The organism is Rhodosalinus halophilus, assembly GCF_003298775.1.
Taxonomy (GTDB): domain Bacteria; phylum Pseudomonadota; class Alphaproteobacteria; order Rhodobacterales; family Rhodobacteraceae; genus Rhodosalinus; species Rhodosalinus halophilus.
The window spans coordinates 1-47,775 of the sequence record NZ_QNTQ01000030.1; the positions used below are offsets into that span (position 1 = coordinate 1).

The following is a 47,775-nucleotide window of genomic DNA, read 5'->3' on the forward strand; positions in this document are numbered from 1 at the left end:
AATCCTACCCCCGCAACCAAAATCCTCAAAGATCACAGCCACTTAAGAGACTCCCGCACGGGAGGCCTTTGGCGTCCCGCGTCCGTGTCAACACTGTGTCAACAGAACGCTGGCGGCGCGTGTCAACGGATGGCGCCGACTCGCGCCGCACTCTCCGCTTGATCGAGGCGCGTCCGCGAGCCTGATGGTCCCCGACACCACCTCGGGAGACCACCCCATGCCAAAGACCGACGACGCCGCGCTCGCCGCCTTCGTCGCGCGCAAGGCCGAGATCGACGCGGCGCTCGACCGCATCCGCGCCGCCAGCGACGACCATTTCTTCGCCAGCCCAGAGCATGTGCACTGGGGCCATGTCACGGCCCTCGCAGACCACACCGCGCTGTTGAAGCGCATCACGGACGCGATCTATGCCGAGGGGGAACACGCGAATGTGGGAACCCATCTTCGGTCAGTCGTGCCAGTGACGTTTATGGATTGACCGATGAGCGCGGATTCTCAATCCTTCCCATATGCTTCCTTTCTCGACTGAGTTCCCCGTCATCCCCAGCGACAACCGGGCTGCCTTCGTGGCGGAAGTGGTCGCCTGGATCCGCGGTATGCAGCATCAGACCGTGCTTTCGAGCAAGTCTGAGGCAGAGCTTGACGGAGCCAATGTTCACGTCCGGTCGAATACCGGCGAAGAACTCCGCATGCGGGAGCTGCGGACCGGCGACGGCTGGACTGCCATCGGTATTCGACACGATCTTCCTGATGATCTCGGGCGTGTGTGGCGAACGGAGTGCGTTCTGAAACGTGGCGCCGCAGAAGCTGGGCAGGACCTGGTTCGCCTTCGCACCCAGTGCATCGCTGCGACGCCGGGCGCACGATTGGACACTCCGAGGAAGCCGTACCTGATCAAAGCGCTCCTAAAGAACGGTTGGGGAGGGAGGGACCAGCAGTTCAACGTCACTGACCAGCCTGTTTGGATTGAGAACAACGATGCGGGCCTCGCATCAGCGAAGTCCGTGACCCTGGGCGAAGCGGCGAAATGGCTTCCATCTGTGTACGTGTCTGCGACCGGGGTATCTTCTTGGCTGCTAAGCCAGCGGGAAATTGAAAAACTGGCCTACGACCTCGGCGGGGTCGCCCATGTAGTTGTCGAACCAGATCGAGCGTTCTCGTTTCTTCTCCGCGACAAGACGGAGGGTCGCAACGCCTACGGGGGAACGGTTGGGTTGTCGGTGCCCGGACAGGGTATCGTCAGGCGATACTATCTCGGGTGGCAGATCGAAGACAGCAAAGAACTGGCTGCCGCGATTGTGGCAGCGACGTCGAACGTTCGGAGTCAGATGCCAGCCTTCGGGTGGGACTGGACCGAATTGCAGGAGCAGGCTCTCCGTGTTCAGCGGGAGCGTGAGAAGGATAGCCTGACCGAGGCAGAATGGAACCAGCTGCATCAGGAGCAGGTTGACAACCTGCAGGACAGAATCCGCGAGCTTGAGCAGCAGCTAAGCGCCAGTCCGGCTGCGAGTCTCGGTACGGATGAAGCCGAGTTCTCCACCGACAATCTCGTCAAAAGGGTTGGTCCGGAGGTTTATGCCGGCGAGATATCGGACAGACTCCGGTTTGCGGCGAAAACGACCTTGTCTGTCGCAGAACAGATCGGGCTTGATGCCAGATCAAAAGCAATTCTTCGGCGTGTTGTCGAACGCCTACCCGCATCGCCCGCGCTCGCCGAACTCTCGAAGGACCTTGAGCGAGCGACGAAAGACCCCAAGAGGGTTGCCAGTGAACTGACTTCGCTCCTCGCCCGACATGGTTATTCGGAGAAGTCCGACAACAAGCACATCCGGCTTGAAGCGAACAAGGGCTTTGACGGCTTGGACGCCATCACGCTTCCGAAGACCCCGAGCGAGAACAGGGGGCTCAAGAACCTTCGGAAGCAGATCGCGCGCACACTCGGCATTACCAAGCTCGATGATTAAGCGATCCTTATGCCGCCGCCGTCGCAACGCCATCCAGCCGCACCGCCACGCTGGTGACGCCATTTCCGGCGGCCTCCACCGCCACGCCGATGGGGAAGCGCCCCGCAGCCGGGGTAGTCACCTCCTTCGCCGTATTGTCCCAGGCCACGCGCGCGCCGACCGTGAGCACTGCGGCGCTGGCCTTCGGCAGCTGGAACACGCCGGTGGTGGAGAGCTCGACCGAGTCGCCCTCGGCCGAGGAATGGGCGGCGATGCCGAAGATGTGGCCCACGATCAGCGCGTCGCCCGAGGCGATGCCGCCGGCGGGCGTCGTGACGCGGACGATGTGGCCATTCTGGAGGTAGTTCTTCATCTCAGAGCCCTTTCGAGGATTGGATGCGGACGACCGAGATGCGGTCGGTCGCCCCTGCGATCTGCCGGTTGAGGTCCGCGAGCGCGGCGGCCATCTCGCCGTCGCTCGCGTAGGTGACGCGCTTGCCGTCGTACTCGACGGTCCGGACGCCCCGGTAGCGCGCGGCCATCAGGGCGTCCCGCCAGGCGGTGAGTTGGGCGAGGTCGGCCATGCTCACGCGCCCGCGTTCATGAACCAGCCGCGATGGTCGATGAACCCGGCCCCGAAATCGAGGATCACCCGGATCTCGACGCCGTCCACGTCCCAGCCCGAGCGGCTCTCGACCTGTGGGCCTTCAGCGCCCGAGAGGTAGGCGAACTCCAGCCCGTCGATCTCGCCGGGATCGGCGGTGACATACCAGCGGGTGGCCGAGGACAGACGCGGCTCGACCACCAGCGAGAGCGAGCCCGAGAACGGGTTCACATCGGCGGCCGTCGCGGGCGCGATGCTCGCCAGCCATTTCTCGGCAGTGGTCTCCAGCGCGGGCGGCACCAGCAGGTTGCGCGGCGTCACGCGGATCGTGCGATCCTCGATGCCCTTCTGCGTGCGCAGCGCCAGCCGGGCGGCCGAGAGCGTCGCGTCGGAGATCGCCGCGCCGGTGCCCGCCTTGTTGCCGTGGTCGGCGTGGAATAGAGCCTTCCCGTCCGATAGCGTCGGGCCGTTGCCGCTGCCTGCCTCGAGGAGAGTGACAAGGATCCTCGCCTCGGTTTCGGCAGCGGCCTGGCCCATGCGGCGGGCGAGGTCCGCGAAGGCACCGAGGTCGTCGTTGACCAGCACCTGCCGGGTGATGCCGATCTTCCGCGCCCAGGTCTCGACCTTGTAGGCCTCGCGCGCCTCGGCCATGGTTCCGGCCTTGATCTCGCCGTGCTCGTTCAGCTTCTCCAGCAGGGGTGCCTCGCCCAGCATGATCTTGTTCACCGCGCGGAAGTCGCGGGCGGTCGTCTGGCGGCCGAGGCGGCGGATGCCTGAGGGCGCAGCCTGGTAGGCGTCGCGCAGCACCCGGCCCACCGTGTCCCCGAGGATGATCGGGAAATCCGAGGTGGTGTGCAGAGCGCGGGTCACGAGGCTCGCGGGCGACAGCGCCATGGTGGACTCGCCACGTAGGGTCAGCAGTTCCTTCGCCATGTCGACGGGCGTGGCATAGGCATAGCGCCGGGCGGGCTCAGAGAGATCATGGCGCGGGTTGATCCGGGCGTAGAGGGCTTCGCCCATCTGGCGCGCGCGCAGGGCGGGGTCATCCTGGCTCTCGCCCATCTCGACGCGGACCTGCTCCGTGCGGATCGGCGGCGCGGACCGCTTCGCCAGCGCCTCGAAGGCCGCGCGGCGGGCGGTGTCGGGATCGGCGCCGCCGTCGATCTGGCCGTCGATCCAGGACTGGTCGAGCCCCGCGATGCGGGCGATGGAGCGGATCTCGGCATTCGCCTCGGCGCGGGTCTCGGTGGTTGGTGCCTCGGGCGGTGCCGGGGTGGTGGTCGTGTCGGTCATCTCTGTCTCCATGCGAATGTGGGCACCGGGGTCGGCGGGCGTCGGCACCAGGGAAATCTCGTGGGGCGTCCAGCGCATCGCGGTCAGCACGCGCGCGCCGTTCTCGGTGGTCTCGACCCAGTCCTCGACGGAATAGCCGACCGAGACGTGGCGGAGGATGCCAGCCAGCACGTCCTGCCAGACCGGCTCCACCTCCGGCCGGGCCGAGAACTGGATCAGCGCCGTGCCGCGCTTGCCGTCGACGGCGGCGCTGCGCACCGAGCCCAGCACATCGCGGACGGCAGTCTGGCGATGGGCGTCGAGCACGCTGGCGCCTTCCAGGCGCGACAGGTCCACCGCCTCGGGCGCGAGGCTCAGCCGTTCGATGTACTGGCCCGCCATGTCACGCCGGCGCACCGGCGCGCCGGTGGACCAGACCACCTCGACGGTGCGGGCCTCCGGATCGGTCGTCGCAGGCGCGAGCGTCGCGCGGCGGGTGAGCAGTTCCACGGTGTCAGCCATCGGCCGCCTCCTTGTGCTGCGGAGCCGCCATCTGGCCGAAGCTCAGCCCCAGCCCGTCCGCGCGCTCGCGGTCCGCGGCGATCTCGGCATCGACCTGCTCGGCGTCATAGCCGCGTTCGGAAATCGCCTGGGACCGGCTCTTGAGCCCCGCGCCGATCGCCATGATCTCGGCCTGCACGTCCTTCATCGGATCGACGTAGTCGAACTTCGGCGGCAGCCATTCGCAGCCGAGGTAAGCCTCGGGGTTCCGGTCGAAGTCCCGCGCGGGCAGGTCACCGGCCAGCACGGCGAGCCGCACGAACCGCTCCCAGACCGGGCGGCAGAACAGGTGCACGACTACGTTGTGCTGCAGCTGTTCGACGCGGCGCCGGAACTCGATCAGCCCGGCGCGGATCGAGGAATAGGTGACCCCTTCCAGATCGCCCGAGACCAGCCCGTAGGGCAGTCCGAGCCCGGCCGCGACAGCGCGCAAGTGGTTCTTCACGAAGGGCGCGTAGGCGTCGTGCTCGGTCGGGTTCGAGAAGCGGACGTCGGTGCCGGGCGGCAGAGGGATCAGGCTGCCGGGCTCCATGCCCACGGTCAGTGCCCCGCCTGTGTTGGTGCCCGAGAGCCCGCCCGCCGTGCCGTCGGGATCGGTGATGAAGCCGGTGAACAGCGCCGCGACTTTGGCCTTCACCAGCGCGGCGTCCTCGAACTGATCGAGTTCGTGCAGCCGCAGCAGCACCGGCGCGAGCCAGGTGATCCCGCGCAGCTGACCCGCAGCGAGCGGCTTGAACAGGTGCAGGCAATCGGCGGCGGGGACGCGGAGCGGGTCCATGCGGAGAGACCCCAGCGGATCGCTCGGGCGGGAGGACAAGACCCGGTAGGCGACCCGGCGACCGGCGGCATCGAACTCGATGCCCGCCCGGATCCGCGCCCCACCGCCGATCTCGCGATGCAGGTCCATGGGAACCTGCTCGCGATCCAGAAGCTCCAGGTGGAGGGGAATGCTGGCGGCGTCGCTGGCGGTGCGGAGCCGGGCGAAGCTCTCGCCGCTTTCGACCATCGCGCGCACGGCCATGGCCTGCAGCCCGTAGAAATCGGCCAGCCCGTCCGGGGCGGCATGATCGGTCCACCGCAGCCAGAGCGCCTGCAGTCGCTCGCGCACCGCGCGGTCGGGATGGGTGGATTGCGGCTTGATCCCGGCGCCGACGACATTGCCGACCAGGCTGTCGACCGCCGCCGCGACCCACGGGTTGTTCCGCGAGTACCACCCGGCCCGCCGCGCCGCCGTGGTCGCCCCCGCGAGGATCGCCGCGTTCAGCCCGTCGACCGTCCGCGCCCCCTCCCAACGCCGCCCGCCACCCGCAGCGTCGAAGCCGCGAGCGCGTGCGAGGCCGAGAAGGCGATGGAGGAAGGTCCGCATGCCGCCGATTTTCGCGCAGCGGCAATCGGATGCCTATTCAGAGAGTTTGAGAATGATTCGTAGCCGTCGAAGCGGCTGGTACCGTCGGAGGGATATCCCTCCGCGATCAGACGCTCGCGCCGAGTCGGTCCATCTCGTAGGCGAACTCGGACCTGATCGCATCTGCCTCGTCATCCGGAAGCCAGCGCGTCATGTTCGGTATGACCGTCTGCCACATCCGCATATCCTTGTCGGAGAGCGGCATGCTCTCGGATTTCCGCAGGGTCTCAAGGAGCCGGCCAAGCCGACCGCGGATCGCTTGCGGGTCGGGTGCCGATGTCCGGGCCGGTGCGGCCATGCCGCCATCTCCGAAAAGGCTGCCCTGAGCATCAAACGTCATGCGGTGCGGTCCTTCATGTGGCGGGGATCCCGAGGGCATCCCGATTCAACGTCGCGCCAAGCGCCTCACCAAGTATAGTATCTGCCTGTGCGGCGAGATCAATATGCTCGGCTATTCGGGCACAAACATCGCGGAACGCGTCGAACAAGGCCAAGTCGACGGGCTGGTTGGCGCGGCCTTCGAGCCACCGCTCCAGAACGGGATAGCCGCTGACCTCGAAGGACCAGAGGGCGGCTGGAAGCCCGTCGACCTGACCTGATCCGTCGGCGCAAAGTGTCAGCCGGTCGCCTTCCGGATCAGACGGTTCGAGACCGGCACCCGGCGTCGGCGCAGTGGAGAGGCGAACGAAGTCCGGATCCGCGAGGCGACCCGGAGGATGGGCAGGATCGAACGTCTGGACCGCCCGAATTCTGGCGCCGAGTTGGGCGGCTCTCACGAACACCGCGTGGTCGGCCGGGAAGGGAACGTGAGGGAAAACGTCCTCCAGGTCTTCCGCAAAGCGCAAGGTGTAGCTTTGTGCGGAGAGCAGGCAGAGGATCGCGTCGAACACCTCCTCGGCCGTGACGCGCACACCGTAGGCGCCCGCGAGGCCCGCCAGCAGCGCGCCCGAGACGTTGGGGCCCGCGGAGGCCGGCCGCCGGTCGTGCAGGGGAAAGACATAGCCGCCATAGCTGCCGCGGAAGGCGTGATAGTCGGGCAGCAGACCGTGGCACCAGACGGCAGGGCCTGCGCTTGTCCCGCCAGGGAGCGCGTAAAGTCCAACGTTGTGGGCACCCCAAGCGCGCTGCATTTGTGGTCCCGGACGGTTGAGGAGACGAAGGTCATTGTAAAATGAGCGCAAATCGAACGGTCGATATGAAAGTCGTTGGATCAGCGCCGGGTCATGGCCGCCGAGCCCGCTTTGCTGCAGAAAATCATCAACTTTCTGAGCAAGCGCAGCGGCATGGGCGTCGACAAACACGCTATCGTTCCCACTCTTCATGCCTGATTTCGAGAAAGCGAAGCACTCCCTCAGGCTCGGCCATTCTCCGTTTCCGAATGGTCTCGGCCGGAAATCGTCAAGCGGCTCCCGGACAACTGGGATCGAATTCGGGAGCGTGCCCGTGGCCGCGCCGCTCTCCAGCCAATCAAGCTTCGCCCTACGCGAGAAGTGTCCTTCCGCCCAGGAGTCGAGATAGTGGATTTCCGCCGGCTGACCGGCGCGCGATCCGTCCGCGATGGCAATGGTGATGGCCGTTCCGACCTGGATGTCGAAGACCCCCATATCGCGGTCGATACCCGCCCTCGGGCCGCGCCGCAGGTCGCCGCGCAGGTCGATGATTTCGATCCGGTCGAAGCGGTTGCGCATCAGCTGCCTCAGCCCGGCATAGGGCCATCCGGTCAGGAACTTTCGGTTGGAGATATAGGCGACGACGCCCCGCTGTGGGGCACCCTCGGCCTCGAAGATCTTCCACATGGCCCAGCGCCAGAAGGCCACGGACAGTTCGGGAAAGGTGTTGAGCTGGTTGCCCTGTCCGGCATCGCGCACGGGTCGTTTCAGGTCATCCCACAGCGCGTTCATCCATTGGCCTACAAGCGTCCGGTCCTCGCCCTCCTCCAACCGCCGGTAGGGAGGGTTGCCGATGATTGCGAGAATCGGCTGCTGCGCCTTGATGTGGTCGGCAGCGCGCCGTTCTTCCGTGATGCCGGCCGACACGAAGCCCAGCCGTCCGAGCGGTGCCGCTGCCCCCGGCTCTGCCAGCGTGTCGGCAAGGTAAACTCCCAATCGCGGCAGCGCTGGCCGCGGACCCGGTCCTGCCGGATCGCGGAGGGTGTGGTGGAGACGGTAGTGCGCCACCGCATAGGGTCCGACGAGCAGTTCAAGCCCGAACATCCGACCCGCAAGATCGCGCAGTTCGAGATCGGCTCGGCCACGCCCGCCAGCTGCTGCGGCCTCATCACGGACCCGCTCTGCCACGCCGAGCAGGAACGTGCCCGTGCCCGTGGCGGGATCGAGTATCGTGAGGTTCGGGTCGCGCAGCCCATTCAGACCGAGATTGGCCCCCGCCGCGCGGTTCAGCGCCCCAGCCATGAAGCGCACGACCTCGACAGGTGTGAAGTAGACGCCATGGCGTTCGCGCGCCGCAGGATCGAAGACCGACAGGAAGTCTTCGTAGAAGTACAAGATCGGGTCAGGCCGACCGGGACGGATCGCAAGGATTGCCGGGGCGAAGCTGTTCACGGTGTCGAGCAACACAGTGAAGCCGATGCCAACGACATCGAGGATTTCCGCCTAGGTCAGCACTCGTAGCGCCGTGCGCATCAACGGATGCTCGGCCGGCATGTGCTGATAAGCGGTTGCATCGACGGGGCGTCCGCTTCCCTCGCGGACAAGCAGCAAACCGAAGGCTAGGGTCTGAGCGAAAGCCGAGGAAAACAGCTTGTCGAAATCCTGTGCCGGGTAGCCGCCGGCCTCGGGATGGGCATATAGAACGGTCTGGAACTCGGCATGCACGTCGAGAAGAGGATCGGCGGTCACATTGGCGGCTCGCAGTTCGGCGAGGCGATCCTGAATGATTCCGCGTACCAATCGGGATGAATGCGCGAGCAGCTGAGCGAGATGCTCCGCATCCCGTGCGACCGGCTCCTGACCTGCGCCGGAGGCGAGACGCTCGACAAGCGCAAGTAGCGGGGCCGGATCATGTCCGCGTATCAGCCGGGCCGCACGAGCGTCGTCGCATGCCGGATCGATGGCCTGCTCAGGGACGATCCGCGCCATGGCCAGCTCGTCGGCACGCTCGAACAGAAAGATGTCGATGAAATTCGATGTGCCCCAACACTGCAATTCTCGCAGGCGGTCGGCCTGACGCCTGTCATGGGGAACACGCCAGCGAGCAGGGTTCGCGGGCTTGTCTGGAGCCTTCAATTCAACGAAGGCCCGCGCCGGGGCGCCAGCTCGAACGAGCGCGATATCTGGCCGCCCTACTCCTGGATTGATGAATTCCGGGACCACGGTGAGCCGCGCGCCCACCGGCATGTCAGCAAGGGTGCTATCGAGCAATTCTTGGAATGCCGGTGCAAGAGCGGGCTCCTGCACTGCGGCGTGCGCGCGGCGCAGATCACGAATGCGCTGTGCGTAACGCAGAAGGTGGTCAACTATTGGCATGCCAGCGGGAATATACTTCTGCTCGTGGACACTTCATGTTGGTGGCGCGGGCAAATTCCCTTCAAGATAAAGTGCTACCTGAGGAATTCAGCCACGTCGAGCGAATGATGCCCCCTTTGGTGGCGTGGGTCAGGCCTTCCCGCTTTGACACGGCCACCCCCTCCACCTCCTCGTTCAGCCTGAGCCCCATGCTGATGAGCCCGTGCAGGGCGGCATGGGCATAGACGAAGGTGTCGAGGGCCTCGTTGCGCTCGCCGTCGCGCTTGGGCTGCCAGGAGCGGATGGGGTGTCCGCGCTCGAAGCGGGTGACGACGCGCTCGGCTGTAAGCTGGCGGAAGTAGTCGGCGTCGAGACGGCGGGGGAAGTGGATCGCGCCGGGGCCGGGCTCGGTGAGGCGCAGGCGGGCGTAGACCGCGTCCTTCACCGCGTCCACGCCGACGATGAAGAGCGGGATCTTGCCCTTGTTCGTCCGCGTCGGGCGGCGCGGCCAGACGGGAATGCCGGGCCCGCCGCGGCCCTTGATCGCCCAGATGCGGCGGGCGAGGCGGGTGCGACAGAACTCGTAGGCCATCTTGGTGTGGTGGCCGCCGGTGTCGATGGCGGCCGCGCGCACGGGCAGGTCGAGCCCGGCCGGATGCGGGAAGGTCGCCTGCAGCACCATGTCGAGATCGGACCAGAGTCGCGGCCCGGACGGGTCGCCCCAGAGGATGCGGTAGTCGATCACCCACGCCTCCTCGTCGCGGCCCCAGCCGAGGATCTGCACCTCGATCCGGTCGCCCTGCACGTCGACGCCGGCGGTCAGCACGGCGACGGAGGCGTGCAGCGCCTCGCCCCAGTCCTCGCGCCGGGCCATGAGCGGATCGGCCGGAACGGTGTCGCCCGCCTGGTCTTCCCAGGACTCGCCCAGCTTGGTGTTCACCCAGACTTGCAGGCGGGCGGGATCCTTGCGGACGCGGCCATGCTCGGCGGCGATCTCGGCCCATGTCTCCCACGGTGAATAGAGCGCGGAGAGGTGGAAGCCCGCGGTGCGGCCGTCGCCCTCGGCCGTCGCGCGCCACTCGCCAGCGGCCAGCAGGCGGGGCTTCTCGTGCTCGTGGTGGATGCCGCCGCAGGCCTCACAGACCAGATGCGCCTGGTCGCGCCGCCCTTCAGGCCAACGGATGCGCGCCCAGGTGATCGGGGCCATGTCGCCGCAATGCAGGCAGGGGACGTGGTAGAAGCGCCGGTCGCTGTGCTCGAACGCCGCCTCGATGCGGGAGTGGCCCTTCAGCGTCGGCGTCGACACCATGTAGATCTTGCGCCGCCCGCGGAAGGTGGCCGTGCGCTGGATCGCCAGATCGACGGGATCGCCCTCGCCGTCGGCGTCGCCGGGATAGCCGTCCACCTCGTCGAGGAACAGGTATCGCACCGGCGTAGAGCGGAGCCCCACCGCGCTGTTCGCGCCGGTCATTACCAGCTGGCCGCCGGGGAAGGACTTGCGGAACAGGCTGTTGCCCGCGTCGCGGGAGCGGGGCGCGGCGACGAGCTCGCGCAGCGCGGGCGTGGCCTCGATCTGCGGGTCGATGCGGACGGTCGTGTTGCGCCGCACCATGTCGAGCGAGGGCATGACCAGCATGGCGATGCCGGGCGCGTTCTGGATGATGTAGCCCAGCCAGTTCAGCCCCGCCTCCGAGCCACCGGTCTGCGCGCCCTTCATCAGCACGACGCGCTCGTAGGGACTCGCGGTCGAGAGCGCGTCCATCACGGCGCGCAGATAGGGCGTTCGGTCCGTGCGCCAGCGGCCCGGTTCCGCCGAGGTTGGTGGCAGGATACGGTGCCGGTCGGCCCAGTCCGAGACCGGGATCGGCGGTTCGGGGCGGATGCCGCGCCGCCAGGCGAGGTCGATGTCAGGCACCATCGCCAAAGCTCCCGAGCGGCAAGTCGGCCAGGTGTTCGAGATGCTCGCGCATCATCCGGTCCAGCGCGGCGAAGGTGGCGCGCGGATCGGCGCCAAGTTCGGCGGCCAGCAGCGGCGCCGTGCGCTGGACCCACGCCAGGTGTGCGTCGCGTTCGGCACGGGCGCGCGCGAAGACCGTGCGCCGCGCCTCGTCGGCATCAATCAGCTTGCCCTGCTCGCGCTCAAAAGCCAGCCGGGCGCGCTGGACCTTGACGATCTCATGCAGCCGCTTCGCCTCGGACAGCGTTGCAGTGCGGGTGGTGGCCGTGGGCGCGCCACCCTTGTAGCGGCGGGCGGGGTCGAGGTTCGTCTCGATCCAGGCGAGCCCCTCGGCCACGTCGATCCGCCCGTCGCCGCGCACCGGCAGACCCTCGGCCACCAGCTGCGAGATGCGCCCCTTGGTCAGCCCAACGCGGGCGGCGAAGGCGGTCTTGGTCTCGGTCCCGTCGAGTTTAGGCATGACCGGCCCTCACGCTGGCGACGCAATGCGCTGCGGGTCCCCACATACGGATCGGCGCAGGAGGAACCGCCCGGCGACCCGCGATCCGGCAAGCCCGACCGTTCCCGACGGTTCTGAAGTTCTCGCGACCCGTGCCGGGCGTCGCCGTCCGTTCACGAGTTGTCTGGTGGGTTTGATGGAGATCAGGGGTTTGTTTCGGTCCGCTCCTGAAAACTGTCACGTCATGTGTCGCTGCGTGATGCATGGCGTCACGTGTTGCGACCTTCCACGTCGCTGACACTTCGGGCGACAAACACAGATATCGGCCGGGACAAATCCACCAAAGCCACCAAACCCACCAGACGGATCGGGAACGAACGTCACGCATCGGCACGTCTCCGGAGAGTTTCAGAACCGTCGTTGACCGGCGCGGCGTCCGATGTCGCGAGCTCCAGCTGCCAGCGCGTGAACCCTGCCGACACGCCCGCATTGATGAGGCGCAGCCCGCCCACGATCCGGTTCTGCTGCCCGCCGATCCACTTGCCGAGCCGCCTGCCGTTGATCGCGCCGCCTTCGCCCGCGACCCGCAGCAGGGCCTCGCGGAACTCGGGGTGCGCGTACTGGGTGCGGCCATAGAGTTGTGGTCGCTGCTCCGTTGCGCGCTCGATCACGTCGCGGACGTTGGCGGGCTGCAGGCCGATCACCTCGCGCCAGCCTTCCAGGACCGAGGTCAGCGCCTCGAGCTTCGGGTCAGCGCCGCGCAGCTCCTCCATCGTGTCGCAGGGATCGGCCTCGCCCAGCCAGATCAGGGCGTCGCGGACCCAGCGCGACCAGTCGGTGAAGGAGCCGAGCGGCGCGCGCTGATGCGGTCGGCCGGCGATGTGGAACGCGCGCAGGACGGTCAGCCCGGCTGAGACGTAGTCGCCGCGCCGCTCGGTCACCATGGCGAGGGGATCGCGGTCGAAGGCGCGGAGCTCGGGCCGCTCCACTCCAGCATCGAGCGTGGCGCGGAGCGCGCGCCGTGTCATGTCGCCCTCGAAGGTCAGGTTGTTGCCGGTGGCGAAGATGGCCGCGTTGCTCGGCACCTCGGCGTTCACGGACTTGCCGAGGATCCGGACCTTGAGGCTCGTCTGCGTCATGGTCTGGCAGAGAAGCTCGCCGCCCAGCGGTTCCTCGCAGTTGTCGATGGCGATCAGCACGTCGCCCGCGATCAGCGCCGCACCCAGCCGCTTTTCCATCTCCTCCTCGGACTTGCCCTGTGCGATTACCGGCGCGGGACGGGCGGTGGCGATCTGGCTCGCGAGGTCCACCAGCATGGATTTGCCCGTGCCCGCCGTCGGCGCGTTGAAGCCGTGTAGCGGGGCTGTCGGCAGCGAGCGGCGCACGAGCGCGGTCAGGATTGCCGAGAGCGCCACGGCGCGATCCCCTTCCGTCACGAACGGGAAGGTCGAGATCAGGTCCTTGAGATAGGCCAGCGCGCGCAGCGCCATGTCGCGGTCGGGATCGCGCGGCAGCACCGGGAAATGGGCGTCCTGCGGATCGAACAGCAGCCCGGTCTGCGCGTCGTAGCCAGGCAGGTCGAGGATCGAGCCATCCGGCCGCAGCGTGGGCGCATTGATGATGCCGGTGAGCACCGGAAGGCGCCATAGCCCTTCGCGGGCGAGGAACGTCTCCGCGATGCGATGCGGGCAGTCGGAGTTCACCCATTTCTCTGCGCGCTTGTCGAACCGCTTGTAGCAGACGACCCGTGTGAACGCTTCGGCCATGTGGTGCGCCTTGACGTCGATCAGCCGGGGTGCGTCGACTGTGCGCCCGTCCGAGACCGCCACCGGCACCATCGCCGGGCGCACCACCATGCTGCCACGCTGATAGAAGCTCAGCTTTGCCTGGAGCAGCGCGCCCTCCGACATGTCGATGATTGCGGGCATGTATCCGGCGAAGAGGTAGACGATCGGCCGCCCATCGTCATCGTGCGTGGGGAGCTTGTCGTCTTCCTGCGACGCGGTGGTGTCGCCATCCGCCGTGGCCCGGGCGCGTTGCGGTTTCGCGGCCCGCCATCCGTTCTGCCGCGCGAGCCAGAACAGCGTGCCCACGGTCACGCTGCGCACGCTGGCGAAGCTGTCCCATTTCTCGGCGGTGTACTCCGGATCGTTCTTGTCGGCCCGCGCCGACCAACCGTCCCACAGGTCGCGACCGTCAGGTCCGAGCGCGGCGTAGAGCGCGAGCCCGACCTTGATCCAGTCATCATAGGGCAGGTCATTATTCGGGATGTGGGCGACGGCCTCCTCGACCAGCTCGCGCGATGGCGCCTGGTTCCGTTTGAGCCCAGCGGCCTTGCGGCCCTCGCGCTCGATCTCGCGGCGGTCGGCGGTGCTGTAGCCGCCGACCTTCCGCAGATATTTCTCGGCCGCCGCGATGAACGCCGCACACCGCTCCTTCGTGACTGGCGGCAGCGCGTGCAACGGCACGTCGAGCGGCGAGCACTCGGGCCAGTAGTAGGGCGCCTTCGTGTCGGGGTGGATGCCGAACGCGACGAACTGCTGCCCCGTCGCCAGGATCTCGACGCGCGCGACCGTGCCGTCGAGCATGTGGAACTCGGGCGTCTGGATCTTGTCGAAGGGCTCGTCCGTCCGGAACGTCAGCAGGATCTTCGGCGCGCGTCCGATCCGACAGGCGGGGGTCATGCCGAGCATCTCGGTCGCGATGCAGGTCACCCGGTGGGCGTGCTGGTGATCGAGCACGTCGATGTCGATGCCGACCAGCGTCCCGCACAGCAGGCCCGTGTTGGTGCAGTTGCGCTGCGCCTTGGTCCAGCGGGCGATCTCGGCCTCGTCGGCGCTGGCGCAGACGGTCTCCCAGCCCTTCATCATCGGCCGCTTGCCCGCGGCCTTCATGGCGACATGCGCGCCCAGCACCGGCACCGGTCGATAGCCGTGGCGATGCAACTGCAGGCGCAGTTCGGTCGGATCCTCGGGCGCCGTGATGGACGCATCCGCGGACGCCTCGTTGCGGGCCATATCATCGGTCTTGCGGATGGCGTCTCCCATGGCTCAGTCCTCCAGCTCCCAGCCCGCGAAATCGTCCTGCGCGCGTTCCTCCTCCGTGGTCAGGCAGCCCGCGAAGTGCGTTGGCCCTGCATAGATGTGCTGGGTCAGTCGCCTCGGATCGCGCCGCAGTGGCCGGGTGATCTGCAGGTGGCAGTCCATCTCCGAGCGCAGCCGATCCACCGCGGCGATGGTCTCGCGCGCGATGCGGCTGGTCTCGCTGTCGGGCGGGGCGACTGCCAGGAGGCCCATGACCGCCCCGCGGCAACCGCGCAGCTTCTCGCCCAGAACGACGTGATCCCACGGCGTGAACCGATAGAGCGGGTCCATCATCCCGCGGCCTCCTGCTGCTCGATCCAGTCGAGAAGCCGCGATTTGCGCGCGCAGATCACGTTGCCCATGCGGAAGGTGGGCATCCGCACCTTGGCCTCGCTGGCGTAGTAGTAGACCTTCCGCCGCTCCTTCGCGTCGCCGAAGACGAAGAGCGCGATGGCGTCCGCGCCTCGCAGCAGATCCTCGGCCAGCGTCGGGCAAACCTCTCCTGTGGCGGGTCCAGCCCGCAAATGCTCCTGCATGTCCTGTCCTCCTAGGTGCGGATCAGCGCGCCGAGCGCGATGATCGTTCTCTGACTGACGGCGAACGTGACCATCGCATCGCCGCCCTCGTGAAATCCGGATGCCTCCATCAGCTTTCGCAGCTGCGCCTTCGGCGGCGCGAAGCTGGCGATCATCACGGTCCGGTCGGGCAGCAGCCCGTCGCTGGACCCGGCGAGGGAGACGGACGCGGTGTGGAACCGCCGCTCGACCTCGATCTTCATGAAGGGGAGCATCACGCCGCCGAGCGCCGCGTCGAGCGCCGCGTCCCGCGCCGCCGCGATCAGCCCGGCCAGCATTTCCCCGAATGTCCTGACCTGCGTCAGCGCCCGCATGGCCTCGGGCAGCGGGAGCCACGCGTCCTGCTCGTCCTCGGGCATCGTGTCCTGGCTGTGCAGGTCCTCGACAGGGAACTCCCAGAACCGCTGCGACGCCTCGACCGCGTCCTTCACCTGATCGGCCGCCATGATCGCCAGCAGCAGCCGGGCGCAATCCTCGGGCGTCATGTCCGCGGCGCCGGGCCCGCGCCCGCCGGTGGAGATCAGCCGCTCCTTCCGCAGCGCGCGCGCGATCACCGACACCGTCTGCTCGGGCATCGGCAGCACCTGCGCGAGGGTGGGGATGAGGTCGCTGAGCTTTGCCATCGCGGCGGGGTCTCCTGAGCTTGTTTCGGACTTTAGGTTCAAAACCTCTGGCACACAAGATGGTTTCGGACTAAAAATCCATTACTGGCTTCCGAGGCGGTCGGTTTCGCCTCGCTATGCCGCGCGAAGGATGGCAATGCGGAAGGCTGACGATGCTCAACACATTGTCAAGAATAGGGAAAATCGGATGGCGACGATCCGGAAGCGAACGCTGCCCTCGGGCCTGGTGCGCTGGCAGGTGGATTTCACCGACCAGGTCGGCAAGCGCCGCTCGAAGCTGTTCCCGCGCCGGAAGGATGCCGACGTCTATCTCGTTAAGGTCCGTTCGCTGGTCGCCAACAACACCTATCTGGCCGACAGCGAGAGCATCACCGTGGCCGACGCCGCGAAGGCGTGGCTCGACCATTGCGAGGTGCGGTGCAAGACGGGGCGGCGGATGGAGCGGTCCACGCTCCGCGGCTACAGCGACTATGTTCGGCTGCACATCACGGTTCCGGAGATCGGGATCGGGGACAAGCTGATCGTCCAGCTGACCCGCCGCCATGTGAACGAATTCCGCGACCGGCTGCTGCTGAACGGCCGGTCCGAGCATCTGACCCGTCGCGCGCTCTCGGTGCTGAAGCTGCTGCTCGACCACGCCATCGACAACGGCCAGTTGTTCACAAACGCCGCGCAGGGCGTGAGGGTGATCAAGTCGAGCCGGATCGACTACAAGGCGCCGGTGCCGTCTAAGGAGACGATCCGCGCGCTGATCGAGGCGGCCGAGGAGGACTTCAAGCCGCACCTGATCGTCTCGGCGCTGACCGGCCTGCGCGCCTCGGAACTTCGCGGCCTGCGCTGGCAGGACGTGGACTTCGAGAAGGGCTTCATCTACGTGCGCCAGCGCGCCGACGCCTACAACCAGATGGGCGAGCCGAAATCGCGCGCGGGCTATCGCGACATCCCCGCCGGGCCGATGGTGCTGAACGCGCTGCGCCGCTGGAAACTGCGCTGCCCGAAAAGCGATCTCGGGCTGGTCTTCCCCGCGCCGCGCGGCGGCGTCCTCCAGCACACCAACACGCAATCCCGGTTCCGAAAGCTGCAGGAGGAGGTCGGCGTGAAGCTGCGCTGGCACGACCTGCGCCATTTCGCAGTGTCGCTCTGGATCGAGCAGGGTTTCTCGATCAAAGAGGTGATGACCTTCGCGGGCCATTCCTCGATCCAGATGACTATGGAGCGCTACGGCCACCTGTTCCCGTCGCCCGACCACCAGAATGCCATGGCCGAGGTCGAGGCCAAGCTGCTGGGGTGACCGATTCCGAGCGGCGGTTGCTGGATGCTTCGCCCGGTTCACCCGTATGGCCGGGATCGGCCCTCACCAACGCCCGTGTGGCGGGGCTTGGAGCCGCTCTACCGAAATGGCTCGGGCTCATAGGCCGCCTTGGCCACCACCTTGCTGGCATCCCCGCGGGATCGATAGCGGCCAATCATGTCGCCGCTGGCGGCGTCGTCGACCTCCTGCACCCGATAGAGCGTCAGGCTCTTGTCGCTGTTGGGCTTGAGCTGGAAGACCCGGCCGTTCTTGCGGCAATAGAAGAATTTCGAGCCCTTGATCTGGGTCCATGGACAATCGGCATAGGACAGGAGCCGCCGCTCCCGCTCCAGTCGCGCCTCTTCCGACCTCCGCTCGGCCTCCGCACGCTCCTCGTCGCGCAAGCGCTGCCACTGCGCGCCCACGTAATCCGACAGGCGCCCGATGATGGCGGGCATTTCCGTGCCAGCCTCTTTCTCGGCCTGGTAGATGGCCAGACATTCGGCCTCGAGCTTCGGTTCCGGATCTCCGAGGTATTCCTCCTCGATCATGGCCTTCATGCGCTGCTCGAGATCGGTCATCGTCAGAGCAGGGCCAGGCAGGCCATTCAGGAAGGCGAGCATGTCGTCCTTCGGGATCCAGCAGTCTATCGCCGAGGCCAGGACCTTGTCCCGCGGGCCTTCCCACTTCTTCCAGACGGAGCTGTCCTGATCCAGTTTCGTGACGATCTCGAGGGCCAGTTTGGCGAGGGACCGCTGCTCTCGCATGTGGCGCAGGGACGGGCTGCGCACATAATCGGCCAGTAGGCTGTAAACTACCGAGGTTCGCTGATTCATGAACATGCGGGGCTTTCCCGTTTATTCCCAATGATTTGCGTCTGCTCCGTGCGACACGACGCCGACGTCGCCAGCCAAGAATTCCTCTAAATGTTTGCTATTGAAAGACTATTCCGGCCTGGTCGGGTTGCCTCATAACCTGAAGGTCGTAGGTTCAAATCCTGCCCCCGCAACCAAAACTCCCAATAAAGCCGCAGGACACCCCTGAAGCACCGACCGTCAGAGCCCCGAAACCGGGCGCGGCAGGCCGGCGGCGGAGGATGGCGCGCTTCATCTTGCGGCTGTGCTGCTCGCAGGCTGGTGGCTGACGGCCGCGCGGCGGATCGCGCCGAGGGTGCACAGGGCCAGCGCGATGATCCCCAGCATGCCGGCCATGAGGACGAAGGCCACGACACGCTCGAAGTGGCGGTAGAGGTCGTCCAGTCGCATCCACCGGGGAACGTGGGGGTGTGGGGGTGTGGGGGTGTGGGGGTGTGGGGGTGGGGTTCCCAGCGGAGCCAACGCACTCAAAAGCTGATTCTTGCATTTCAGCAATCATGACATATTCTTAGAGCGCGAGTGTGTTGTATGGTTTCTATCAGATAGAGCGATTCCTGAAACCTGTAGGCTAGAAAAAGTGGAGAAAGGTGGCATGACGAAACGAGTGTTCATCGGTGATTCGGTATCTCCGAAGGGATCTGGAAACTCTACATCATCCAGCATTGGCAGAAGCGTTCAGCCCTCTGGAGGGGGCGCCCAAGGGTCGACACAACCAACTGGAAGCGGCGGATCGTCAAGCAGTGGAACTGGCGGAAACGGCGGGAAGAAATAGCTCAAGGTCGCTTCTTGCGTCTAAGGTCTACCTCTGAAATTTCGCTGAAGGGGATGAAAGTTATTCTATATCCGTCTACGTCCGATATTGTATCGATCCTTCGGCCGGTGCCGTCCTTCTCCGTAATGTACGTAACATACATGCCGATAGAGCCATCAGAACCCAAGACGCATGGGCCATTAGGGAGATCATTGAAGTCACCGAGCGGATAACTCTCGTATACCTTCCCGTCCCGTAGTGTCACAACAAGCTGCGCGTATTGAAGGCCTTGCCTTTGAATGATTGTTGTCCAAGCTGTGGGCAAGCCATCTTCGTTGGTCCCCGTGACTATTCGAATAGAATTTGCGACAAAGTCGTTCAAAAAAGAGCGCCATAAAAGGGCGCTTGCAATAGGCACAACAACAGCAAGCGTGCCGACAAAAGGGGCGGACTGCGTGAAGGCCGTACCGCAGATTTCATTTACCCTCTCAGCGATGCCAATAGAAAGTAAGCCGAGGCCACCAAAGCAAAGTATGATCCCTATTGTGTCAGTTGCAGAATGCCCGCTCCGTCGCCCGGAATAAGCAATGACGTAGGCCAAGTACCCACCAATAATTACAACTTGAGTTCGCCAACTTAGTTCGATTACTTCCGTCAAACCACCACCTCCCGCCGCACCTGCTCCCCCACCCCGAACACCCGCTTGTAGCGCGCGACCTCCTCTGCCGGTCCCATCGCCTTTTCCGGGTTGTCGGAGAGCTTGACGGTCGGCCGGCCGTTCGCGGCGGAGGCCTTGCAGACGAGGCTGAAGGGGGCCAGCCGGTCGCCCTCCACCAGCCCGCGGAAGTCGTTCGTCAGCAGCGTGCCCCAGCCGAAGCTGATCCGCACCCGCCCGCGGAACCGCTGGTAGAGGTCGAGGATCACGTCGTCGTCCAGCCCGTCGGAGAAGATGATGAGCTTCTGCCGCGGATCCTCTCCCCGGCTTTCCCACCAGCGGATCGCGATCTCGGCCCCCTCGACCGGGTCGCCCGAATCCACGCGCACCCCCGTCCAGCCGGTCAGCCAGTCCGGCGCGTCGCGGAAGAAGGCCTCCGAGCTGAAGGTGTCGGGCAGGATGATGCGCAGGTTGCCCTCGTGCTCTTCGTGCCAGTCGGCCAGCACCTCGTAGGGGGCCTGCTTGAGTTCCTCGTCGGTGTCGGCGAGGGCTGCGTAGACCATCGGCAGTTCGTGCGCGTTGGTGCCGATCGCCTCCACCTCGCGCCGCATGGCGATCAGGCAGTTGGAGGTGCCGACGAAGCGTTCGCCCAGCCCCTCCATCATCGCCTGCACGCACCAGTCCTGCCAGAGGAAGGAATGACGCCGCCGCGTGCCGAAGTCCGCGATGCGCAGGCCCTCGTGCGGGCGCAGGCGTTCGATCTTTTCCCAGAGCTTGGTCATGGCGCGGGCGTAGAGCACCTGCAGCTCGAAGCGGCCCATGTCGTGCAGGACGGCGCGGCCCCGCAGCTCCATAAGCACGGCGAGCGCCGGGATCTCCCACAGCATGACCTCGGGCCATTTGCCCTCGAAGGTCAGCTCGTATTGGTCGCCCACGCGCTCGAGGTGGTAGGGGGGGAGTTGCAGGTTCTCGAACCACTCCATGAAGTCGGGGCGGAACATCTGCCGCTTGCCGTAGAACATGTTGCCGCGCAGCCAGGTGCTCTCGCCGCGGGAGAGGCGCAGGGTGCGGATGTGGTCGAGTTGTTCGCGCAGCTCGCCCTCGTCGATGAGGTCGGCCAGCGGGATATGGGTGCTGCGATTGATCAGGCTGAAGGTGACCTCGGTGTCCGGCTTGTTGCGGAACACCGACTGGCACATCAGCAGCTTGTAGAAATCGGTGTCTATGAGCGACCGCACGATGGGGTCGATCTTCCACTTGTGATTGTAGACGCGGGTGGCGATGTCGACCATGCGGGCCCTCCTGATGCCCCTGCGTTAGAGCAAAGCCCGCAGGGGGAGGGCAAGAGCCGCCTCAGCGGACCTCAACCCCCCGCTCGCGCATCTCGGCCAGCGCCCTGGCGAGCGAGCCCTCGTGGTCGATGCCGCGCGCGAGGTCGGTGTGCAGCTCGACCTCGAAGCCCAGGCGCGCGCCGTCCTGCGCGGAAAAGTTGACGCAGACGTCGGTGGCGAGCCCCACCATCGTCAGACGCGTCAGGCCGCGGGTGCGCAGATAGCCCTCGAGCCCCGTGGGCGTCTCGCCGTCGTTCTCGAAGAAGGCGGAATAGCTGTCGATGTCGCGGCGGAACCCCTTGCGCAGGATCAGATCCGCGCGGTCGGTCTCGAGATCGGGGTGAAACTCGGCGCCCTGCGTCCCCTGCACGCAATGATCGGGCCAGAGGATCTGCGTGCCGTAGCGCATCTCGACCGTCTCCATCGGGGATTTGCCGGGATGCTCGGAGGCGAAGCTGGAATGCCCGGCCGGGTGCCAGTCCTGCGTCAGGATCACCGCGGGAAACTCGCGCATGAGCGCGTTGATGCCCGGCACGATCTCGTCGCCGCCCGGCACTTCCAGCGCGCCGCCGGGGCAGAAGTCGTTCTGCACGTCGATGACGATCAGGGCCTCGTTTGTCGGGCGCATGGGCGTTTCCTTCCGCGGGCGGGGGCGTGCCGCCCCTCAGCCCTTCATGTTGTCCCAGAAGCTCTTCACCGAGGAGAAGAAGCTCTTGCTCTCGGGGTTGTTGTCCTCGCTCAACGCCTCGAACTCGCGCAGCAGTTCCTTTTGCCGGGAGGTAAGGTTGACGGGCGTCTCGACGGCAAGCTCGATGAACATGTCGCCATGGCCGCCGCCCCGCAGCGCCGGCATCCCCTTGCCGCGCAGGCGCATCTGCCGGCCCGACTGGCTTCCGGCGGGGATCTTCACGCGCGAGCGGCCGCCGTCGATCGTCGGCACCTCGATGTCGCCGCCGAGCGCGGCGGTCGGCATCGAGACGGGGACGCGGCAGTAGAGGTCGGCGCCGTCGCGCTCGAAGATCCTGTGCGGTTCGACCTCGATGAAGATGTAGAGGTCGCCCGGCGGCCCGCCGCGCATCCCGGCGTCCCCCTCGCCGGCCAGACGGATGCGCGTGCCGGTTTCCACCCCCGCGGGAATGTTCACCGAGAGCGCACGCTCCTTCTCGACGCGGCCGGAGCCCGCGCAGGCGGTGCAGGGGTTCTTGATGATCTGGCCGAGCCCGCCGCAGGTGGGGCAGGTCCGCTCGACGGTGAAGAAGCCCTGCTGCGCGCGGACCTTGCCCATGCCCGAGCAGGTCGGGCAGGCCACGGGTTCCGCGCCGCCCTCGGCGCCCGTTCCCTCGCACGAGGGGCAGGCGACCGAACCGCGGACCTGTATGGTCTTCTGCAGGCCGGTATAGGCCTCTTCGAGCGAGACGCGCAGGTTGTAGCGCAGATCGGCGCCACGTGCCGCGCGCTGCCGGGCGCTCGCGCCGCCGCGCCCGCCCATGAAATCCCCGAAGAGATCGTCGAAGACATCTGAGAAGGCGGAGGCGAAGTCGCCCTGTCCGGGGCCGAAGCCGCCGGGCCGTGCGCCTGGTCCGCCGCCGCCGCCCATGCCGCCCTCGAAGGCGGCGTGACCGAAACGGTCGTAGGCGGCCTTGCGCTCCGGATCCTTCAGCGCCTCATAAGCCTCGTTCACCTCCTTGAACTGGCCTTCCGCTTCGGGGTTGTCCTTGTTGCGATCCGGGTGGAGCTCCTTGGCCTTCTTGCGATAGGCCTTCTTGATCTCGTCGGCAGAGGCGCCGCGGCTCACGCCCAGAACGTCGTAGTAGTCCCTCTTCGCCATCGGCAAATCCCCGTTCTCGGAAGCGACAGGGCCGGCCCGGCGTCCGGACCGGCCCTGCGCGACCTGTCAGCTCACGGCGCTCAGGCGCGCTTGTCGTCGTCCAGATCCTCGAAATCGGCATCGACGATGTCGTCGTCTTCCGATTTCCCGGAGGCCTGCTCGTCGCCGCCTTCGCCGGTGCTCTGAGCCTCTTCCTGGCCGGCCTTGTAGATCGCCTCGCCCAGCTTCATCGACGCCTCGGTGACGTTCTGGATGCCGGAGCGGATCTTCTCGGCGGTCACGTCCTCCTTCTCGAGGTCGTCGCGCAGGGCGGAGACCGCAAGCTCGATCGCCTCGACGGTCGCGGGATCGACCTTGTCGCCATGCTCCTCGACCGACTTCTCGGTCGAATGGATGAGGCTCTCGGCCTGGTTCTTGGCCTCGATCAGTTCGCGGCGCTTCTTGTCCTCCTCGGCGTGGGACTCGGCGTCCTTCACCATCTTCTCGATCTCGTCCTCGGTCAGACCGCCGGAGGCCTGGATGGTGATCTTCTGCTCCTTGCCGGTGCCCTTGTCCTTGGCCGAGACGTTGACGATGCCGTTTGCGTCGATGTCGAAGGTGACCTCGATCTGCGGCATGCCGCGCGGCGCCGGCGGAATGTCCTCAAGGTTGAACTGGCCGAGCAGCTTGTTGTCGGCCGCCATCTCGCGCTCCCCCTGGAAGACACGGATCGTCACGGCGCCCTGGTTGTCCTCGGCGGTCGAGAAGATCTGCGACTTGCGGGTCGGGATCGTCGTGTTGCGGTCGATCAGCCGGGTGAACACGCCGCCCAGCGTCTCGATGCCGAGGCTCAGGGGCGTCACGTCCAGAAGGACGACGTCCTTCACGTCGCCTTGCAGCACGCCGGCCTGGATCGCCGCGCCGAGCGCCACGACCTCGTCGGGGTTCACGCCCTTGTGCGGCTCCTTGCCGAAGAACTTGGTGACTTCCTCGAAGACCTTGGGCATGCGGGTCTGGCCGCCGACGAGAACCACCTCGTCGATGTCGTCCTTGCTGATCCCGGCATCCTTGAGCGCCGCCTTGCACGGCTCGAGCGAGCCCTTGATGAGGTCGGCGACGAGGCTTTCGAGCTTCGCGCGGGTCAGCTTCATCACCATGTGCAGCGGCTGACCGGTCGCCTTGTCCATCGAGATGAACGGCTGGTTGATCTCGGTCTGCGTGGCGCTCGAGAGCTCGATCTTCGCCTTCTCGGCGGCCTCCTTGAGGCGCTGCAGGGCCATCTTGTCCTGCGTGAGATCGACGCCGTGCTCCTTCTTGAACTCCTCGGCGAGGTAGTTGACGATCCGCATGTCGAAGTCTTCACCGCCCAGGAACGTGTCCCCGTTGGTGGACTTCACCTCGAAGAGGCCCTCGTCGATCTCGAGGATGGTGACGTCGAAGGTGCCGCCGCCGAGATCGTAGACCGCGATCGTCTTGGAATCCTTCTTGTCGAGCCCGTAGGCCAGCGCGGCCGCCGTCGGCTCGTTGATGATGCGCAGAACCTCGAGGCCCGCGATCTTGCCCGCGTCCTTGGTGGCCTGACGCTGGGCGTCGTTGAAGTAGGCCGGCACGGTGATGACGGCCTGATCGACTTCCTCGCCCAGGTAGGATTCCGCGGTCTCCTTCATCTTCTGCAGAATGAAGGCGGAAATCTGGCTGGGGGAATACTTCTCGCCCTTGGCCTCGACCCAGGCGTCGCCCTGGCCGCCGTCGACCACGGCATAGGGGAGGTTCTTCTTGTCCTTGGCGAGATCCTCGTCGTTCAGCCGACGGCCGATCAGGCGCTTGACGCCGAAGATGGTATTCTCGGGGTTGGTGACGGCCTGCCGCTTCGCGGCCTGGCCGACCAGGCGCTCGTCATCCGTGAACGCCACGATCGACGGCGTGGTGCGCGCGCCTTCCGCGTTCTCGATCACGCGCGGCTGCGAGCCGTCCATGATGGCCACACAGCTGTTCGTGGTGCCGAGGTCGATACCGATCACTTTGCCCATGTCTTCCGATCCCTTTCGTACTTCAGGCGATACGCCGAGGCGCGAGACCCGTTGCGGCATCCCGGCCCCGATCCGGTCGGCCAGGCGCGCTGCCCGCCCGAACGTCTTGCGGCTATATAGGGAGGGGCCCTAGGGCCTGCAAGCACGCCCAAGCGGCGGATTCGATGCATTCTCGATGGGTGGACAGGACGATGGCGGATACATCGCGAGGGGAGGGGGCGGCGCTGGATGTTCGCGGTGTGCGTGTGCTGCCCGGCTACCTGGACACGCCCGCGCAGGATCGCCTCGTCGCCCGCCTGCGCGAGGTGGCGCGCGCGGCGCCGTTCTTTCGGCCGGAGACCCCGCGCGGCAAGCCCATGTCGGTGCGCATGACCGCCGCGGGGCGATATGGCTGGGTCTCGGACCGCAGAGGCTACCGCTACGAGCCGCGCCATCCGTCGGGGGTCGAGTGGCCGCCGATCCCCGACGCGGTGCTGGCGCTCTGGCGCGACGTGACGGGGCTCGGGCGGGCGCCGGACTGCTGCCTCGTCAACTGGTATGAAGAGGGCGCGCGCATGGGCCTGCATCAGGACCGCGACGAGGCCGATTTCTCGTGGCCGGTGGTGTCGGTCTCTCTGGGGGACGAGGCGCTGTTTCGCGTGGGCGGGACCGAGCGAGGCGGGCGGACCGCCTCGGTCTGGCTGCGCTCGGGCGACGTGGCGGTGCTGGAGGGCGAGAGCCGGCTCGCCTACCACGGCATCGACCGCATCCGGCACGGCTCGTCCACGCTGCTGCCGCAGGGCGGGCGGATCAACCTGACGCTGCGCGTGGTCGACTGATCCTCAGCGCGCGAGCGAGCAGCAGCCGGCGTATTGGCTGAGCGTGCCGCCCGCCGACACCAGAAGGTCGAGCGAGAGGCCGTAGATCCGGTCCGACATGCCGTCGCTGCACGCCTCCCGCCGGACGATGCCGTGCATGCCCGCCGGCTCCCTGGCCCCCCATCCCGCGAAGCCGTAACGGCCGCGGAGACCGGACGCCCGGGTGCGAGTGGCGAGCGAGGTCTCGACGCGGTCGATGCTCACTCCTTCGAAGACGAGGCCGGAGTCCGCGACCTGAAGCGACCAGAACGGCTCGGTTCCGAAGCAGCCCATCGGTACGGGCAGCGCGTCGTCATCCTGTCCGGGCTGACGCTCGAGATAGGCCATCGAGGCCCACCCCGACCGCTCGCCGGTATTGACTCGGCCCCAGCCGCCCCCGGCGTCGAGCGCGATGACCTCGACGCCCTCGGCGTCGGGGGCGAGCGTGCCCACGACAGGCTCGGATGCTGACGGCCCGGCGCGGATGTTGAGCACGTCGTCCGCAGCGACGCCCATGACGTCGTGCAGCGCCGGCAGGCTCTGCGCGGCCGCGCAGAGGGGAAGAAGGATCAGGAATGCCGCCAGCCGGATCATCGCATGGCTCCGCCGCGAAAGGGGGACGCCTCAGCGTCGCGCGTACCAGCTGGCCGAGGCGTGTCTGCGCGTGAAATACTCGCCCATCAGGCCGATCATGACCAGCACGATCCCGACCGTGAGCGGATATTCGATCGAACTGTTGCGCGGAAAGTAGTTGGCGAAGGCGAAGCCGCGCGCCTGGTCGATCGCGTGAAAGAGCGGATTCCAGTCGAACATCACAAGCATGTAGCCGGGCATCATGTTGGCCACGAACATCTTGCCCGACGCGATCATGTTCGCCCGCTGATAGACCATCGCGAAGATCGAGACGAAGGTCGGAAACCAGGGCTTGAGCGCGAGCAGCACCAGCCCGGCCGCCGCCCCGGTGAACCAGGCCAGCAGGAACATCGCCACGACGCCCACCGGGTCGTGGAAGGTCACGGGCGTGAAGGCGACGTGATAGACGAAGAGCACCAGGACAGCCGAAAGAAACTGTATGTAGAGCGAGGCGAGCGCGGAGGAGAGGATCGCCACCGCCGTGTTCATCGGCGCATGCTGCATCATCGGCGAGGCCGGACCCTCGGACCCAAGCACGGCACCCAGCGCCTTCACATGGGTCATGAACAGGAAGATGCCCGACATGATGAAGATCAGGAAATCGCCCCGGATCTTCATTCCGCGCAGACCGAGCACCGAGAACATGATGTAGAAGGCCAGGACGAAGATGACCGTCTGCAGGACGTTGACGGCAATCGACATCAGCGGATTGCCGTGCGCCTTGCGCACGTTGCGCACGATGCCGTGATAGACCAGCTCGAGGAGCGCGGTCGCCGAGCCGGCCCTGCCCCGGCCGTTCGGATTGTGTTGCTCAAACATGCGTCCGGCCCGCCTCTGCCCGGAAAATACGCCGGAATTCTTGCCGTTCCGTTGCGGCTCCAGCATAAGAGGCGCGCGATCGCTTTGCAATTCGCGTCCCGCGTCGTGGACGCACCGCATATTGGAGCGCAGGAACTTGGATTACGACCGATTGACCGAGGTCATGCGCCGCCTCGCGCTCGAAGCCGGTGCGCGGATCATGGAGATCTACGACAACCGGGATTTAGAGGTGCGGGCCAAGGGCGACGACAGTCCCGTCACCCTCGCCGACGAGGTGGCGGACGAGCTGATTTCGGAAGGTCTGCGCGCGGCCTTCCCGGACGTGCCGCTCGTCACCGAGGAGCAGGCGGCGACGCACGACCAGCAGGGCGACACTTTCCTGATCGTCGATCCGCTCGACGGGACGAAGGAGTTCGTCCAGCGACGCGGGGACTTCACAGTGAACATCGCCTACGTCGAAACCGGCCTTCCGGTGAGGGGCGTCGTATACGCGCCCGCGCGGGGGCGGCTTTTCTATACCACGCCGACTGGCCTGGCGGTCGAGGAAGGAGGCGCGCTCGACCCCGCGGCGTCGGGCGACAGGACGGAACTCGCGGTCGCCGCGCCGGACAACGCGGCGCTTCGGGTCGTCGCCTCGAAGTCTCACCGTGACGCGGAGACGGACGCCTATATCGCGAAATACGCGGTCGCCGACATGAAGAGCGCCGGCTCGTCGCTCAAGTTCTGCCTCGTCGCGACGGGAGAGGCGGACCTCTATCCGCGCCTCGGCCGCACGATGGAATGGGATACCGCCGCCGGGCACGCCGTGCTCGCGGGCGCAGGCGGACGGGTGGTGCGCTTCGACGACCATACCCCCCTGATCTACGGCAAGCCGGGTTTCGCCAACCCCTTCTTCATCGCCTACGCGCCCGGCGTGACCCTTGCCGGATCGTGACCGAGTTGTGATACCGTCCGCAATTGGCAGCGAAACAGCAGGATTTTCCCGTTTCAGGATGCGCCGGACGCCGCCATCATGTAGCAACCGGGCAGCAAGTCGAAAGGAACGACCGTCATGCGTAACAAGGTGACCAAGGCCATCTTTCCCGTCGCGGGCCTGGGGACGCGGTTTCTTCCGGCGACGAAATCTGTGCCGAAAGAGATCATGACCCTCGTCGATCGGCCGTTGATCCAGTATGCCATCGACGAGGCGCGCGCAGCCGGCATCAAGGAGTTCATCTTCGTCACCTCGCGCGGCAAGAGCGCGCTGGAGGACTATTTCGACAACGCGCCGCAGCTCGAGGCGGAGCTGCGCAAGAAGGGCAAGTCCGAGCTCCTCGATATCCTGAAGTCAACCAACATGGAGTCGGGGGCGATCGCCTACATCCGGCAGCACAAGCCGCTGGGGCTGGGGCACGCGGTCTGGTGCGCGCGGCGGCTGATCTCCAACAACGAGCCTTTCGCCGTCATCCTGCCCGACGACGTGATCGCGGCCGAGACCCCCTGCCTGCAGCAGATGGTCGAGGCCTACGAGGAAACCGGCGGCAGCATGGTGGCCGCGATGGAGGTGCCGCAGAGCCGGATCAAGTCCTATGGCGTGCTCGACCTCGAGGACGACATGGGGGCCCTGGTCAAGGTGCGCGGCATGGTGGAGAAGCCGGAGCCGGAAGAGGCGCCCTCGAACCTCGCGGTGATCGGCCGCTATATCCTTACTCCGGATGTTCTCAAGAATCTGAACAAGATGAAGTCGGGCTCCGGTGGAGAAATCCAGCTGACCGACGCGATCGCCGAGGAAATCGCGCAGAAGCGTGGCGTCTACGGCTACCGCTTCCGCGGCCAGCGGTTCGACTGCGGGTCGAAGTCCGGCTTCCTACAGGCCACGGTGGCCTTCGCCCTGTCGCGGGACGACCTGCGCGAGGATCTCGTGAGCTACCTTCAGGAACTCGTTTCCACCGAGAAGGCGGCGCAGTAGGCGGGATTTTCACATGACGGTCGTCCTCGTCACCGGCGGTGCCGGCTACATCGGCGCGCATGCCTGCAAGACGCTCGCGCGGGCAGGTTACACCCCGGTCGCCTTCGACAACCTGTCCACGGGGTGGGAGTCCGCCGTGCGTTTCGGTCCCTTCGAGCAGGGCGACCTGCTCGACCGCGACCGGCTGGCCGAGGTCTTCGCCCGCCATCGCCCATCGGCGGTGATGCATTTCGCGGCGCTCAGCCAGGTCGGAGAGGCGATGCGCGAGCCGGCGCGTTACTGGCGCAACAACCTCTGCGGGTCGCTCAACCTCGCCGAGGCGGCGGTTGAGGCGGGGTGCCGGAACTTCGTCTTTTCCTCGACCTGCGCGGTCTATGGCGAGCAGGACGGCGTGACGCTCGACGAAGACAGCCCGCAACAGCCGGTGAACGCCTACGGCGCCTCCAAGCGCGCGGTGGAGGACATGCTGCGCGACATGAGCGTCACCCACCGGCTGCGCACGGTGATCTTCCGCTATTTCAACGTCGCCGGCGCCGATCCGGAGGCGGAGGTGGGCGAGCATCACGAGCCCGAGACGCATCTCGTGCCTCTGGTGTTGCAGGCCATCGACGGCCAGCGTCCCGCGCTCACCATCCACGGCACCGACTATGCCACGCCGGACGGCACCTGCATCCGCGACTATGTCCATGTCTCCGACCTGGTGGAGGCGCATGTGCTGGGCCTGAAATGGCTGGAGCAGGGCGGCGAGGCGCGCGTCTTCAACCTTGGCACCGGGCACGGCTTTTCGGTGCGCGAGGTGATCGAGGCGGCACGGCGGGCGACCAACCGCCCCGTTCCGGTGGAAGAGGGGCCGCGGCGGCCGGGAGACTGCACGCGGCTCGTCTCCGGCTCTGACAGGGCAGGGCGCGAGCTCGGCTGGACCCCGGCGCGCTCGACACTGGCCGAGATGATCGGCGACGCCTGGCGCTGGCACAGGACGGGGGGCTACGGCCGCTGAGGAGGACGCTTGTGGAGGAGCCGCGGGAACTCTGGCTCGCCTACCGGCTGCGATGGAAGCGCCGCCGCCTTCTCTTCCGCGCTCTCCGCAAGCGCCGTCAACTGGCGGTGGTGGCCGACCGCACCTGCAGGATTCGGCGAGGGGACATCCTCGCCTTCGTGACGGTGCGCAACGAGGCCCTGCGCCTGCCGTTCTTCCTGGAGCATCACCGGCGGCTCGGGGTCGATCATTTCCTTTTCGTCGACAATGAGAGCGACGACGGCACGCGCGAGTGGCTGGCCGCCCAGCCCGACGTGTCGCTCTGGCACACCGGGGAAAGCTACAAGCTCTCGCGCTTCGGCATGGACTGGCTGACCTGGCTTCAGATCCGGCACGGCCACGGGCACTGGTGCCTGACGCTCGACGCCGACGAGATCCTGATCTATCCGCACCACGACACCCGCCCGCTGCCCGCGCTCACCGAATGGCTGGAGCGGGACGGGCGCGAGAGTCTGGGCGCGCTGATGCTCGACATGTATCCCAAGGGGCCGCCCGGGGCGCAGAGCTACGCAGCAGGAGAGGATCCCTTCGACACGCTCGCCTGGTTCGACGCGGGCAACTACTTCATCGAGAAGCAGGCGAAGCTGCGCAATCTATGGATCCGGGGCGGGGTGCGGGCGCGCATGTTCTTCGCCGACCGGCCGCGGCGGGCGCCGACGCTCAACAAGGTGCCCCTCGTGCGGTGGAACCGCCGCTACGTCTACAACACCTCGACGCATCAGATTCTGCCCCGGCGGCTGAACGCCGTCTATGCCGAGGACGGTGGAGAGGTGCTGTCGGGCGTTCTGCTGCACACCAAGTTCCTCAACACCATCGTCGAGCGCAGCCGCGAGGAAAAGGACCGGCGCGAGCATTTCGAGGTCGCCGACAGCTATCGCGCCTACTACGACGCGCTGATCCAGGATCCCGATCTGTGGTGTCCGGACTCCACCCGATTCACCGGCTGGCGGCAACTCGTGGCGCTGGGCCTGATGTCCCGCGGTGCCTGGGTGTGAGCCGGCGACCAGTTTACCGCCCGGGTGCGGCGTGGCATATCTGCTGCGCAAACGGCCCGCCCGCGGTGCATTCGCGGCCGTGGCCGGTCAGGCTGGCGTTAACCGGCAGGCGATAAGGCGCGGTGGGGCCGTTCCGCCGGTGTGTCTATGAGGGTCGATTGGGTCTCTGGCAATCCTACAAGCTGCGATGGCGACGCAAGCGCTGGCGCGCCCGCGCCTTCGTCAAGCGCCGGCAGCTGCGTGCCGTCGCGGATCGCACGGACAGCATTCGGCCGGGCGACGTGCTGCTGTTCTCGACCCAGCGCAACGAAGGCGTCAGGCTGCCCTGGTTCCTGCATTATTACCGGGAACTCGGGGTCGATCATTTCCTGATCGTGGACAATGACAGCACTGACGGATCCCGCGCCTATCTTGCCGAGCAACCCGACGTCTCGCTCTGGCACACCACCGCGAGCTACAAGCGTGCCCACTACGGCGTGGACTGGCTCAACTGGCTGCAGAGCCGGTACGGCCACGGTCACTGGTGCCTCGTCGTGGATCCGGACGAGTTTTTGCTCTATCCGTTCTGCGACACGCGGCCGATCCAGGCGCTGACGGACTGGCTCGACAGCACGGGCGTGCGGTCCTTCAGCGCGATGCTGCTCGACATGTATCCCAAGGGCCGCATCGACGCGCAGCAATACCGCCCGGGGCAGGATCCGCTGGAGATCGCCACCTGGTTCGATCCGGGCAACTATTCGATCAGGAAGAACCCCGATCTCGGCAATCTCTGGATCCAGGGCGGGCCGCGGGCGCGGGTGTTCTTCGCCGATCAGCCGAGGAAGGCCCCGGCGCTCAACAAGACCCCGCTGGTCAAGTGGCACCGGCGCTACGCCTACGTGAGTTCCACGCACATGCTGCTCCCCCGCGGCCTCAACCTCGTCTACGATGCCTGGGGCGGCGAGAAGGCGAGCGGCATCCTGTTGCACACCAAGTTCCTCGACACCCTCGGCGCCAAGGCGCAGGAAGAACTCGCGCGTGGCGAGCACTACGCCGCAAGCCGCGAATACAAGGCCTATGCCAGGGCCATGGCCGAGACGCCCGAGCTCTGGTGCACCTGGTCCGAGAAATACATCAACTGGCGCCAGCTCGAGATCCTCGGCCTCATGTCCAAGGGGAACTGGGCATGAGCGGCCCGCTTGGCGTGGTGATGCTGGTGCACACGGCGCTCGAGCGCGCCGAACAGATCGCCCGGCACTGGGCCGCCGCGGGCTGCCCGGTCGTGATCCATGTGGATCGCAGCGTGTCCCGCGCCCGGCACGACGCCTTCGCGCGCGCGCTGGGCGACGTGGAGCACATCGTCTTTTCGCGCCGGTTCCGCTGCGAATGGGGTACCTGGGGGCTGGTCGCCGCCTCGCAGGCGGCCTGCGAGACGATGCTGGCCCGCTTTCCGGAGGTGACGCACGTCTATCTGGCCTCCGGCGCCTGTCTGCCGCTGCGTCCCGTCGAGGAACTGATCGACTATCTCGCCGAGCGCCCGCAGACCGACTTCATCGAAAGCGCGACGACCTCCGAGGTGCCCTGGACGATCGGCGGTCTGCACGAAGAGCGGTTCACGCTCTCGTTCCCCTTCTCGTGGAAGCGGCACCGGCTGCTCTTCGACACCTATGTCGAGTTGCAGCGGCTGGTCGGCCGCAAGCGCAGGCTGCCCAACGGGCTCGTGCCGCACATGGGCAGCCAATGGTGGTGCCTGACGCGGCAGACGCTCTCGGCCATCCTGCAGGATCCCGAGCGCGCGACCTATGACCGCTTCTTTCGCCGCGTCTGGATCCCGGATGAGAGCTACTTCCAGTCCCTCGCGCGGCTCTATTCCCGCCGGATCGAGAGCCGGTCGCTCACGCTTTCGAAATTCGACTATCAGGGCAAGCCGCATGTCTTCTACGACGATCACCTGCAGCTTCTGCGGCGCTCGGACTGCTTCGTGGCGCGCAAGATCTGGCCGCGGGCCAATCGCCTCTACGAGGCCTTCCTGACCGATCCCTCCAGCGCCATGAAACGCGCCGAGCCCAATCCCGGCAAGATCGACCGCCTCTTCGCCAAGGCCGTGGAGCGGCGGACGCGCGGCCGCCCCGGCCTCTACATGCAGAGCCGCTTCCCGCGCGAGGGCTTCGAGAACGGCGTCACCGCCGGACCCTACTCCATGTTCCAGGGCTTCGCCGAGCTCTTCGAGGATTTCGAGCCTTGGCTCGCGCGGATGACCGGGGCGCGGGTGCACGGGCATATCTTCGCGCCCGAGCGGGCCGAATTCGCCGACGGCGCGCATATCGTCGCGGGGGCGCTGTCGGACAGCGCGGCGCTGCGCGACGCCAATCCCAAGGCGTTTCTCACCAACCTGATCTGGAACACGCGGGGCGAGCGGCAATGCTTCCAGTTCGGCCCCCGCGACAACCAGAGGATCAACTGGACCATCGCCAAGGATCCCAACGCGCAGATCTCGGTCATCTCGGGCGCCTGGGCGGTGCCGCTCTTCCGGTCCAACCGCGATTTCGCCGAGCTCAGGGCCGAGGCGGCCCATCTGCAGGCGGTCGAGGCCGCGCATCTCAAGGTGCTGCGGTCGCCCTGGACGAAGGCGCGGATCCGGATCTGGAGCATGGCGGAGTTCGTGGAGGCGCCCATGGAGCCCCTGCAAACCATCCTCGACGAGCTCGGCAGCCGCCATCCCGCCCGGCTTTCCGAGGTGCCGCGGATGACCGATCTCGACGGGTTCGGCCGCTTCCTTCAGAACCTCAAGAACCAGGGGATGCACCCCTATCTGATGGGCGATTTCCCGGTGGAGCCGAGCGCCCCCCGGCGTCCGCCGAAGCCGCCGCGCAAGCCCTATGTCGTGCGCTGAGCCATGAGCGGGCGCTTCGACTGGTTCGTCGTGTTCGCCGAGATGCGCACGGGCTCGAACTTCCTCGAGACCAACCTGAACGCGCTCGACGGCGTCGCCTGCCACGGCGAGGCGTTCAATCCGCACTTCATCGGCTACCCGAACCGGACCGAGGTGCTTGGCGTCACGCTGGCAGAGCGCGACGCCGATCCGGAACGGCTGCTCGGGGCGATCCGGCGCGCGCCGGACACGCTGGCCGGCTTCCGCTATTTTCACGACCATGATCCGCGCGTGCTCGATGCGGTGCTCGACGATCCGCGCTGCGCCAAGGTGGTGCTTACCCGCAACCCGCTTGAGAGTTACGTGTCGCGCAAGATCGCGCAGGCCACCGGACAGTGGAAGCTCACCAATCTGTCGCGGCGCCGCGAGGGCTTGGCGGAGTTCGATCCGGTCGAATTCGAGCGCCATGTCGCCGAGCTGCATGGCTTTCAGCTCGAATTGCTGCGGGCATTGCAGACCCGCGGGCAGACGGCCTTCTACATCGCCTACGAGGATCTGCAGGATCTCGCGGTGATCAACGGGCTGGCGGCCTGGCTCGGCGTGGACTCGCGCCTGTCCGAGCTCGACCGCTCGCTGAAGCGCCAGAACCCCGAGCCGGTCGCGGACAAGGTCGCCAACCCCGAGGCGCTGGAGACTGGTATCGCGCGCCTCGATCGCTTCAACCTATCGCGCACGCCTGCCTTCGAGCCGCCGCGGGGTCCGGCCGTGCCGGGCTGGCGCGCCGCGCCGCGCGCCCCCGTGCTCTACCTGCCGATGCGCGGCGGACCCGAGGCAGAGGCCTGCGCCTGGCTCGCCGCGCTCGATGGCGCCGAGCCGGGCGAGCTTCTGGGCGATTTTACCCAGGGCACCCTGCGCAAGTGGATGCGCGCGCATCCGGGCCATCGCAGCTTCACCGTGTTGCGCCATCCGCTGGCGCGCGCGCACCATGTCTTCTGCACCCGCATCCTGCCCACCGGCGCGGGGAGTTTCGCGCGCGTGCGCCGCGTGATCCAGCGCACGCATGGCCTGGAGCTGCCGGAGGAATGGCCCGATCCCGCCTGGAGCGCCGACCGCCACCGCCAGGCCTTCGAGCGGTTTCTGGGCTTTCTCAAGGACAATCTCGCCGGCAACACGAATCTGCGCATTGCGGGGGAATGGTGCAGCCAGGGCGTTGCGCTTCAGGGCATGGGAGAATTCGCCCCGCCCGACCTCGTCGTGAGGGAGGACGAGATGGCCGACTGGCTGCCGCTGATCGCGCGCGCCGCGGGGCGGCCCGATGCGCCGCCGCCGCCGGCCGCGCCGCCCGATGCCCCGATGTCGCTCGCCACGATCCACGATCGGCGGCTCGAGCGGCTCGCGCGCGAGGTCTATGCGCGCGACTACGAACGCTTCGGATTTGGCGACTGGCGCGCCTGAGCTGCGCGGGCATTCGACGGCCCGGAAACGCAGCGCCGCGTCGTGACTCCGCGCCTCAGGCGGCCTTGACGCGCTGCGCCTCGGTCAGGATCGCGTGCAGCTTGGCCGGGTCCGGGTTGGCCCGGAGCTTGGCGCAGATACCGCCGTCGCGCAGCGTCCGGGCCACCAGCGCCAGCGCCTTCAGGTGCTCCACGCCGGCCTCCTCGGGGGCGAAGAGCCCAAGGGCGATGTCGACCGGCTGGCGGTCAACTGCGTCGAAATCCACGGGCCTTTCGAGGAGGATGAACACCCCGCGCATGTCCGCCAGCCCCGGCAGCCGCGCATGCGGGAGCGCCACGCCATGACCCACGCCGGTCGGCCCGAGCGCCTCGCGTTCCAGAAGCGCGTCAACGGCGGTCCCGGACTCGATTCCGTAGGCCGACTCGGCCAGATCGGCGAGGTCATGGATCAGCCGCTTCTTGCTGGAAGCGGATGTCACCACGCGCACGGCGTCGGGTTTCACGAGTTCCTGAAGAGTCATGTCCTGCCCGTTGTTCGGCCCCTTGCCAAAGGGCCGCGAGATCCATGTTCAGGCCGGATCCTTCGGTTCTATCCAGCCGATGTTGCCGTCGTCGCGCCGGTAGACCACGTTCACGCCGTTCTTGGCCTCGTTTCGGAACACCAGAACCGGCACGCCCGCCAGTTCCATCTGCATCACCGCCTCGCCGACCGACAACGACGGAATCTGCGTCTGCGTCTCCGCGACGATAACCGGTTGCAGCGTGTCGGGCTCCGAGTCGCTCTCGCCTTCCGGGGCGAGGATATACGAGGACGCGCCCATGACTTCAACGGGCTGCGGACGTTCGCGGTGATGATCCTTCAACCTGCGCTTGTAGCGCCGCAGTTGCTTTTCCATCTTCGCGCAGCAGGCGTCGAAGGCGGCGTAGATGTCGGTCGCCGCGGCCTTCGCCTGCGCCGTGAGGCCGGTCGAGAGATGGACGGTCGCCTCGCAGACGTATTCGTGTGCGCTCTTCGAGAACACGACCTGGGCGTCCGTCGGACGCTTGGCGTATTTCTCGATCGCCGCGCCCAGTTCGGCCTTTACATGCGTGCTCAGCGCATCGCCGATGTCGATCTGCTTGCCGGTGACCTGGTAGCGCATCCGCTCTCCTTTCCTGTGTCGCCGACCCCGGAGCAGACTGCGCCTGTTCCCGTCGGCTCCCGTCGCGGGCAGGGGGGGCGGATGGGCCGCCGCGCATCCGCCGACGACCCCGCGCCCGGCCCCGACCATCCGACCTGTCGCCTTCCGCACCGTCATTTGACGGGAGCGCGGGCCGCTCTGTCAATGACAAGCCGGGTCGGCGATCGGACGGCGGACGGCCGTGCCGCTGCGCCCTTGCGCTCGCTCATGAAATGCGAAAGTTCTCGCCAAGGTAGACGCGCCGCACGTTCTCGTTGCGCACGACTTCTGCCGGGCTGCCCGACATCAGCATGGTGCCGTCGTGCAGGATATAGGCCCGGTCCACGATCTCGAGCGTCTCGCGCACGTTGTGGTCGGTGATGAGCACGCCGATTCCGCGGGTCTTGAGATCTGCGACGAGATGGCGGATGTCGCCCACGCTGATCGGGTCGACGCCGGCGAAGGGCTCGTCGAGCAGCAGGTATTTCGGATCGGCCGCGAGGCAGCGCGCGATCTCGACGCGCCGCCGTTCGCCTCCCGAGAGCGCGAGCGCAGGGGCGCGGCGCAGGTGCTCGATCGAGAAATCCGACAGCAGCTCCTCGAGCCGCTCGCGGCGCTTGTGCCGGTCGCGCACGGCGATGTCGAGCACGGCGAGGATATTGTCCTCGACGCTGAGTCCGCGAAAGATCGACATTTCCTGCGGCAGATAGCCGATGCCCAGCCGCGCGCGCCGATACATCGGAAGCGCGGTCACGTCGCGCCCGTCCACCAGAACCTGCCCGCCCTCGGGCAGGATAAGTCCCGCGATGGCGTAGAAGCAGGTCGTCTTGCCCGAGCCATTGGGGCCCAGAAGGCCGACCACCTCGCCGCGGTGCAGTTCCATGCTCACGTCGCGGATCACGACGCGCTTGCGGTAGCTCTTTCGCAAGTGGCGCACCTGAAGGCCCTGCGCGCCCTCGGTCACGGTGAGATTGGGCGCCGCGGTCACTCGCCGTTCTCCGGTTGAAGAACCGTGCGCACCCGCCCGGTCAGTTCCGCCTGCCCGGTTTCGAGCGTGACCTCCATGCGTTCGGCCGCGACGGTGGCGCGCCCCTGGCTCAGCAGCACCTCGCCCAGCATCACGATCCTGCCGCTCTCCACGTCGTAATCCGCGCGCTGCGCCTCGGCCGCGTCCTCGCCGTTGACGAGAAGCACGCCGCCGCGCGCCTCGAGGCGCTGGATGGTGTCGCCCTGCTCGCCGTAGAAGACCTGGACCTCCGGCGCGGTCAGCCGCATCGCGCCCTGAACGATCATGACGTCGCCGGTGAAGACTGCGATCCCACTTTCCTGATCCACGGAGAGTTGATCGGCGGTCACTTCCACGGGCGCGTCGGCGTCGGTGCCGCCGTCGCCGAAGCCCATCTCGGTCCCCTGAGACAGCAGAGGTTGCGCGCAAAGCGTCAGCACGCAGGCCGCAAAGATACAGTTGCGAAAGGATGCCACGAAATGAACCGTTCTCTACCCCTGGGGGTCGTATAGCAGCTTGACGCCTTCGGTGAAAAGCAGCCGCGCGCCGGTCTCCTCCGTGGCGCCGCTGACATGCATGCGTCCGGCGCTGAGCCGGCCGGCGGGGCCGCGCCCCGTCACCGGCCCGAGGCTGTCCATCGAAAGGCGGTCGAGATCGACGCGGAAACGCTCCGACTGCAGCCGGTAGCCGGTCGAGCTCTCGATCTCGACGCCGCCCGACAGAAGAGCTTCGCCCGCCGCTTCGTCGAGCAGTCCGGCGCGGGCGGCAAGCCGCACCTCGCTGCCGTCGGGCAGGCGGGCCGTGGCGACGAGTTCTTCCGCCAGCGCGCGGCCCTCCGTGCCCGGCTCCGGGCGGGCGCGCCGGGCGGTCACCGTCAGGTCGGTGCCGTCCTCCGTCAGGCCCGCGTAGGAGGGGCGGGTCACCTGCTCGCCGGTCGTCAGGTCCGAGGGGCGCCCTTCGATCCAGCGCGGGATGTCCGTGGGATCGCTCTGCCGCGAGAGCAGGAAAAGCACGGAGAGCATCACCAGCGCCGCGAGCGGCAGCAGGATCTTGAGCCACGCCACGAGGCGGGAATATGTGTTGTCGCCCAGAGCCATCCGCCGTCCGTCGTCCCGCACGGCGGGGTCGCCGCGCATCAGTGGGAGAAGATGTCCTCCTCCGGCCATCCCGCAAGGTCGAGAATCGCCCGCGTGGGGAGAAAGGCGAAGCAGGCCTCGGCGAGTTCCAGCCGTCCTTCGCGCATCAGCATCGCCACGAGCGCCTCGCGCAGCCGGTGCAGGTAGAGCACGTCCGAGGCCGCGTAGTCGAGCTGCGCGGGCGTGAGCGTGTCCGCGCCCCAGTCGCTCGACTGCTGCTGCTTGGAGATGTCGATGCCCAGAAGTTCCTGTGTCAGCACCTTCAGCCCGTGCCGGTCGGTATAGGTGCGCACGAGCTTCGAGGCGATCTTGGTGCACCAGACCGGCGCGGCGAGGCTGCCGAAGGCATTGTAGAGCGCGGCGATGTCGAACCGCCCGAAATGAAACAGCTTCAGGACCGCATCATCCTCGAGCAGTCGCTGAAGATTGGGGGCGGCGGATTGATCCCGTCCGATCTGCACCAGATGCGCGGACCCGTCGCCGCCCGAAAGCTGCACCACGCAGAGCCGGTCGCGATGCGGGTTCAGGCCCATCGTCTCGCAATCCACGGCCACCACCGGGCCGAGATCGAGCCCGTCGGGCAGATCGCCTTGATAGAGATGCGTCGTCAACTGCCTCGCCCCCGGCCCGTTCGTTTCTGCGCTGCGGGAGTACTTGCTGGAGTGGCGGGTTGCAACTCCGAGCCCGTCTTGCGGCGCAGCTGACGGCCGCCCCGATGGCTACCCTGTGCACCGCCGATTCGGACGTGGATGCGTGCGCCATGCGGCAGCGCGGGGAGATATTCTGAATTTGAAATATGGCGTGAGTCAACGAAGGGTTGAGTTCTCGGCGCGCCGTCTGTCGCGCCGACTGTCGTCCGACGGGCGAGGGCGGTGGCCGAGCGGCGTGTCTTTCGTGCTTCTGGCGCATTTTCTCTGGCCTGCCATGGCATCTCTACAATGGACACGGCGGCCTCCGATTGTTGCGCGGGGGTCAACGCGCGTCGCGTCGACTTCAGCATTCGGGCCTGAGGTCGAGGAATGTCTTTCGGCCTGAAACAGCCCGGCGCGCGGCGCGGGTTTGCCCGGCGAACGGACCGTGACGGATGCGCGAAACGCGCGACATGCGCCCGCGGGCAGCCCGCCGTGCAGCTCGCTTAGCGACAATCGCGCCGCCGATATCCCGGTCTGTTCGCCCGAAAGTTGTAGCTTGGGGAAGCGGCTTGACGGGTGGCGGCGCGCCATTCATCTTGCTGAATTAGGCGAAAAAAAGGCAAAATTAGGGATCATCGTGCAATCCGGTTGCAGCTGATGTTCCTGGAGACGGTGAAGGATGAGGGTCGCCGCGCGCGGTCGCTTCGATCGGCCCGGCAAAGTGTGTGATGTAATCCGGTCCTTCCATTCACTCGAAGGGTGCCAAGGGGTCAGGGGGCTGCCCTCGCCGCGAAATGCGGCGGCACGCGACGACGGGATGGTCCGGGAACGCTCTGGTGGAGAGAAACGGATGAACGTTGAAATGCGCCAGCCCCTGTCGCGCGCCCGGCATGTCGTGCCACCGGCAAGCGCGTCGCCCCTGGATCAGGTCGATCGTGGCCTCTATCGTCGGTTTCTCAAACGCGGGCTCGACCTTTTGCTCGTAGCGCTCGCCTTGCCTGTCGCCGTGGCTCTGCTGTTGCCCTTCGCGATCCTCGTGGCGCTCGACGGCCACTCGCCCTTCTACCGGCAGACGAGGCTGGGGCGCGAGGGGCGCGTGTTCGCGATGTGGAAGCTGCGCAGCATGGTGCCGGATGCCGACCGTTTGCTGGAGGAATATCTCGCCAGGTCGCCCGAGGCCCGCGAGGAATGGAATCGTGACCAGAAGCTGCGGCAAGATCCTCGCATCACCCGCATCGGAGCCTTCATCCGCAAGACGTCGATCGACGAGTTGCCGCAGCTGTGGAATGTGCTCAAGGGCGACATGTCGCTGGTGGGACCGCGGCCGATGATGCCCTGCCAGCGGGATCTCTACCCCGGAATCGCCTATTACGCGATGCGGCCGGGGATCACCGGGTACTGGCAGACAGCGGTGCGCAACGAATCGAGTTTCGCGGAGCGGGCGCTCTACGATACCTGCTACTTCCGCGACCTTTCGCTTTTCACCGACCTGCGCATCCTGGTGCGGACAGTGGCGGTGCTGGCGCGGCCGAACGGTCACTAGTCGCCGAAGTCGTTGCGGCGGGGCAGGACAGGCCGGCGGCGATATGCTAGCCGAGGGGCGTGGCGGCGCCTGAGGCGCGGTCCTGGGGGCGCAGAACGGGATCAGGTGGCGGGACCATGCCCAACCCCCTTGCTCAACTCATGCTCGTGCTGTGGCCGGTGGTCACGATCTTGCTGTTCCGCAAGCTGCAGCCGGACAGGGCGCTTATATGGTCGATGCTCGCCGCCTATCTGATCCTGCCGCCGCCGCCCGCGGGATTCGATTTCCCGCTCATTCCGCCGATGACCAAATCCAGCATTCCCGCGATGGCCGCGATCATCGCGGTGGTCGCGCTGGTGGAGCGCGAGCGCTCGCTGCTTCCCGAGAGTCCGCTCGGCCGGCTCCTGATCGCGGTCTTCGTGCTCTCGCCGTTCGCCACCTCTTTCACCAATGGCGAACTGGTGATCTGGGGCGACACCGTCTTGCCGGGGCTGGACATGAAGGATGCGGTGTCGATGTCGGTGCGCCAGTTCTTCCATCTGGTGCCGTTTCTCCTCGCCCGCTGGCTTCTCGTCGGTAGCGAAAGCCATCGCGCGCTGCTCGTGGCCCTGGTCGCCGGGACGCTCGTCTACACCGCCCCAATGCTGATCGAGCTGCGGATGAGTCCGCAGATGAACATCTGGATCTATGGCTATTTCCAGCATTCCTTCGACCAGATGGTCCGCTACGGGGGCTACCGGCCCATCGTCTTTCTCCAACATGCGCTCTGGGCCGCCTTTCTGACGATGTCGGCGGCGGTCGCGGCGGTCGGGCTGGTGAAGTACGAGCCGCGCCGCAGCCTCCGCGCGCTCTGGCTCCTCTCGTCCATATGGCTGCTGGTCATGCTCGTGCTGTCGAAATCCTATGCGCCGCTTCTCTACGGGCTGCTGATCGTCCCGATGGTGCTGCTGATGTCGACGCGCATGCAGCTCACGGTGGCGGCGGTGGTCGCGCTCCTAGCGGTCTCCTACCCGATGCTCAAGGGCGCGCAGATGATCCCGACCGAGACGATTCTCGCTGCGGCGGAACGCATCGGTCCGGATCGCGCGAATTCCCTGGAATTCCGATTCGACAACGAGGCCGTGCTCCAGGAGCGGGCGCAGGAGAAGCCGCTCTTCGGTTGGGGAAGCTGGGGCCGCAACCACGTCTTCGACGACAGCGGCCGGCAGCTGACCATCTCGGACGGTCGCTGGATCATAACGCTCGGCGTCTACGGATGGGTCGGCTTTCTCGCGGAGTTCTGGCTGATTGCGCTGCCGATTCTGATGATCTGGCGCGAAGCCTTCCGAACGGGCGCGCCCGTGTCGCCCTATGCCGGGCCGTTGGCGCTGCTGCTGGCGATCAATCTTGTCGACATGATCCCGAACGCGACGCTGACGCCGCTCACCTGGCTCATCGCAGGGACGCTTTGGGGCATGGCCGAGGTGCCGCAGGCCAGTCAGCGCCCAGGCTTCGCCCCGGTCGATCGGGTCTGGCGCTCGGTAATGTGACCGGCCCCCAATACCGAGACACCCCCGTCAGGCGCATGCCCCAACCAAGCCAGGACATCCCGAATGCCCGCCGATACCTCCAGACCCCGCGTCCTGCTGCTCGCGGACGACTGCAACCCTGAATGGCCGTCGCTGCCGGTCGTGGGCTATAAATATGCCCGCGCGCTCGCGCAGGTCGCGCAAGTGACGCTGGCCACGCATGTCCGCAACCGCGCGAACATCGAGGCCGCCGGCGACCGGCTCGACGTCGCCTATATGGACAACGAGTACATCGCGGCGCCGTTACACCGGATCTCGCGCAGGCTGCGCGGCGGCGACGAAGTGGCGTGGTCCACTTCGATGGCGTTTGCCTATCTTCCCTATCTCGCCTTCGAGCGCGAGGTCTGGCGTCACTTCAGCGGCGCGCTGCGCGCCGGAGACTTCGACATCGTGCACCGGATCACGCCGATGTCCCCGACGCTGCCCAGCTTCATGGCCGGCCGCACGCCGCAGCCCTTCGTGCTGGGGCCGCTCAACGGGAACCTCGACTGGCCGCGGGCCTTCGCGGCCGAGCGCACGCGCGAGCGCGAGCGCCTGCGCACTCTGAGGAGGGCCTACCGTTTCCTGCCCTACGCGCGGCGCACACAGTCACGCGCGGCCTGCATCCTCGCCGCCTTCGAGCACACGCGCGCGGATCTCTGGGCCGCCGATCCCGCGCGCGTTCTGATGATGCCTGAAATCGGCTTCGATCCTGCGATCTTTCACGACCGCGGCGCCGCGCCGTCAGGCGCCCGGGGCCCGGACGGGCGCGTGCATTTTCTCTACGCGGGCCGTCTCGTGCCCTACAAGCTGCCCGAGTTGCCGCTGCGCGCGGTAGCCGGTTCGGACCTGCTGCGCCGGCACAAGCTGCACGTGGTGGGCGACGGGCCCGAGCGGCCGCGCCTCGAGGCGATCATCCGGGAAGAGGGGCTGGAGGACTGCGTGACGCTCGAAGGCCGCACGGATCAGGCCGGCGTGGCCGACTGGATGCGGGGCTGCGACGTCTTCGTGTTTCCGTCGATCCGGGAACTCGGCGCCGGCGTGGTGATCGAGGCGATGGCCTCGGGCATGCACTGCCTCGTCACGGACTACGGCGCGCCGGCTGCGCTCGCTGCGCAAGGCAGAGGCGACCGGATGCCGATGGCGCCCTTCGAAGATCTTGTCGCCGGCTTCCGCAAGGCGATGGAGCGCGCGGCGACAGAGCGCGAACGGAGCGCCCGCATCGCGTCGGAAGGACAGGCCTATGCCGAAGCGCAGTTCACGTGGGCCCGCAAGGCCGAAAAGACGGTGGGACTGTATCGGGCGCTGATCGAGGGGGCGCCCCTGCCTGCACTGGGCTATGAATGACCCTTGCCGCGGTTTGGCGCGGGTTTTTTGGTGTCTTGATGTTGGCCGATTCGTGGCGGTTTGTTCGGGTTTTCGGACAATTTGTCGTGGGTTTGGGGACTGTTTCGCGGGTTTGCGGGGTTGGGCTGGGGTTTGTGGGCCGGATGTTGTGGGGCGTGTTGTTTTTTCCACGAGGTGCTGTGGGTTTCGGGGTGTCGGGGTCGATCTCGTGGTGACGCGGGCGGGCGGGGCTGATAAGGTTCTGGAGGCCCGTCCCGGGCCTGTTTGCAGAGTGCATTTCGACTTGAAGATAGAGTTTTCCGGGATCCTGTGGTTCCGGCATCCGGGCTTGCCCCGGATGCCGGCGCTGTGGTGCGGTTTCGGGGGATTCCGGCGAGGAGGCGGTGGATGGCCAAACCCGATCTGACGCGCGGCCAGGCGGAGTTGCGGGAGATCCGCGGCGAGAACCGCGGGCTGCTCTGGACGGCGGGGGTGTTCAGCGTCTTCGTCAACCTGCTGATGCTGACGGGCCCGATCTTCATGCTTCAGATCTACGACCGGGTTCTGGGGAGCCGGTCGGAGGAGACGCTGGTGGCGCTTTTCGCGCTGATGGCGTTCCTGTTTCTGATGATGGGGGTTCTGGACTGGGCGCGGGCGCGGCTTCTGGGCCGGATGGCGGCGCGGTTCCAGGCGCGTCTCGACCGTCGTGTGTTCGACGCGATCCTCCGGCGCTCGGCGATCGGGGGGGACGACGGGGGCTCGGAGAACCAGCTCAAGGACGTGGAGGCGGTGCAGCGGTTCTACGGCTCGCCGGTGTTCACGGCGCTGTTCGACATTCCCTGGACGCCGGTCTTTCTTCTGGGGATTTCGATCTTCCATCCCTGGCTCGGGGCGCTCGCGGTGGTGGGCGGGGGGATCCTGATCCTGATCACGGTGCTGAACCAGTACACGACGCGGCTCGCGGTTGTGCAGGCGAACGCCGCCTCGGTGCGCTCGGAGCGGCTGGCCGAGCATCTTCAGACCGAGGCGGAGACGGTGCGCAGCCTGGGCATGCAGGGCAGCGCCTTCCAGCGGTGGGACAGGGCGCGCCGGCGGGCGCTGGAGCAGAACCTGCGCGCCAGCGACCTGGGGGGCAGCTTCTCGGTGGCGGCGAAGACCTTCCGGCTGTTTCTGCAGTCCGCGATGCTGGGGCTCGGGGCCTATCTGGTGCTTCAGGGCAGCGTGACGCCGGGGGTGATGATCGCGGCGTCGATTCTGCTGGGCCGGGCGCTGGCGCCGGTGGATCTGGTCGTGGGCCAGTGGACGGTGGTGCAGCGGGCCAAGCGCGGCTGGGACAATCTCGTGGAGCTTCTGTCGACGGTCGCGCCCGATCCGCCGCGGGTGGAGCTGCCGCGGCCGCAGGCGCGGCTTTCGGTGCAGCAGCTGACGGTGATACCGCCGGGCGGCCGTCAGGCGACGCTGCGGATGATCAACTTCGACGTGGCGCCGGGCCAGGCGGTGGGGGTGATCGGGCAGAGCGGCTCGGGCAAGTCGACGCTGGCGCGGGCGATCACGGGGGTCTGGCCTGCGGCGGGGGGCAAGATCCGGCTCGACGGGGCGGCGCTTGACCAGTACGACCCGGAGCGTCTGGCGCAGCATATCGGCTATCTTCCGCAGCGGGTGCAGCTGTTCGAGGGTACCATCGCGGAGAACATCGCGCGGCTGAGCCCGGAGCCGGACGACGCCAAGGTGGTGGAGGCGGCGAAGAAGGCGGCGGCGCACGAGATGATCGTGAAGCTGCCGCAGGGCTACGGCACGCCGGTCAGCCTGGCGAGCACGCAGCTGTCGGGCGGTCAGATCCAGCGCATCGGCCTGGCGCGGGCGATGTACGGCGATCCGGTGATCCTCGTGCTCGACGAGCCGAACTCCAACCTCGACAACGAGGGATCGACCGCGCTGAACGCGGCGATCCGGGTGATGAAGGAGGAGGGGCGTTCGGTGCTGATCATGGCGCACCGGCCGGCCGCGATCCGGGAATGCGAGATGCTGCTGGTGCTCGAGGACGGCATGCGCAAGGCCTGGGGCCCGCGCGAGAAGGTGCTCAGCGAGGTGGTGCAGAACCACCGCACGCTGCAGCAGGCGGCGAACAATCCCGTGGGGGTGACATGAGCGAGCGGGACGGTTCGGGGGGCGCCTTTCCGGCGCTGCGGCCGCTTCTGATCGGGCTTCTGGCGCTGGCGATCCTGGTCGGCGGCTTCGGGGCCTGGAGCGTGATGGCCAATATCGCCGGCGCGGTGGTCGCCTCCGGGCGCATCGTGGTGGACCGCAACCGGCAGGTGGTGCAGCACCCCGACGGCGGCGTGGTCGAGGAGGTTCTGGTGGCCGAGGGCGAGGCGGTCGAGGAGGGCGCGGTGCTGATCCGGCTCGACCCCTCCCAGCTGCGCTCGGAGCTGGCCATCGTCGAGGGGCAGCTTTTCGAGCTGATGGCGCGGCGCGGCCGGCTGGAGGCCGAGCGCGAGGAGGCGACGGAGATCACCTTCGACCCGGAGCTGGTGGCGGAGGCGCGGCGGGATCCGGAGGTCTCCGAGCTGCTCGCGGGGCAGGCCCGGCTGTTCGAGGCGCGCAACGAGAGCCAGGCCAAGGAGGTGGAGCAGCTGCGCAACCAGCGCGAGCAGCTCGGCAACGAGGTCGAGGGGATCGACGCGCAGATGGCGGCGCTGGAGCGTCAGCAGGCGCTGATCGCCGAGGAGCTGGAGAACCAGCAGTCGCTTCTGGATCGCGGTCTGGCGCAGGCCAGCCGCGTGCTGAGCCTGCGCCGGGAGGAGGCGCGGCTGGCCGGCACGCTGGGCGATCTGAAGGCGCGGCGGGCGCAGGCGATGGCGCGCATCGCCGAGCTGGAGATCTCGGAGCTGCAGCTGCGCTCGCGGCGCCGGGAGGAGGCGATCAGCCGGATGCGCGACCTGCAGTTCAACGAGCGCGAGCTGGCCGAGCAGCGCCGGTCGCTGATCCGCCAGCTGGATCGGCTCGACATCCGCGCGCCGGTGGCGGGCGTGGTCTACGACATGCGCATCTTCGGCCGGCAGTCCGTGGTCCGGCCGGCGGATCCGGTGCTGTACCTGGTGCCGCAGGACCGGCCGCTGGTCATCGAGGCGCGGGTGGAGCCGATCCACGTGGACCAGGTGTTTCCCGGCCAGGACGTGATGCTGCGGATCTCGGCCTTCGACATGCGCAGCACGCCGGATCTCTTCGGCTCGGTCACGCAGGTCTCGGCGGACGCCTATGTGGACGAGCAGAGCGGCAACTCGTGGTACCGGGTGGAGATCCAGCTGCCCGAGGCCGAGCTTGGCAAGCTGCCCGAGGGCGCGACGCTGCTGCCGGGGATGCCCGTGGACGCCTTCATCCGGACCGGCGACCGGACGCCGCTGGCCTATCTGATGGAGCCGCTCACGGAGTACTTCGACCGGGCCTTCCGCAGCTGAGGCCGCCCCGGGGCGGCCGCGCGCGCCGGCGCGGGGCGCGCGTTAGGACTTTCTTAAGGATTTCGGGGGCAGACTGCGGGCCGCGGAAGCGGTCACAGTCTTGCCCCAATCGTGCCCTCGAACGGCCGATTTCCGGTGCCAGAACGCTTCCAGAGAAACACGGGCCGCCCCCCGGCCCGACCCTGCCGGAAGGGGAAAGCCTTCCGGGTCGCTCCGGTTCCCGGACGCGATACAATTTGTTTCGTCGCGCAGGGGCTTATCTTGCGCGATTACCCCCAAATGGGGGTAGTGCGCTTTTCCCGTAAATGGATCATCAGAGACATGGCGCGGAGTTCTTCGCCGCGCTTGCTGCTTCGCAGCAACCTCGCAACGCCTTCGCTCTTCGAGAGGGGGCGGGGATGTTGATGAAAAACCTTTAACGGGGGTAAACGTTATGAAAACACCGTACGAAAATTTCCCGGGAGTCGGATACTCCGGCACCCTTGGCACAGACAACATCAACCTCAACGCCGCTGAGTTCGTCGGCGTCACCAAGGCCAAGGGCCGTGACGGCGACGACGCGCTGCTCGGCGACGAGGAGAACAACTGGCTCGGCGGCGATGCCGGCAACGACTTCCTCGCCGGCGAAGGCGGCAGCGACGAGCTCTACGGCGGCGCCGGCTTCGACATGATCCTGGGCGACGGCCGGCTGGCCAATGCACTTCCCGACCATGTTCCCGGAGACGACCACATCGAGACCGACGGCGGCGT

Annotated in this window: 44 protein-coding genes and 1 pseudogene; 17 read left to right on the forward strand and 28 right to left on the reverse strand. The window is 67.0% G+C overall.

The window, feature by feature from the left end; translation table 11 throughout:
- Nucleotides 1-184 precede the first annotated feature (184 nt).
- On the forward strand, nt 185-478 hold the full coding sequence (locus tag DRV85_RS18180) for a hypothetical protein (RefSeq protein WP_338066978.1): 294 nt from the start codon (nt 185-187) through the stop codon (nt 476-478).
- Between the two features lie 31 nt (nt 479-509).
- A complete protein-coding gene (locus tag DRV85_RS19095; RefSeq protein WP_147238885.1) occupies nt 510-1,964 on the forward strand; it encodes a hypothetical protein in 1,455 nt (484 codons plus the stop codon).
- Nucleotides 1,965-1,971: 7 nt separating this feature from the next.
- Here the strand turns inward: DRV85_RS19095 and DRV85_RS18190 are convergent, their stop codons facing one another.
- The 13 genes from DRV85_RS18190 to DRV85_RS18250 all read right to left on the reverse strand — a co-directional run bounded on the left by DRV85_RS18190 (nt 1,972) and on the right by DRV85_RS18250 (nt 15,926).
- Nucleotides 1,972-2,316, reverse strand: a complete 345-nt coding sequence (locus DRV85_RS18190; protein WP_113290897.1) for a DUF2190 family protein — start codon at nt 2,314-2,316, stop codon at nt 1,972-1,974.
- A 1-nt stretch (nt 2,317) separates the two neighbouring features.
- Nucleotides 2,318-2,527: a phage head-tail joining protein gene (locus DRV85_RS18195; RefSeq protein ID WP_113290898.1), complete on the reverse strand. Its 210-nt coding sequence runs from the start codon at nt 2,525-2,527 to the stop codon at nt 2,318-2,320.
- A gap of 2 nt (nt 2,528-2,529) precedes the next feature.
- Nucleotides 2,530-4,341 carry a prohead protease/major capsid protein fusion protein gene (locus tag DRV85_RS18200; RefSeq protein WP_113290899.1) on the reverse strand — a complete coding sequence of 604 codons (1,812 nt, stop codon included), beginning with the start codon at nt 4,339-4,341 and terminating at the stop codon, nt 2,530-2,532.
- Complete coding sequence (locus tag DRV85_RS18205; protein ID WP_113290900.1) at nt 4,334-5,746, reverse strand: phage portal protein; 1,413 nt, start codon at nt 5,744-5,746, stop codon at nt 4,334-4,336. Before DRV85_RS18205 ends, DRV85_RS18200 begins: the two co-directional genes overlap by 8 nt.
- Before the next feature lie 106 nt (nt 5,747-5,852).
- Complete coding sequence (locus tag DRV85_RS18210; protein WP_113290901.1) at nt 5,853-6,125, reverse strand: hypothetical protein; 273 nt, start codon at nt 6,123-6,125, stop codon at nt 5,853-5,855.
- Nucleotides 6,126-6,138: 13 nt separating this feature from the next.
- Nucleotides 6,139-8,358 carry a type ISP restriction/modification enzyme gene (locus tag DRV85_RS18215; RefSeq protein WP_233495583.1) on the reverse strand — a complete coding sequence of 740 codons (2,220 nt, stop codon included), beginning with the start codon at nt 8,356-8,358 and terminating at the stop codon, nt 6,139-6,141.
- Nucleotides 8,359-8,397: 39 nt separating this feature from the next.
- Nucleotides 8,398-9,270 carry a hypothetical protein gene (locus DRV85_RS19100; RefSeq protein ID WP_147238887.1) on the reverse strand — a complete coding sequence of 291 codons (873 nt, stop codon included), beginning with the start codon at nt 9,268-9,270 and terminating at the stop codon, nt 8,398-8,400.
- A 61-nt stretch (nt 9,271-9,331) separates the two neighbouring features.
- Nucleotides 9,332-11,167, reverse strand: coding sequence for a phage terminase large subunit family protein (locus tag DRV85_RS18225; RefSeq protein WP_233495584.1), 1,836 nt, complete (start codon nt 11,165-11,167; stop codon nt 9,332-9,334).
- Nucleotides 11,157-11,666: a hypothetical protein gene (locus tag DRV85_RS18230; protein WP_113290904.1), complete on the reverse strand. Its 510-nt coding sequence runs from the start codon at nt 11,664-11,666 to the stop codon at nt 11,157-11,159. Before DRV85_RS18230 ends, DRV85_RS18225 begins: the two co-directional genes overlap by 11 nt.
- Before the next feature lie 359 nt (nt 11,667-12,025).
- Nucleotides 12,026-14,692 carry a PriCT-2 domain-containing protein gene (locus DRV85_RS18235; RefSeq protein WP_113290905.1) on the reverse strand — a complete coding sequence of 889 codons (2,667 nt, stop codon included), beginning with the start codon at nt 14,690-14,692 and terminating at the stop codon, nt 12,026-12,028.
- A gap of 3 nt (nt 14,693-14,695) precedes the next feature.
- On the reverse strand, nt 14,696-15,022 hold the full coding sequence (locus DRV85_RS18240) for a hypothetical protein (RefSeq protein ID WP_113290906.1): 327 nt from the start codon (nt 15,020-15,022) through the stop codon (nt 14,696-14,698).
- Nucleotides 15,019-15,264 (reverse strand): hypothetical protein, encoded by a 246-nt coding sequence (locus DRV85_RS18245; RefSeq protein WP_233495585.1) that lies wholly within the window; start codon nt 15,262-15,264, stop codon nt 15,019-15,021. The genes DRV85_RS18240 and DRV85_RS18245 overlap by 4 nt, the downstream gene beginning before the upstream one ends.
- Before the next feature lie 11 nt (nt 15,265-15,275).
- Nucleotides 15,276-15,926: a hypothetical protein gene (locus DRV85_RS18250; protein WP_113290907.1), complete on the reverse strand. Its 651-nt coding sequence runs from the start codon at nt 15,924-15,926 to the stop codon at nt 15,276-15,278.
- Nucleotides 15,927-16,113: 187 nt separating this feature from the next.
- Between DRV85_RS18250 and DRV85_RS18255 the strand changes: the two genes are divergently transcribed.
- The gene (locus tag DRV85_RS18255) at nt 16,114-17,217 is read left to right on the forward strand and encodes a site-specific integrase (RefSeq protein WP_113290908.1); all 1,104 of its coding nucleotides are present in this window, start codon (nt 16,114-16,116) and stop codon (nt 17,215-17,217) included.
- Between the two features lie 98 nt (nt 17,218-17,315).
- Here the strand turns inward: DRV85_RS18255 and DRV85_RS18260 are convergent, their stop codons facing one another.
- From DRV85_RS18260 to dnaK, 7 genes are all read right to left on the reverse strand, one after another.
- The gene (locus DRV85_RS18260; RefSeq protein ID WP_199526084.1) at nt 17,316-18,059 is read right to left on the reverse strand and encodes a hypothetical protein; all 744 of its coding nucleotides are present in this window, start codon (nt 18,057-18,059) and stop codon (nt 17,316-17,318) included.
- Nucleotides 18,060-18,323: 264 nt separating this feature from the next.
- Nucleotides 18,324-18,482, reverse strand: a complete 159-nt coding sequence (locus tag DRV85_RS19280; RefSeq protein ID WP_158540195.1) for a hypothetical protein — start codon at nt 18,480-18,482, stop codon at nt 18,324-18,326.
- 383 nt (nt 18,483-18,865) lie between these two features.
- Nucleotides 18,866-19,501, reverse strand: a complete 636-nt coding sequence (locus DRV85_RS19105; protein WP_147238888.1) for a hypothetical protein — start codon at nt 19,499-19,501, stop codon at nt 18,866-18,868.
- A complete protein-coding gene (gene pncB, locus DRV85_RS18265; RefSeq protein WP_113290909.1) occupies nt 19,498-20,790 on the reverse strand; it encodes a nicotinate phosphoribosyltransferase in 1,293 nt (430 codons plus the stop codon). The genes DRV85_RS19105 and pncB overlap by 4 nt, the downstream gene beginning before the upstream one ends.
- A gap of 61 nt (nt 20,791-20,851) precedes the next feature.
- Entirely contained in the window at nt 20,852-21,457 is a 606-nt protein-coding gene (gene pncA, locus DRV85_RS18270) for a bifunctional nicotinamidase/pyrazinamidase (RefSeq protein WP_113290910.1), read from the reverse strand.
- A 36-nt stretch (nt 21,458-21,493) separates the two neighbouring features.
- A complete protein-coding gene (dnaJ, locus tag DRV85_RS18275; protein ID WP_113290911.1) occupies nt 21,494-22,657 on the reverse strand; it encodes a molecular chaperone DnaJ in 1,164 nt (387 codons plus the stop codon).
- A gap of 80 nt (nt 22,658-22,737) precedes the next feature.
- Nucleotides 22,738-24,666, reverse strand: a complete 1,929-nt coding sequence (gene dnaK, locus DRV85_RS18280) for a molecular chaperone DnaK (RefSeq protein ID WP_113290912.1) — start codon at nt 24,664-24,666, stop codon at nt 22,738-22,740.
- 191 nt (nt 24,667-24,857) lie between these two features.
- On the opposite strand from dnaK, the gene DRV85_RS18285 reads away from it, so the two are divergent.
- Nucleotides 24,858-25,484 carry an alpha-ketoglutarate-dependent dioxygenase AlkB family protein gene (locus DRV85_RS18285; protein WP_113290913.1) on the forward strand — a complete coding sequence of 209 codons (627 nt, stop codon included), beginning with the start codon at nt 24,858-24,860 and terminating at the stop codon, nt 25,482-25,484.
- Nucleotides 25,485-25,487: 3 nt separating this feature from the next.
- On the opposite strand, the gene DRV85_RS18290 is transcribed toward DRV85_RS18285, so the two are convergent.
- Together DRV85_RS18290 and DRV85_RS18295 are read right to left on the reverse strand one after the other, a co-directional pair.
- The gene (locus DRV85_RS18290; RefSeq protein ID WP_113290914.1) at nt 25,488-26,096 is read right to left on the reverse strand and encodes an SH3 domain-containing protein; all 609 of its coding nucleotides are present in this window, start codon (nt 26,094-26,096) and stop codon (nt 25,488-25,490) included.
- A 30-nt stretch (nt 26,097-26,126) separates the two neighbouring features.
- Complete coding sequence (locus DRV85_RS18295) at nt 26,127-26,954, reverse strand: ABC transporter permease (protein ID WP_113290915.1); 828 nt, start codon at nt 26,952-26,954, stop codon at nt 26,127-26,129.
- A 136-nt stretch (nt 26,955-27,090) separates the two neighbouring features.
- On the opposite strand from DRV85_RS18295, the gene cysQ reads away from it, so the two are divergent.
- From cysQ to DRV85_RS18330, 7 genes are all read left to right on the forward strand, one after another.
- Nucleotides 27,091-27,888, forward strand: a complete 798-nt coding sequence (cysQ, locus tag DRV85_RS18300) for a 3'(2'),5'-bisphosphate nucleotidase CysQ (RefSeq protein ID WP_113290916.1) — start codon at nt 27,091-27,093, stop codon at nt 27,886-27,888.
- Nucleotides 27,889-28,005: 117 nt separating this feature from the next.
- Nucleotides 28,006-28,902 (forward strand): UTP--glucose-1-phosphate uridylyltransferase GalU, encoded by an 897-nt coding sequence (galU, locus tag DRV85_RS18305; protein WP_113290917.1) that lies wholly within the window; start codon nt 28,006-28,008, stop codon nt 28,900-28,902.
- A gap of 13 nt (nt 28,903-28,915) precedes the next feature.
- Nucleotides 28,916-29,899: a UDP-glucose 4-epimerase GalE gene (gene galE, locus DRV85_RS18310; RefSeq protein WP_113290918.1), complete on the forward strand. Its 984-nt coding sequence runs from the start codon at nt 28,916-28,918 to the stop codon at nt 29,897-29,899.
- Between the two features lie 11 nt (nt 29,900-29,910).
- Nucleotides 29,911-30,933 (forward strand): glycosyltransferase family 2 protein, encoded by a 1,023-nt coding sequence (locus DRV85_RS18315; protein ID WP_113290919.1) that lies wholly within the window; start codon nt 29,911-29,913, stop codon nt 30,931-30,933.
- 158 nt (nt 30,934-31,091) lie between these two features.
- The gene (locus tag DRV85_RS18320) at nt 31,092-32,102 is read left to right on the forward strand and encodes a glycosyltransferase family 2 protein (RefSeq protein WP_233495587.1); all 1,011 of its coding nucleotides are present in this window, start codon (nt 31,092-31,094) and stop codon (nt 32,100-32,102) included.
- Nucleotides 32,099-33,805 (forward strand): DUF5927 domain-containing protein, encoded by a 1,707-nt coding sequence (locus tag DRV85_RS18325; RefSeq protein ID WP_113290920.1) that lies wholly within the window; start codon nt 32,099-32,101, stop codon nt 33,803-33,805. Before DRV85_RS18320 ends, DRV85_RS18325 begins: the two co-directional genes overlap by 4 nt.
- Nucleotides 33,806-33,808: 3 nt before the next feature.
- Complete coding sequence (locus DRV85_RS18330; RefSeq protein ID WP_113290921.1) at nt 33,809-35,239, forward strand: nodulation protein NodH; 1,431 nt, start codon at nt 33,809-33,811, stop codon at nt 35,237-35,239.
- A gap of 55 nt (nt 35,240-35,294) precedes the next feature.
- On the opposite strand, the gene DRV85_RS18335 is transcribed toward DRV85_RS18330, so the two are convergent.
- The 6 genes from DRV85_RS18335 to DRV85_RS18360 form a co-directional block, all read right to left on the reverse strand.
- A complete protein-coding gene (locus DRV85_RS18335) occupies nt 35,295-35,759 on the reverse strand; it encodes a PTS sugar transporter subunit IIA (protein WP_113290922.1) in 465 nt (154 codons plus the stop codon).
- Nucleotides 35,760-35,807: 48 nt separating this feature from the next.
- Nucleotides 35,808-36,380 carry a ribosome hibernation-promoting factor, HPF/YfiA family gene (hpf, locus tag DRV85_RS18340; protein WP_113290923.1) on the reverse strand — a complete coding sequence of 191 codons (573 nt, stop codon included), beginning with the start codon at nt 36,378-36,380 and terminating at the stop codon, nt 35,808-35,810.
- 244 nt (nt 36,381-36,624) lie between these two features.
- Nucleotides 36,625-37,386 (reverse strand): LPS export ABC transporter ATP-binding protein, encoded by a 762-nt coding sequence (gene lptB / locus DRV85_RS18345; protein WP_113290924.1) that lies wholly within the window; start codon nt 37,384-37,386, stop codon nt 36,625-36,627.
- The gene (lptA, locus tag DRV85_RS18350; protein ID WP_113290925.1) at nt 37,383-37,799 is read right to left on the reverse strand and encodes a lipopolysaccharide transport periplasmic protein LptA; all 417 of its coding nucleotides are present in this window, start codon (nt 37,797-37,799) and stop codon (nt 37,383-37,385) included. Before lptA ends, lptB begins: the two co-directional genes overlap by 4 nt.
- Before the next feature lie 96 nt (nt 37,800-37,895).
- Nucleotides 37,896-38,540, reverse strand: a complete 645-nt coding sequence (gene lptC, locus DRV85_RS18355) for an LPS export ABC transporter periplasmic protein LptC (RefSeq protein ID WP_233495589.1) — start codon at nt 38,538-38,540, stop codon at nt 37,896-37,898.
- The gene (locus tag DRV85_RS18360; RefSeq protein WP_113290926.1) at nt 38,540-39,151 is read right to left on the reverse strand and encodes a ribonuclease D; all 612 of its coding nucleotides are present in this window, start codon (nt 39,149-39,151) and stop codon (nt 38,540-38,542) included. The genes lptC and DRV85_RS18360 overlap by 1 nt, the downstream gene beginning before the upstream one ends.
- A gap of 871 nt (nt 39,152-40,022) precedes the next feature.
- On the opposite strand from DRV85_RS18360, the gene DRV85_RS18365 reads away from it, so the two are divergent.
- The 6 genes and pseudogenes from DRV85_RS18365 to DRV85_RS18390 form a co-directional block, all read left to right on the forward strand.
- Nucleotides 40,023-40,715 (forward strand): sugar transferase, encoded by a 693-nt coding sequence (locus DRV85_RS18365; RefSeq protein ID WP_233495591.1) that lies wholly within the window; start codon nt 40,023-40,025, stop codon nt 40,713-40,715.
- A 116-nt stretch (nt 40,716-40,831) separates the two neighbouring features.
- Nucleotides 40,832-42,223: a hypothetical protein gene (locus tag DRV85_RS18370; RefSeq protein ID WP_113290928.1), complete on the forward strand. Its 1,392-nt coding sequence runs from the start codon at nt 40,832-40,834 to the stop codon at nt 42,221-42,223.
- A 63-nt stretch (nt 42,224-42,286) separates the two neighbouring features.
- A complete protein-coding gene (locus DRV85_RS18375) occupies nt 42,287-43,588 on the forward strand; it encodes a glycosyltransferase family 4 protein (RefSeq protein ID WP_113290929.1) in 1,302 nt (433 codons plus the stop codon).
- A gap of 387 nt (nt 43,589-43,975) precedes the next feature.
- Complete coding sequence (locus DRV85_RS18380) at nt 43,976-45,715, forward strand: type I secretion system permease/ATPase (protein ID WP_113290930.1); 1,740 nt, start codon at nt 43,976-43,978, stop codon at nt 45,713-45,715.
- Nucleotides 45,712-47,025 (forward strand): HlyD family type I secretion periplasmic adaptor subunit, encoded by a 1,314-nt coding sequence (locus DRV85_RS18385; RefSeq protein ID WP_113290931.1) that lies wholly within the window; start codon nt 45,712-45,714, stop codon nt 47,023-47,025. Before DRV85_RS18380 ends, DRV85_RS18385 begins: the two co-directional genes overlap by 4 nt.
- A 433-nt stretch (nt 47,026-47,458) precedes the next feature.
- Nucleotides 47,459-47,775 (forward strand): annotated as a pseudogene (locus DRV85_RS18390) (hypothetical protein); the annotation flags it as partial.

Coding starts and splice junctions, on each gene's coding strand:
- lptA (WP_113290925.1), bottom strand. CDS start 37,799: ATGGGCTTCGGCGACGGCGGCACCGACGCCGACGCGCCCGTGGAAGTG.
- DRV85_RS18260 (WP_199526084.1), bottom strand. CDS start 18,059: ATGTTCATGAATCAGCGAACCTCGGTAGTTTACAGCCTACTGGCCGAT.
- pncB (WP_113290909.1), bottom strand. CDS start 20,790: ATGGTCGACATCGCCACCCGCGTCTACAATCACAAGTGGAAGATCGAC.
- dnaJ (WP_113290911.1), bottom strand. CDS start 22,657: ATGGCGAAGAGGGACTACTACGACGTTCTGGGCGTGAGCCGCGGCGCC.
- DRV85_RS18285 (WP_113290913.1), top strand. CDS start 24,858: ATGGCGGATACATCGCGAGGGGAGGGGGCGGCGCTGGATGTTCGCGGT.
- galE (WP_113290918.1), top strand. CDS start 28,916: ATGACGGTCGTCCTCGTCACCGGCGGTGCCGGCTACATCGGCGCGCAT.
- DRV85_RS19100 (WP_147238887.1), bottom strand. CDS start 9,270: ATGCCAATAGTTGACCACCTTCTGCGTTACGCACAGCGCATTCGTGAT.
- galU (WP_113290917.1), top strand. CDS start 28,006: ATGCGTAACAAGGTGACCAAGGCCATCTTTCCCGTCGCGGGCCTGGGG.
- DRV85_RS18330 (WP_113290921.1), top strand. CDS start 33,809: ATGAGCGGGCGCTTCGACTGGTTCGTCGTGTTCGCCGAGATGCGCACG.
- DRV85_RS18245 (WP_233495585.1), bottom strand. CDS start 15,264: ATGCAGGAGCATTTGCGGGCTGGACCCGCCACAGGAGAGGTTTGCCCG.
- pncA (WP_113290910.1), bottom strand. CDS start 21,457: ATGCGCCCGACAAACGAGGCCCTGATCGTCATCGACGTGCAGAACGAC.
- DRV85_RS18250 (WP_113290907.1), bottom strand. CDS start 15,926: ATGGCAAAGCTCAGCGACCTCATCCCCACCCTCGCGCAGGTGCTGCCG.
- hpf (WP_113290923.1), bottom strand. CDS start 36,380: ATGCGCTACCAGGTCACCGGCAAGCAGATCGACATCGGCGATGCGCTG.
- DRV85_RS18230 (WP_113290904.1), bottom strand. CDS start 11,666: ATGCCTAAACTCGACGGGACCGAGACCAAGACCGCCTTCGCCGCCCGC.
- DRV85_RS18335 (WP_113290922.1), bottom strand. CDS start 35,759: ATGACTCTTCAGGAACTCGTGAAACCCGACGCCGTGCGCGTGGTGACA.
- DRV85_RS18290 (WP_113290914.1), bottom strand. CDS start 26,096: ATGATCCGGCTGGCGGCATTCCTGATCCTTCTTCCCCTCTGCGCGGCC.
- DRV85_RS18370 (WP_113290928.1), top strand. CDS start 40,832: ATGCCCAACCCCCTTGCTCAACTCATGCTCGTGCTGTGGCCGGTGGTC.
- DRV85_RS18295 (WP_113290915.1), bottom strand. CDS start 26,954: ATGTTTGAGCAACACAATCCGAACGGCCGGGGCAGGGCCGGCTCGGCG.
- DRV85_RS18180 (WP_338066978.1), top strand. CDS start 185: ATGGTCCCCGACACCACCTCGGGAGACCACCCCATGCCAAAGACCGAC.
- DRV85_RS18190 (WP_113290897.1), bottom strand. CDS start 2,316: ATGAAGAACTACCTCCAGAATGGCCACATCGTCCGCGTCACGACGCCC.
- DRV85_RS19095 (WP_147238885.1), top strand. CDS start 510: ATGCTTCCTTTCTCGACTGAGTTCCCCGTCATCCCCAGCGACAACCGG.
- DRV85_RS18325 (WP_113290920.1), top strand. CDS start 32,099: ATGAGCGGCCCGCTTGGCGTGGTGATGCTGGTGCACACGGCGCTCGAG.
- DRV85_RS18210 (WP_113290901.1), bottom strand. CDS start 6,125: ATGACGTTTGATGCTCAGGGCAGCCTTTTCGGAGATGGCGGCATGGCC.
- DRV85_RS18200 (WP_113290899.1), bottom strand. CDS start 4,341: ATGGCTGACACCGTGGAACTGCTCACCCGCCGCGCGACGCTCGCGCCT.
- DRV85_RS18365 (WP_233495591.1), top strand. CDS start 40,023: ATGAACGTTGAAATGCGCCAGCCCCTGTCGCGCGCCCGGCATGTCGTG.
- DRV85_RS18375 (WP_113290929.1), top strand. CDS start 42,287: ATGCCCGCCGATACCTCCAGACCCCGCGTCCTGCTGCTCGCGGACGAC.
- DRV85_RS18195 (WP_113290898.1), bottom strand. CDS start 2,527: ATGGCCGACCTCGCCCAACTCACCGCCTGGCGGGACGCCCTGATGGCC.
- lptC (WP_233495589.1), bottom strand. CDS start 38,540: ATGCGCGGCGACCCCGCCGTGCGGGACGACGGACGGCGGATGGCTCTG.
- DRV85_RS18205 (WP_113290900.1), bottom strand. CDS start 5,746: ATGCGGACCTTCCTCCATCGCCTTCTCGGCCTCGCACGCGCTCGCGGC.
- DRV85_RS18380 (WP_113290930.1), top strand. CDS start 43,976: ATGGCCAAACCCGATCTGACGCGCGGCCAGGCGGAGTTGCGGGAGATC.
- DRV85_RS18240 (WP_113290906.1), bottom strand. CDS start 15,022: ATGATGGACCCGCTCTATCGGTTCACGCCGTGGGATCACGTCGTTCTG.
- DRV85_RS18235 (WP_113290905.1), bottom strand. CDS start 14,692: ATGGGAGACGCCATCCGCAAGACCGATGATATGGCCCGCAACGAGGCG.
- DRV85_RS18225 (WP_233495584.1), bottom strand. CDS start 11,167: ATGGTGCCTGACATCGACCTCGCCTGGCGGCGCGGCATCCGCCCCGAA.
- dnaK (WP_113290912.1), bottom strand. CDS start 24,666: ATGGGCAAAGTGATCGGTATCGACCTCGGCACCACGAACAGCTGTGTG.
- DRV85_RS18385 (WP_113290931.1), top strand. CDS start 45,712: ATGAGCGAGCGGGACGGTTCGGGGGGCGCCTTTCCGGCGCTGCGGCCG.
- DRV85_RS18255 (WP_113290908.1), top strand. CDS start 16,114: ATGGCGACGATCCGGAAGCGAACGCTGCCCTCGGGCCTGGTGCGCTGG.
- DRV85_RS19280 (WP_158540195.1), bottom strand. CDS start 18,482: ATGCGACTGGACGACCTCTACCGCCACTTCGAGCGTGTCGTGGCCTTC.